At 32.8% G+C, this 57,381-nt stretch carries 61 protein-coding genes and 1 riboswitch (1 of these 62 cut by a window edge); of the genes, 33 read left to right on the top strand and 28 right to left on the bottom strand.

Annotated elements, in window-relative coordinates; all coding sequences use genetic code 11:
- Positions 1-342 precede the first annotated feature (342 nt).
- From hemL to QI155_RS04095, 6 genes are all read left to right on the top strand, one after another.
- A complete protein-coding gene (hemL, locus tag QI155_RS04070) occupies positions 343-1,626 on the top strand; it encodes a glutamate-1-semialdehyde 2,1-aminomutase (protein WP_068860955.1) in 1,284 nt (427 codons plus the stop codon).
- Positions 1,623-2,138, top strand: a complete 516-nt coding sequence (locus QI155_RS04075) for a molecular chaperone TorD family protein (RefSeq protein ID WP_068860957.1) — start codon at positions 1,623-1,625, stop codon at positions 2,136-2,138. Before hemL ends, QI155_RS04075 begins: the two co-directional genes overlap by 4 nt.
- A gap of 1 nt (position 2,139) precedes the next feature.
- Entirely contained in the window at positions 2,140-2,394 is a 255-nt protein-coding gene (locus QI155_RS04080; RefSeq protein WP_068860959.1) for an AtpZ/AtpI family protein, read from the top strand.
- Positions 2,363-2,737, top strand: coding sequence for a hypothetical protein (locus QI155_RS04085; protein ID WP_068860961.1), 375 nt, complete (start codon positions 2,363-2,365; stop codon positions 2,735-2,737). The genes QI155_RS04080 and QI155_RS04085 overlap by 32 nt, the downstream gene beginning before the upstream one ends.
- A gap of 248 nt (positions 2,738-2,985) precedes the next feature.
- Complete coding sequence (locus QI155_RS04090; protein WP_143600763.1) at positions 2,986-3,153, top strand: hypothetical protein; 168 nt, start codon at positions 2,986-2,988, stop codon at positions 3,151-3,153.
- Positions 3,131-4,453: a glucose-6-phosphate isomerase gene (locus QI155_RS04095; protein WP_068860963.1), complete on the top strand. Its 1,323-nt coding sequence runs from the start codon at positions 3,131-3,133 to the stop codon at positions 4,451-4,453. Before QI155_RS04090 ends, QI155_RS04095 begins: the two co-directional genes overlap by 23 nt.
- Here the strand turns inward: QI155_RS04095 and QI155_RS04100 are convergent.
- The gene (locus QI155_RS04100) at positions 4,450-4,950 is read right to left on the bottom strand and encodes a thermonuclease family protein (protein WP_173894053.1); all 501 of its coding nucleotides are present in this window, start codon (positions 4,948-4,950) and stop codon (positions 4,450-4,452) included. The two genes, QI155_RS04095 and QI155_RS04100, sit on opposite strands and share 4 nt — an antisense overlap.
- Before the next feature lie 65 nt (positions 4,951-5,015).
- Between QI155_RS04100 and QI155_RS04105 the strand changes: the two genes are divergently transcribed.
- From QI155_RS04105 to QI155_RS04120, 4 genes are read left to right on the top strand one after another with little or no spacing between them, the layout of a single operon-like run.
- Entirely contained in the window at positions 5,016-5,537 is a 522-nt protein-coding gene (locus QI155_RS04105) for a shikimate kinase (RefSeq protein WP_068860967.1), read from the top strand.
- Positions 5,524-6,603 carry a 3-dehydroquinate synthase gene (aroB, locus tag QI155_RS04110; protein ID WP_068860969.1) on the top strand — a complete coding sequence of 360 codons (1,080 nt, stop codon included), beginning with the start codon at positions 5,524-5,526 and terminating at the stop codon, positions 6,601-6,603. The genes QI155_RS04105 and aroB overlap by 14 nt, the downstream gene beginning before the upstream one ends.
- Positions 6,596-7,282: a response regulator transcription factor gene (locus QI155_RS04115; RefSeq protein ID WP_068860971.1), complete on the top strand. Its 687-nt coding sequence runs from the start codon at positions 6,596-6,598 to the stop codon at positions 7,280-7,282. The genes aroB and QI155_RS04115 overlap by 8 nt, the downstream gene beginning before the upstream one ends.
- Before the next feature lie 6 nt (positions 7,283-7,288).
- On the top strand, positions 7,289-8,455 hold the full coding sequence (locus QI155_RS04120) for an ATP-binding protein (protein ID WP_281321171.1): 1,167 nt from the start codon (positions 7,289-7,291) through the stop codon (positions 8,453-8,455).
- Here QI155_RS04120 and QI155_RS04125 read toward each other — a convergent pair.
- The 9 genes from QI155_RS04125 to QI155_RS04165 all read right to left on the bottom strand — a co-directional run bounded on the left by QI155_RS04125 (position 8,445) and on the right by QI155_RS04165 (position 17,822).
- Positions 8,445-9,257: a metal ABC transporter permease gene (locus QI155_RS04125; RefSeq protein ID WP_068860975.1), complete on the bottom strand. Its 813-nt coding sequence runs from the start codon at positions 9,255-9,257 to the stop codon at positions 8,445-8,447. The two genes, QI155_RS04120 and QI155_RS04125, sit on opposite strands and share 11 nt — an antisense overlap.
- Entirely contained in the window at positions 9,250-10,011 is a 762-nt protein-coding gene (locus QI155_RS04130) for an ABC transporter ATP-binding protein (RefSeq protein ID WP_173894054.1), read from the bottom strand. The genes QI155_RS04125 and QI155_RS04130 overlap by 8 nt, the downstream gene beginning before the upstream one ends.
- 1 nt (position 10,012) lies before the next feature.
- Positions 10,013-10,918 carry a zinc ABC transporter substrate-binding protein gene (locus tag QI155_RS04135; RefSeq protein ID WP_281321172.1) on the bottom strand — a complete coding sequence of 302 codons (906 nt, stop codon included), beginning with the start codon at positions 10,916-10,918 and terminating at the stop codon, positions 10,013-10,015.
- Positions 10,919-10,927: 9 nt separating this feature from the next.
- Positions 10,928-12,028, bottom strand: coding sequence for a molecular chaperone DnaJ (dnaJ, locus tag QI155_RS04140; RefSeq protein WP_281321173.1), 1,101 nt, complete (start codon positions 12,026-12,028; stop codon positions 10,928-10,930).
- Positions 12,025-13,923 (bottom strand): molecular chaperone DnaK, encoded by a 1,899-nt coding sequence (gene dnaK / locus QI155_RS04145; RefSeq protein WP_068860979.1) that lies wholly within the window; start codon positions 13,921-13,923, stop codon positions 12,025-12,027. The genes dnaJ and dnaK overlap by 4 nt, the downstream gene beginning before the upstream one ends.
- Positions 13,924-13,926: 3 nt before the next feature.
- Positions 13,927-14,511 (bottom strand): nucleotide exchange factor GrpE, encoded by a 585-nt coding sequence (gene grpE, locus QI155_RS04150; RefSeq protein WP_068860981.1) that lies wholly within the window; start codon positions 14,509-14,511, stop codon positions 13,927-13,929.
- A gap of 14 nt (positions 14,512-14,525) precedes the next feature.
- The gene (gene hrcA / locus QI155_RS04155; RefSeq protein ID WP_143600766.1) at positions 14,526-15,572 is read right to left on the bottom strand and encodes a heat-inducible transcriptional repressor HrcA; all 1,047 of its coding nucleotides are present in this window, start codon (positions 15,570-15,572) and stop codon (positions 14,526-14,528) included.
- Between the two features lie 284 nt (positions 15,573-15,856).
- Positions 15,857-16,699, bottom strand: coding sequence for a polyamine aminopropyltransferase (gene speE / locus QI155_RS04160; RefSeq protein ID WP_173894055.1), 843 nt, complete (start codon positions 16,697-16,699; stop codon positions 15,857-15,859).
- A gap of 4 nt (positions 16,700-16,703) precedes the next feature.
- Positions 16,704-17,822 (bottom strand): type III PLP-dependent enzyme, encoded by a 1,119-nt coding sequence (locus QI155_RS04165; RefSeq protein WP_068860988.1) that lies wholly within the window; start codon positions 17,820-17,822, stop codon positions 16,704-16,706.
- Between the two features lie 50 nt (positions 17,823-17,872).
- Between QI155_RS04165 and pheA the strand changes: the two genes are divergently transcribed.
- The 15 genes from pheA to QI155_RS04240 all read left to right on the top strand — a co-directional run bounded on the left by pheA (position 17,873) and on the right by QI155_RS04240 (position 31,420).
- The gene (pheA, locus tag QI155_RS04170; RefSeq protein ID WP_068860990.1) at positions 17,873-18,955 is read left to right on the top strand and encodes a prephenate dehydratase; all 1,083 of its coding nucleotides are present in this window, start codon (positions 17,873-17,875) and stop codon (positions 18,953-18,955) included.
- A 223-nt stretch (positions 18,956-19,178) separates the two neighbouring features.
- Positions 19,179-20,693 carry a DNA methyltransferase gene (locus QI155_RS04175; protein WP_281321174.1) on the top strand — a complete coding sequence of 505 codons (1,515 nt, stop codon included), beginning with the start codon at positions 19,179-19,181 and terminating at the stop codon, positions 20,691-20,693.
- Position 20,694: 1 nt separating this feature from the next.
- On the top strand, positions 20,695-21,264 hold the full coding sequence (locus QI155_RS04180) for a hypothetical protein (protein ID WP_281321175.1): 570 nt from the start codon (positions 20,695-20,697) through the stop codon (positions 21,262-21,264).
- A 64-nt stretch (positions 21,265-21,328) separates the two neighbouring features.
- Positions 21,329-22,438, top strand: a complete 1,110-nt coding sequence (gene hisC, locus QI155_RS04185) for a histidinol-phosphate transaminase (RefSeq protein WP_281321176.1) — start codon at positions 21,329-21,331, stop codon at positions 22,436-22,438.
- A 3-nt stretch (positions 22,439-22,441) separates the two neighbouring features.
- A complete protein-coding gene (gene aroF, locus QI155_RS04190; protein WP_281321177.1) occupies positions 22,442-23,467 on the top strand; it encodes a 3-deoxy-7-phosphoheptulonate synthase in 1,026 nt (341 codons plus the stop codon).
- The gene (locus tag QI155_RS04195) at positions 23,467-24,318 is read left to right on the top strand and encodes a prephenate dehydrogenase (RefSeq protein ID WP_281321178.1); all 852 of its coding nucleotides are present in this window, start codon (positions 23,467-23,469) and stop codon (positions 24,316-24,318) included. The genes aroF and QI155_RS04195 overlap by 1 nt, the downstream gene beginning before the upstream one ends.
- Before the next feature lie 2 nt (positions 24,319-24,320).
- Entirely contained in the window at positions 24,321-24,554 is a 234-nt protein-coding gene (locus tag QI155_RS04200; protein WP_254045461.1) for a DUF4258 domain-containing protein, read from the top strand.
- A 64-nt stretch (positions 24,555-24,618) separates the two neighbouring features.
- Positions 24,619-24,876, top strand: a complete 258-nt coding sequence (locus QI155_RS04205) for a DUF2283 domain-containing protein (protein WP_068860713.1) — start codon at positions 24,619-24,621, stop codon at positions 24,874-24,876.
- 42 nt (positions 24,877-24,918) lie between these two features.
- Positions 24,919-26,211 (top strand): 3-phosphoshikimate 1-carboxyvinyltransferase, encoded by a 1,293-nt coding sequence (aroA, locus tag QI155_RS04210; RefSeq protein ID WP_068860712.1) that lies wholly within the window; start codon positions 24,919-24,921, stop codon positions 26,209-26,211.
- Positions 26,208-26,876: a (d)CMP kinase gene (cmk, locus tag QI155_RS04215; RefSeq protein ID WP_068860710.1), complete on the top strand. Its 669-nt coding sequence runs from the start codon at positions 26,208-26,210 to the stop codon at positions 26,874-26,876. Before aroA ends, cmk begins: the two co-directional genes overlap by 4 nt.
- Positions 26,877-26,899: 23 nt before the next feature.
- Positions 26,900-27,742, top strand: coding sequence for a 4-hydroxy-3-methylbut-2-enyl diphosphate reductase (gene ispH, locus QI155_RS04220; RefSeq protein ID WP_068860708.1), 843 nt, complete (start codon positions 26,900-26,902; stop codon positions 27,740-27,742).
- 12 nt (positions 27,743-27,754) lie between these two features.
- Positions 27,755-29,353, top strand: coding sequence for a 30S ribosomal protein S1 (locus QI155_RS04225; RefSeq protein WP_068860706.1), 1,599 nt, complete (start codon positions 27,755-27,757; stop codon positions 29,351-29,353).
- Entirely contained in the window at positions 29,350-30,207 is an 858-nt protein-coding gene (sppA, locus tag QI155_RS04230; protein WP_068860704.1) for a signal peptide peptidase SppA, read from the top strand. The genes QI155_RS04225 and sppA overlap by 4 nt, the downstream gene beginning before the upstream one ends.
- A 12-nt stretch (positions 30,208-30,219) precedes the next feature.
- A complete protein-coding gene (locus QI155_RS04235; RefSeq protein WP_068860702.1) occupies positions 30,220-30,498 on the top strand; it encodes an HU family DNA-binding protein in 279 nt (92 codons plus the stop codon).
- A 1-nt stretch (position 30,499) separates the two neighbouring features.
- Positions 30,500-31,420 carry an ABC transporter ATP-binding protein gene (locus QI155_RS04240; RefSeq protein ID WP_068860696.1) on the top strand — a complete coding sequence of 307 codons (921 nt, stop codon included), beginning with the start codon at positions 30,500-30,502 and terminating at the stop codon, positions 31,418-31,420.
- On the opposite strand, the gene QI155_RS04245 is transcribed toward QI155_RS04240, so the two are convergent.
- Positions 31,413-32,573, bottom strand: coding sequence for an MFS transporter (locus tag QI155_RS04245; RefSeq protein ID WP_281321179.1), 1,161 nt, complete (start codon positions 32,571-32,573; stop codon positions 31,413-31,415). The two genes, QI155_RS04240 and QI155_RS04245, sit on opposite strands and share 8 nt — an antisense overlap.
- A 215-nt stretch (positions 32,574-32,788) precedes the next feature.
- Here QI155_RS04245 and speD point away from each other — a divergent pair, with 215 nt between their 5' ends.
- The gene (speD, locus tag QI155_RS04250; protein WP_068860688.1) at positions 32,789-33,196 is read left to right on the top strand and encodes an adenosylmethionine decarboxylase; all 408 of its coding nucleotides are present in this window, start codon (positions 32,789-32,791) and stop codon (positions 33,194-33,196) included.
- A complete protein-coding gene (gene speE / locus QI155_RS04255) occupies positions 33,144-34,064 on the top strand; it encodes a polyamine aminopropyltransferase (protein ID WP_281321180.1) in 921 nt (306 codons plus the stop codon). The genes speD and speE (QI155_RS04255) overlap by 53 nt, the downstream gene beginning before the upstream one ends.
- Here the strand turns inward: speE (QI155_RS04255) and QI155_RS04260 are convergent, their stop codons facing one another.
- Genes QI155_RS04260 through QI155_RS04270 form a run of 3 tightly spaced genes read right to left on the bottom strand, consistent with a single transcriptional unit; the run spans position 34,065 to position 37,540 of the window.
- Positions 34,065-35,279 carry a phosphoglycerate kinase gene (locus tag QI155_RS04260; RefSeq protein WP_068860686.1) on the bottom strand — a complete coding sequence of 405 codons (1,215 nt, stop codon included), beginning with the start codon at positions 35,277-35,279 and terminating at the stop codon, positions 34,065-34,067.
- Between the two features lie 14 nt (positions 35,280-35,293).
- A complete protein-coding gene (gap, locus tag QI155_RS04265; protein ID WP_281321181.1) occupies positions 35,294-36,298 on the bottom strand; it encodes a type I glyceraldehyde-3-phosphate dehydrogenase in 1,005 nt (334 codons plus the stop codon).
- Positions 36,299-36,313: 15 nt separating this feature from the next.
- A complete protein-coding gene (locus QI155_RS04270) occupies positions 36,314-37,540 on the bottom strand; it encodes a DUF1015 domain-containing protein (RefSeq protein ID WP_083200104.1) in 1,227 nt (408 codons plus the stop codon).
- Positions 37,541-37,627: 87 nt separating this feature from the next.
- Positions 37,628-37,696, top strand: a riboswitch (Fluoride riboswitch).
- A 35-nt stretch (positions 37,697-37,731) separates the two neighbouring features.
- Here QI155_RS04270 and QI155_RS04275 point away from each other — a divergent pair.
- On the top strand, positions 37,732-38,892 hold the full coding sequence (locus QI155_RS04275) for a cation:proton antiporter (protein WP_281321182.1): 1,161 nt from the start codon (positions 37,732-37,734) through the stop codon (positions 38,890-38,892).
- A 3-nt stretch (positions 38,893-38,895) separates the two neighbouring features.
- Positions 38,896-39,321, top strand: coding sequence for a universal stress protein (locus QI155_RS04280; RefSeq protein ID WP_068860678.1), 426 nt, complete (start codon positions 38,896-38,898; stop codon positions 39,319-39,321).
- Here the strand turns inward: QI155_RS04280 and QI155_RS04285 are convergent, their stop codons facing one another.
- Positions 39,322-41,109, bottom strand: coding sequence for a KUP/HAK/KT family potassium transporter (locus QI155_RS04285; protein WP_068860676.1), 1,788 nt, complete (start codon positions 41,107-41,109; stop codon positions 39,322-39,324).
- Between the two features lie 58 nt (positions 41,110-41,167).
- On the opposite strand from QI155_RS04285, the gene hisD reads away from it, so the two are divergent.
- Complete coding sequence (gene hisD, locus QI155_RS04290; protein ID WP_281321183.1) at positions 41,168-42,439, top strand: histidinol dehydrogenase; 1,272 nt, start codon at positions 41,168-41,170, stop codon at positions 42,437-42,439.
- Here the strand turns inward: hisD and QI155_RS04295 are convergent.
- Genes QI155_RS04295 through cutA form a run of 3 tightly spaced genes read right to left on the bottom strand, consistent with a single transcriptional unit; the run spans position 42,432 to position 43,244 of the window.
- A complete protein-coding gene (locus tag QI155_RS04295) occupies positions 42,432-42,614 on the bottom strand; it encodes a DUF6800 family protein (protein WP_281321184.1) in 183 nt (60 codons plus the stop codon). The genes hisD and QI155_RS04295 overlap by 8 nt on opposite strands.
- A 13-nt stretch (positions 42,615-42,627) precedes the next feature.
- Positions 42,628-42,933, bottom strand: a complete 306-nt coding sequence (locus tag QI155_RS04300) for a hypothetical protein (RefSeq protein ID WP_281321185.1) — start codon at positions 42,931-42,933, stop codon at positions 42,628-42,630.
- Entirely contained in the window at positions 42,930-43,244 is a 315-nt protein-coding gene (cutA, locus tag QI155_RS04305; protein ID WP_068860670.1) for a divalent-cation tolerance protein CutA, read from the bottom strand. Before cutA ends, QI155_RS04300 begins: the two co-directional genes overlap by 4 nt.
- A gap of 81 nt (positions 43,245-43,325) precedes the next feature.
- Here cutA and QI155_RS04310 point away from each other — a divergent pair, with 81 nt between their 5' ends.
- The gene (locus QI155_RS04310) at positions 43,326-43,613 is read left to right on the top strand and encodes a GYD domain-containing protein (protein WP_281321186.1); all 288 of its coding nucleotides are present in this window, start codon (positions 43,326-43,328) and stop codon (positions 43,611-43,613) included.
- A gap of 159 nt (positions 43,614-43,772) precedes the next feature.
- On the opposite strand, the gene QI155_RS04315 is transcribed toward QI155_RS04310, so the two are convergent.
- From QI155_RS04315 to dsrA, 4 genes are all read right to left on the bottom strand, one after another.
- Positions 43,773-44,246: a CinA family protein gene (locus QI155_RS04315; protein WP_068860660.1), complete on the bottom strand. Its 474-nt coding sequence runs from the start codon at positions 44,244-44,246 to the stop codon at positions 43,773-43,775.
- 70 nt (positions 44,247-44,316) lie between these two features.
- Positions 44,317-44,559: a hypothetical protein gene (locus QI155_RS04320; RefSeq protein ID WP_068860658.1), complete on the bottom strand. Its 243-nt coding sequence runs from the start codon at positions 44,557-44,559 to the stop codon at positions 44,317-44,319.
- Between the two features lie 51 nt (positions 44,560-44,610).
- Entirely contained in the window at positions 44,611-45,714 is a 1,104-nt protein-coding gene (gene dsrB / locus QI155_RS04325; RefSeq protein ID WP_068860656.1) for a dissimilatory-type sulfite reductase subunit beta, read from the bottom strand.
- Positions 45,715-45,744: 30 nt separating this feature from the next.
- Positions 45,745-46,953 (bottom strand): dissimilatory-type sulfite reductase subunit alpha, encoded by a 1,209-nt coding sequence (gene dsrA, locus QI155_RS04330; RefSeq protein ID WP_068860654.1) that lies wholly within the window; start codon positions 46,951-46,953, stop codon positions 45,745-45,747.
- Between the two features lie 147 nt (positions 46,954-47,100).
- Between dsrA and smc the strand changes: the two genes are divergently transcribed.
- Together smc and QI155_RS04340 are read left to right on the top strand one after the other, a co-directional pair.
- Entirely contained in the window at positions 47,101-50,562 is a 3,462-nt protein-coding gene (gene smc / locus QI155_RS04335; RefSeq protein ID WP_281321187.1) for a chromosome segregation protein SMC, read from the top strand.
- The gene (locus QI155_RS04340) at positions 50,559-51,917 is read left to right on the top strand and encodes an FAD-linked oxidase C-terminal domain-containing protein (RefSeq protein ID WP_281321188.1); all 1,359 of its coding nucleotides are present in this window, start codon (positions 50,559-50,561) and stop codon (positions 51,915-51,917) included. Before smc ends, QI155_RS04340 begins: the two co-directional genes overlap by 4 nt.
- On the opposite strand, the gene QI155_RS04345 is transcribed toward QI155_RS04340, so the two are convergent.
- The 6 genes in view from QI155_RS04345 to QI155_RS04370 are tightly spaced (at most 16 nt apart) and all read right to left on the bottom strand, a layout consistent with a single transcriptional unit that may run on beyond the window.
- A complete protein-coding gene (locus tag QI155_RS04345; protein ID WP_281321189.1) occupies positions 51,892-52,725 on the bottom strand; it encodes a ParB/RepB/Spo0J family partition protein in 834 nt (277 codons plus the stop codon). The genes QI155_RS04340 and QI155_RS04345 overlap by 26 nt on opposite strands.
- Positions 52,706-53,476 (bottom strand): AAA family ATPase, encoded by a 771-nt coding sequence (locus QI155_RS04350; RefSeq protein ID WP_281321190.1) that lies wholly within the window; start codon positions 53,474-53,476, stop codon positions 52,706-52,708. Before QI155_RS04350 ends, QI155_RS04345 begins: the two co-directional genes overlap by 20 nt.
- 16 nt (positions 53,477-53,492) lie before the next feature.
- Complete coding sequence (locus tag QI155_RS04355; RefSeq protein WP_068861771.1) at positions 53,493-55,262, bottom strand: PBP1A family penicillin-binding protein; 1,770 nt, start codon at positions 55,260-55,262, stop codon at positions 53,493-53,495.
- A complete protein-coding gene (locus QI155_RS04360; RefSeq protein WP_068861772.1) occupies positions 55,252-55,647 on the bottom strand; it encodes a M67 family metallopeptidase in 396 nt (131 codons plus the stop codon). The genes QI155_RS04355 and QI155_RS04360 overlap by 11 nt, the downstream gene beginning before the upstream one ends.
- Positions 55,644-56,354: a HesA/MoeB/ThiF family protein gene (locus QI155_RS04365; protein ID WP_281321191.1), complete on the bottom strand. Its 711-nt coding sequence runs from the start codon at positions 56,352-56,354 to the stop codon at positions 55,644-55,646. Before QI155_RS04365 ends, QI155_RS04360 begins: the two co-directional genes overlap by 4 nt.
- 2 nt (positions 56,355-56,356) lie before the next feature.
- Positions 56,357-57,381, bottom strand: partial view of a homoserine dehydrogenase gene (locus tag QI155_RS04370; protein ID WP_068861757.1) — the 3' portion only. It continues 256 nt past the right edge of the window; 1,025 of the gene's 1,281 nt are visible here — the last part of the coding sequence; the start codon falls outside the window, past its right edge — the gene reads right to left on this strand; its stop codon occupies positions 56,357-56,359.

Below are 57,381 nucleotides of genomic sequence, written 5' to 3' on the forward strand. Positions count from 1 at the left end.
TAACATAAACTAATTTAATTCATATCCCATAATTTGCCTATAAGAAAAATTTAAATTTTTGTGGATAAACTCATTCTGAGGGACACAACGCAGGATCTCCAAAAAGTCTTGAAACTTTTTGACAAAATTAAATATCATCCTTTAGCCCCTTTGAAACCCAAAAAGGTATTTTCCTCTTTAGGAGTTTGAGGGGCAAGCCCCTCAAAGTTTAGAACTGTCAAAAAGTCTCTTATGAGCGAAAGACAGCCTTTTCTCTATCGGCAATTTCAGGTTTAAGTAAAATATTGAGATTTTCTTTCTTTTTCTGTTATTTTTATTGAAATAAAAGTATTGGAGGTAGGGATGAAAACAAAAAAATCCCAGAAACTTTATAAAAAAGCATTGACACTTATGCCTGGAGGAGTAAACAGCCCTGTCAGAGCCTTTAAAGCTGTTGGGGGCGAACCTTTATTCATATCAAAAGCAAAGGGTTCAAAAATTTACGATGTCGATGGAAATGAATATATTGATTATGTTCTTTCATGGGGTCCGATTATTTTGGGACATGCTTATCCAAAAATTGTAAAAGCTCTGAGGAAAGCTATTGAAAAAGGAACAAGCTATGGAGCTCCAACACCTCTTGAAATAGAGCTTGCAGAATTAATAAAAAAGGCATTCCCATCAATTGAAAAAGTAAGAATGGTTAACTCAGGTACAGAAGCAACTATGTCTGCTATAAGAGTTGCAAGAGGTTTTACAAAAAGAAACAAAGTAATAAAATTTGAAGGATGTTATCATGGTCATGTTGACGGACTCTTAGTTTCAGCAGGTTCAGGAGGTGTAACCTTTGGAATTCCAGATAGTCTTGGTGTTCCAGTTTCTTATACACAGGAAACCATTGTACTTCCCTTTAATGATACAGAAGCATTAAAGACAACTTTAAAAGAGCACTGGAAAGAAATTGCCTGTGTAATTATTGAACCTGTTGTTGGAAATATGGGATGTATTTTACCAAAGGAAGAATTTTTAAGGGTATTAAGAGAAGAAACTGAAAAATATGGAATTATTCTAATTTTTGATGAAGTTATGACAGGATTTAGGGTTTCCTTTGGTGGCGCACAAGCTTATTATGGGATAAAACCAGATTTAACATGCCTTGGTAAGGTTATAGGAGGAGGACTTCCTGTTGGTGCCTACGGAGGCAGGAAGGAAATAATGAGTTTTGTTGCACCTGAAGGAGGAGTTTATCAGGCAGGAACTCTTTCAGGAAATCCTCTTGCAATGACAGCAGGAATCGAGACATTAAAAGTTCTTTCAAAGCCTTCTACATATAAAAAACTTGAAAAAACTATGCAAAACCTTGAGGAGGGATTAAAAGAAGTAACTAAAAAGACAGATATAAAGGTGAAATTTTATAGAGCTGGCACAATGTTTTGCACTTACTTTACAGAAACTGAAGTTGTTGATGCTAAAACAGCAAAAACCTCTGATACTGAAAAGTTTAAAAAATTTTTCAGGGGAATGCTTGAAAGAGGAATCTATATTGCACCATCTCAGTTTGAAGCAGGATTTATTTCCCTTTCTCATACAGACAAAGACATCGAAAAAACAATCAAATCTGCCTATGAGGTTTTTAAAGGGCTATGATTTTTCCCAACTCTGAAGATTTAGAAAGAGCTGAAACTTATAGACTTTTTGCCTATCTTTTTATGGAGATTCCGCAAATTGAGTATATTGAGGAATTTGAAAATTTCGCAGGAATTAGCATTAATGATAATTACGAAGAAATTTGTGATGATTTCATAACTCTGTTTATTGATGGAGAAGTTCCAAATTATGAAGGATATTATCTGGCAGAAGTTTATAAAAATATTCCTATAAATTTTGAACTAAGAGATGTTCAACATTTTTACTGGACAGCTGGTGTAGCAATAGATGAAGAATTAGACCTTCCACCTGATCATATTTCAATGGAATTGCTCTTCATGAGCTATTTAATTGAACAAAAATTAAGGGATTTGCAAATCGATTTTTTAAGAAGACTTTGTGAATGGATTCCCTTATTCTGTGATACTTTGTATGAAAAAGCAAAAACTGATTTTTATAAAGAAGTTGCAACTTCTTTAAAAGAGTTTGTATTATCAGAGTGTGAGGGTTAATGTGAGTGAAGAGGCTCCTAAAAAATCTATTTTCAAAGTAATTCTTGAGGCATCAGCCTTAGGAATAAATTTTGTACTTTGCGTAATAATCGGTGCTATACTTGGTTATTTAATTGATAATTTTATCAATACTTTTCCAATATTTTCTCTTATTTTTTTGACAGCAGGATTTGTTGCAGGCGTAAGAGAGATTCATAAATTTGTAAGGAAGGTGAACAGGGAAGATGGACAAAGAAATAATCAAGAAAATAAATAGGCAAACATTAATTTTAGTGCCAGCATTGGCATTAGCAAGTTATCTTTTATGGCAAAATGAAATTGTTGCTTTTAATGTAATCCTCGGAGGTTTCATAAGTTGGTTAAGTTTAAGGGAGCTTGCATGGGCTGTAAAGAAGTTTTTTGGGAAACCCATGTTTCAGCTTACAGTAATAGGACTTAGTTATTTAAAGTTAGGTGCAATTTTTCTTTTTCTATGGTTTATTGCAATCAAAGGATTGTTCAACATTAAGGGAATATTGATTGGATTTATTGCAATATTAATTGTGTCAGCAAAGGAAGCTTACATTTACATAAAAAAACAAAAAGAAGAAAATGCTTAAATATTTAAAATGCTATGGAATTAACCTTTAATCCAAAACTACTGATTGAGAAAAGACTGTATTTGACTTATGCTGTCATTCCAAGCCGAAGGCTAAGAATACCACTTTGCCATTCTGAGCGAAGCGAAGAATCCCCTCCTTTACCTTACACAGCGAATAAAGAAAGATTCTTTGGGATATTGAGTCCCTCAGAATGAAAGCAAAGTGGAAAATAATTTTAAAAAAATAATAAAAGGAGAAAACAGAAATTGAGCTGGCAGTTTTATCTTCTTTTAGCCCTTGCTCTTCTTTTTATAATGGCTTTTAAACTTACTAAGGTTTTAGCAATGATTGTTATTTTATCAGTTGTAATAGTTTTTGTAGTTGCCTATTTTTCAAAAAAGGGAGGTAAAAGTGGTAAAATTAGATTTTTCTAATGTTTTAGCGGAAGAGATAGGACAAAAAGGTCTTTCTCTTTCAGAAATTGAAATCCATGCTAAAAAGGCAATATCTCTGATTTCAGAAAAGCCTTACAAGGAGCTTGATTTTATAAATTTACCCTATCAGGAACTTTCTCAAATTAAAGAACTCGGTAAAAGGGCTAAAGATTATGAATATTTTGTTCTTCTTGGTATTGGTGGAAGTGCTTTAGGACCAAGGGTTATTCTTGAATCTTTAAGTCCAATGCATAATCTCAAGAAAAAACCTAAGGTTTTCATTTATGACAATGTTGACCCTTTAACTTTTAAAAACATTATTGAAGTTGTTGATTTAAAAAGAACTCTTATAAATGTAATTTCAAAATCTGGCTCAACTTCAGAAACTTTGGCTTCCTTTCTGATTTTCTGGAGGATGATAAGAGACAGAAAACTTAATCTAAAATATCATTTTGTATTTACCACAGACCCAGAAAAAGGTAATTTAAGAAGGCTTGCTCAGGAGTATGAAATTCCATCTTTATCAATTCCCAAAAATGTTGTTGGTAGATACTCAGTTTTATCTCCTGTAGGACTTTTTCTTGCCGAAACTTTAGGAATAAAAAGTGAAGAATTACTTGAGGGTGCAAGGGAGGTTTCAGAGAAAACCTTTAATGAAAATCTAAATGAAAATCCAATGGCATGTCTTGCTTCATGCCTTTATTTGATGGATACAACTAAAGGGAGAAAAATCGTAGTTTTTCTTCCCTATTCTGATAGATTAAAAATTCTTTCTGAATGGTTTTGTCAGCTTTGGGCAGAAAGTATTGGGAAAGAAGGAAAGGGTACAACCCCTTATCCATCCTTAGGAACCACTGATCAGCATTCACAACTTCAGATGTGGATGGAAGGACCAGAAGATAAAGTGATACTATTTGTTTCTGTTGAAAGACATAATTGTCAGGAAGAAATTCCAGAGGAGTTTCACGATATAGAAGGATTAAGATTTCTTGGTGGACATACTCTTGAGGAACTTATAAATACAGAACAGCTTGCTACAGAAATGGCTTTATGGATGAATAAAAAGCCTAATGCGAAAATAATCCTTCCTAAGATTAATCCTTACAGTATTGGTCAAATTTTTCAATTCCTTCAGGTTGTAACTGCTATGACAGGGTTGCTTTACGGAATTAATCCCTTTAATCAACCAGGAGTTGAGCTTGGCAAAAGGCTTACCTATGGAGCAATGGGCAAAAGAGGCTTTGAAACAGAAGGAGAAGATGTTAAAAATTATTTGAAAAAACAGAGATTTATTATTTAATGTCTTGGATTCTGTTTTCTCCATTCAGAGGGGGTCTCAATAAGTCCGTTTTCTCTCCATATCCCTTTCCTTTCCTGTCTTGCTAATCTTTGAGCTTCAACAAACAATTCAGCATATTTTACATTTGGTGGCACAGTGTAAACCATTGCATATCCATCTCTAATCATTGTGTAATTAAGCATCCTTCCCTGCCTATCCCATAAATAAGCAAGAATCCTTCCATATCTATCTTTCTTCTGAGCATCAAATTCAATCTTAACCTGCCAGTCACTTTCTTTAATTAGTTTTCTTAAATGATTTTTAGCTCTCCTTCCCCACGGTTCCTGAGCAAGTTCTGGAGCATCTATACCAATAAGGCGAACTCTTTCAGTTTTAATAAAAATTCCTAAAAAGCTATCTGTTACTATACTTACTGTATCACCATCATGAATTTCTGTAACTTTATAATAATCAGCTTCTTTTTTTGCACAGGCAGAAGCAAAAAGAAAAAATATCAAAAATAGGAAAATGCCTAAGCTTATGGATTTTTTAGTATAATAATACTGCATAGATTAATTTTAACATGAAAAACATCGTTCTCATAGGATTTATGGGCACAGGAAAAAGCTCTGTAGGGAAAATTTTAGCAAAAAAGCTTGGATTAAAATTTGTTGATGTCGATGAAATTATTGAAAAAACAACAGGGATGAAAATTTCTGAAATTTTTGCAAAATTTGGAGAACCCCGTTTTAGAGATATTGAAACAGAAGTCATAAAGTTAATAACTCAAAATAACGGACAAGTAATTTCTACAGGAGGAGGGGTTATATTAAGGGAAGAAAACTTTAATAGACTTAAAAACAAAGGAGTTATTTTTTGGCTTAAAGCATCAGAAGATGTTATATTTGAAAGAGTGAAAAATTGTAAAAACAGACCACTGCTACAGACAGAAAATCCTAAAGAAAGAATAAAAGAACTTCTTACAAAGAGAACTCCCTTTTATGAAAAAGCTGATTTTTATATTAACACAGAAGAGTTAACTCCTGAGGAAGTAGCTGAAAAAATAATTGAAAAATACAAGAGGTTAAAAAATGGAAAAACTTAGAGTTGAATTAGATGAGCGAAGCTACGAAATTCTTATTGACAGAGGCAATCTCCCTCTTATTGGTGAAAGGTTGCTTAGATTTTCAATAGGGAAGAAAATAGCAGTAATAAGTAATCCAAAGGTTTACGAGCTTTATGGTGAAAAAATAATCTCATCATTAAAAAAAGAAGGGTTTGATCCTTCACTTATTTTAATTCCTGATGGAGAAATTTACAAAGACTACTTTTGGGCTTATCACATTTTAACTCAACTTCTTGAGTTAGGACTTGACAGAAAATCCTGCCTCATTGCTTTAGGTGGAGGAGTAATTGGAGATATCACTGGTTTTGTTGCCTCTATTTATATGAGAGGAATACCTTACATTCAGATACCTACAACTTTGCTTTCTCAAGTTGACAGTTCTGTAGGTGGTAAAACCGCTGTTAATCATCCGCTTGGTAAAAATATGATTGGCAGTTTCTGGCAACCCTCATTAGTATGGATTGATGTTAATACCCTTGATACTTTACCAGAAAGAGAATTTATTTCAGGGATGGCAGAAATTATAAAATACGGAATTATATGGGATAAAGAATTTTTTGAATATCTTGAGTCAAATAGAGAAAAAATCTTAAAAAAAGACAAAGATTTGTTAATTCCTGCCATAAAAAGAGCCTGTGAAATAAAAGCAGAAGTGGTCTCTAAAGATGAAAGAGAAAGCTCTCTTAGAGCAATTCTTAATTATGGACATACAATTGGACATGCCATTGAAACTCTAACAGGTTATACTACTTATCTTCATGGAGAAGCAATATCTATAGGAATGGTTTATGAAGCAAAGTTAAGTAATATGCTTGGTTTTCTTGACAAAGAAAGCCTTGAAAGGATAAAAAATATTTTGAAAAACTTAGGATTACCTACAATTTTACCTATTAATATGGATTCAACAGCAATGGTGAAAACAATTTTGCTTGATAAAAAGAACATAGAGGGAAAGATTAGAATGGTCATTCCAGAATCAATAGGAAAAATGAAAATAAATTTTGAAATTTCAGAGGAGAATTTAAAAAGGATTCTCAATGAATGAAAAAATACTAATTGTTGAAGACGAAAAAGAAATTGCAGATTTAATGGCCTATACCCTAAAAAAAGAAAATTTTGATGTCACCGTAGCCTTAGATGGAGAGACTGCCTTGCAGAAATTAAGAGAAAAATCCTTTGATCTTGTACTTCTTGACCTTATGTTGCCTAAAATTCAGGGACTTGAAATATGCAAGATTATCCGAAATAATCCAAAAATGCAAAAAACAGGAATAATTATTGTAACTGCAAAAGGTGAAGAATATGATAGAATAACAGGTCTTGAAATGGGAGCAGATGACTACATTACAAAACCCTTTAGTCCAAGGGAGCTTCTTGCAAGAATAAAGGCAATATTAAGGAGAATTAAAAGTTCTACTACTGGACAGATTATTCATATCGGAGACATTGTTATTGATAAAGAAACCTATACCGTAACAGTAAGAGATCAACCTATAAAACTTTCTGCTACAGAATTTAAACTACTGCTATATCTATCCGAAAGACCTAATAAAATTTTTAATAGAGATCATTTGCTTGATGCTGTATGGGGACAGGAAATTTACATTGATCCCAGAACAGTTGATGTTCATATAAGAAGGCTAAGACTTAAAATTGAAAAGGACCCTGATAATCCTCAATATATAAAAACTTTAAGAGGCATTGGCTACTATATTGAGGCTTGAGATATTATGAATCTATGTATCTTATTAATTATCTTTCTTATTTTTATTATTCTTGTACTTATTTGGAGAATTAAGGAATCCTATAAAAAAGAGTCCCCTGTTGAGAAAAAGAGTCTTTTAGAAAATATTCCTAAAATTAGTTCTCCTGAAAGTTTTGAAACAATATTAAAATCAATAACAGATTGTCTTCTTATTATTGACCCCAAAGGATACATACTTCTTGCTAATCAGAGTTTTAAAGATATTTTTAAAATAGAAGAACCACCAGAAAGTAAACATTTCATAGAAATAATAAGAAATATAGATCTTATTGAACTATTACGTTCTTCTATGGAAACAAAAAAAGAAGCACAGAGGGAAATTATTATAAAAAGAGCAGGTCAAGATTTCTCTCTTATTGCCAAAGCAATGCCAATTATAGATTCCAATGGAAATATCTCTTTTTTAATCATTTTGCTACATGATATTACGCAACTTAAAAAACTTGAAAATATGAGAAGAGATTTTATTGCTAATGTGTCCCATGAACTTAAAACTCCAATTACTGCTATAAAGGGGTATACTGAAGCACTTCTTAACGGAGCACTTGATGATAGAGAAAATTTGAAAAAATTCATAGATATTATTAAAAATCAAGCAGATAGGTTAAGCGCGCTTGTAGAAGATCTTTTAACTCTCTCAAGGATTGAGTTTGGTGATATAAAAATTGAAAAAGAAAGTGTTGCTCTTGACAGTTTAGTGGATTCAGTTTTTCAGATTTTAAGAGATAAAGCAGACAAAAAAGGACTTTTTTTAGAAAAGGAAATTCCTCCTGAAACTTTCGTTCATGCTGACAAAAACAGATTTATGCAAATCATGATTAATCTTATAGACAATGCAATAAAGTTTACTGAAAAAGGTTTTGTAAAAGTAAAATTTATAAAGGAAAATGGTCAATCTATCATTTCTGTTGAAGACACAGGAATAGGCATTCCCAAAGAACATCTTCATAGAATAGGAGAAAGATTTTATAGGGTTGATAAAGCTCGTTCAAGACAACTTGGAGGAACAGGGCTTGGATTAGCAATAGTTAAGCATCTTGTTTTAGCTCACGGATGGCAGTTAAAGATTGAAAGTGAAGTTGGCGCAGGAACAAAGGTCAATATTCTTATTCCAGAGGAAATCAAAAAATAAATTTTGCTCGAAATATTCTAATTAAATAGGCCATAATGAAAAATCCAATTAAAATTGTAGAAATAGAAGCACCAAGTGGAATCCCCGAATAGAAGGAAAGAAAAATTCCTCCATAGGCTGAAATCATTGAAAATGCAATTGATATAATTAATGTACTTTTAAGGCTTCTGCAAATCTGCATAGCACTTAAGGGAGGAATTATCATAAGAGAGCCAATTAGAAGTGCTCCCATTGTTTTTATTGATATGGATATGGAAAGCGCAACTGTTATTGCAAAGAGAATTTTAAGTTGTTCAGTATTTATTCCAGAAGCATGAGCAATCTCTTCATCAATACATAGATTAATCAAATTTTTATAAAATTTTGCTAAAAAAGAAATACAAAATAATGCTCCTGCTAAAATAAGATAAACATCTCCCTTTGTTACAGTTGAAAGACTTCCAAAAAGTATGTTCATTATTGATCCTGTATTCTCTGAAAAGGTTATAAAAACAACCGAAAGAGCAACTCCTGCGTAAAGGAAAAAAGAAAGAGAACCTTCAGCAGGAAGTCTTCCCTGAGACCTAAGTTTTTCAACAGAAACAGAAACGACAATGCTTAATAGAATAAGCACAGCAAGGGAATTCATCTTGAAAAAAAGGCTCAAAGCAAGGGCTAAAAACCCCACATGGGCAAGGGTATCTGCAAAAAAGGCATATCTTCGCAAAAGTAAAAATACTCCAAATACAGGCGCTAATGGTGCAATCAAAGTTAAAACTATAAAAGCTCTTTTTATTATGTTTAATTCAAAAATATCAAACATGTCTGTGGGGAAAAACTGTATGCTCAGGATATAACATTTTCATATATTCATCCTTCAGAATTTTTTGCGGCTCTCCAAGACAGACAACTCTTTTATTTAAACATAAAATACATCTTGCTTCATGGGCAAAGGTTGCTATATCATGGGTTACTATTAAAATGGAAATATTAAAATCTCTATTTAGTATTTCAAGTATCTCTAACAAATCATCCCTTGAATTAGGGTCTATTCCAGTTGTTGGCTCATCAAGGATTAAAATTTTTGGTCTTGATACAATTGCTTTTGCAAGAAAGGCTTTCTGACGCTGTCCGCCAGAAAGTTCCCGTAATGATTTTTTTCTTAAATTAGAAATATGAAAAACATCTAATGCCCATTCAATATAATCCTTATAATCTTTTTTTATTCTCGGGATTCCGCTTTTTACAAGTTCTTCAACAGTAATAGGAAATTCATAAATTGTCTGGGATATTCTTTGTGGAAGATATCCAATAGGCTCATTTTTTAGATATTCCTCTGGCTTTTGTCCGTAAATGAATATTTCACCTTTTGTTGGTTTTATAATTCCAAGAATTAATCTTAAAAGAGTTGTTTTTCCAGCACCATTTGGGCCGATAATTCCAAGGTAACAGCCCTCTTTAGCGATAAAATTAATATTTTCAAGAATTATATTATCATTAACAGAATAAGAAAGATTTTTAATCTCAATAAGCGTTTTTTTTGTAATATTCAAAATTTTTAATTTTTCAAATTCCACTTTATTTATCACAAATTAAAGCTTTTTTTAATATTTTGAGATTTTCATACATTATTTCAAAATAATCTTTGTCAAAACCACTATGCAAAGTATTAAAGGGAAGAATTTCTACTTTTGTCTCTTCTGAAAGAACTCGAGCTATCTTTTCTCCCTCTGGCTCTGTGATTATATACTTAATAGAATTTTTCTTGATCAATTCTTTTAGTTTTTTAATCTTCTTTAATGAAGGTTCTTCATCGGGTTCATGAACAATGAAATAGGCGTTAAAATCGTATCTTGCACTTAGATAATTTAAAAATTCATGGGTAGTTATGACATCTTTTAAATTACAATTTGAAATATTTTTTCTATATGCTTCATCAAGTTCTTTAAGCTTTAATAAATATTGGGAAAAGTTTTTTTCGTAAATCTCTCTTTTATCTGGAAAGCTTTCTTTTGCTACATCTCTTATGATCTTTAAAATTTCAATGCTTAATTGAGGGTCCAGCCATACATGAGGGTCTATTTCGTTACCTGAAGAATACGTTTTAAAATTTATATGATCCTGAAGCCTTATTACTTTTACTCCCCTTTGAATAAGGTCATTTTTTATTTTGTCAATCCATCGATCAATGTCTGTATTACCCAGATATATTATCATCTTTGCAGTGTAAAGTTTTTGAATGTCTTTTAAAGAAGGTTCAAAGTAATGGGGGTCTACTCCTTGAGGAATTAATCTATTAATATTTGCCTCTGGAATAATCCATTTTGTAAATTGCTCAAGAGGATAAAGACTTGTGTAAATTGTAATGTCAGCTTTTTCTGTTTTTTTTGAACAAGATGTAGAAATTAATAAAGAGAATATAAAAATTAGAAAAAGGATAAAATTCTTCGGCACTTTGTGCCTAAGAATGTCAAAAAAGTTCATTTTTGACCTCTACATTGAAAAAATGTCCTTTAATTTATCTTTAAATCCTTTGGAAGTTTTTTTAATCTCTTCTCCAGATGCCTTTGCAAATTCTTCAAGAAGTTCCCTCTGTCGCTGATTAAGTTTCTTAGGAACGTCTATATAGACAGTTACAATCTGATCCCCCCTTTGAGTGCTTCCTACCCGGGGAAGCCCCTTACCTTTGAGTTTAAAAACTCTTCCTGATGGTGTATGAGCAGGTATATGAATTTTTTCATTCCCATCTAATGTAGGCACTTCTATTTCACCACCAAAAACAGCTTTTACAAAGGATATAGGAACAGAACAATGAATATTGACCCCCTGTCTGGTGAAAAAATCGTGTTCTTTGACATTTATAAAAATATAAAGATCTCCTCTTGGTCCGCCAAATTCTCCAAGTTCTCCTTCTCCAGAAACTTTAAGTTTACTTCCTGTGTCAACTCCCGCAGGTATTTTTATTGTAAGTGAATGCTCTACTCGGATTTTTCCCATTCCGGAACAATCAGGACAGGGATCTTTTATTATTTTTCCTTTTCCAGAACATTTAGAACATGTTTTAGATACAGTGAAAAATCCCTGATTATATCTTATATAACCACTTCCACCACAGGAAGGACATATAATGGGGCTACTACCCTGTTTTATTCCGCTACCGGAGCATTTTTCACACTCTTGCCATCTTGGAAATTTTATATTCTTTTCTACTCCAAAAGCCGCTTCTTCAAGGGTAATTGTTAGATCATATCTTAAATCAGCACCTTTTGTTGCTCTGTTTTTTTTGAATCCGAAGCTATCAAAAAATCCTTCAAAGAGGTCTTCAAAAATATCAGTAAATGTAGTGTATGTTTCAAAGCCAAATCCATTACCTGTTGGTCCTTCTGCTGTTCCGTATCTGTCATAATTTGCTCTTTTTACTGGATCGCTCAAACAGGAGTAGGCTTCATTTATTTCTTTAAATTTTTCTTCTGCTTCTTTGTTACCAGGATTTAAATCCGGATGATACTGCCTTGCAAGTCGCCGGAATGCCCTTTTAATCTCTTCTTGAGAGGCATCCCGGCTTACTCCAAGGATACTATAGTAGTCTTTCATTTAGTATCTTTATCCTCTACTTCAGCTTCTATTACCTCTTCATCCTTTTTGCTTTGCGACTCTGCTCTGGTTCCTGATTGAGAAGCACCTGCCTTTTTATACAACTCTTCTGCTATTCTGTGAGAGGCTCTTGCAAGCTCTTCTGTGGCAGATTTTATCTCATTAATATCATTGCTTGTATCCTTTATTCTACGACATTTTTCAATTGCCTCCTGAATTCTTTTCTTCTCATCCTCGGAGATTCTATCTCCCATGTCTCTTAATGTTTTTTCAACTGTATATATCATATTGTCAGCATCATTTCTTGCCTCAGCAAGTTGTTTTTTCCGTCTGTCTTCCTCTGCATGAGCTTCAGCCTCTCTTATCATCTTTTTAATTTCTTCCTCTGTAAGACCACTTGATGCTGTTATTCTAATTGATTGTTCCTTTCCTGTTGCAAGATCCTTTGCAGAAACATGAAGAATTCCATTAGCATCTATGTCAAAGGTAACTTCTATCTGAGGTACTCCACGGGGAGCTGGAGGAATTCCGACAAGTTCAAATACTCCAAGAAGTTTGTTGTCTGCTGCCATTTCTCTTTCACCTTGATATACTTTAATTGTAACAGCGGTCTGATTATCAGCAGCAGTTGTAAATATCTGAGATTTCTTTGTTGGGATTGTTGTATTACGCTCAATAATTTTTGTAAATACACCACCAAGTGTTTCTATTCCAAGTGAAAGAGGGGTTACATCAAGAAGAAGTACTTCTTTTACTTCACCTTTAAGAATTGCTGCCTGAATAGCTGCTCCTACCGCCACTACTTCATCAGGGTTTACACCTTTGTGAGGTTCTTTCCCGAAAAATTCATGTACAACTTTTTGAACCTTAGGAGTTCTTGTTTGTCCACCAACCAGAATAACTTCATCTATCTGATTAGTTGATAAACCTGCATCTGAAAGAGCCTTTCTACAAGGCTCAAGGCTTTTCTGGATTAAATCATCAACAAGCTGTTCAAGCTTAGCCCTTGACAGTTTCATAAGAAGATGTTTTGGACCAGAGGCATCTGCTGTTATGAATGGCAGATTTATCTCTGTCTCCATTGCTGAACTGAGTTCAATTTTAGCTCTTTCAGCAGCTTCTTTAAGTCTCTGAAGAGCCATCCTGTCTTTTCTAAGGTCTATTCCTTCCTGTTTCTTAAACTCATCTATCAACCAATCCATAATTCTTATATCAAAATCATCACCGCCAAGATAGGTATCACCATTAGTTGCCTTTACCTCAATAACACCTTCTCCAATCTCAAGAATGGATATATCAAAGGTTCCTCCACCAAGGTCATAGACAGCAATTTTTTCTTCTTTCTTTTTATCAAGCCCATAAGCTAAAGCTGCAGCGGTAGGTTCATTTATTATCCTTAAAACATTTAAACCTGCGATTCTTCCAGCATCTTTTGTTGCCTGTCGCTGACTGTCATCAAAATAGGCTGGTACTGTAATTACTGCCTCTGTAACAGGTTCACCAAGATAATCCTCAGCTGCCTGTTTAAGTTTCTGAAGTATCATTGCAGAAATCTCAGGAGGAGAGTATCTCTTTCCCATTATCTCCACATGGGCATCTCCATTAGGTGCTTCTACAATTTTATAAGGAAGTCTTTTTTTAGCCTCCTGAACCTCTGGAGAATTATACTTTCTTCCCATCAATCTTTTTATAGAAAATATTGTATTTTCGGGATTTGTTATTGCCTGTCTTTTTGCAACCTGTCCTACCAATCTTTCACCTTTATCGGTAAAAGCTACAACTGATGGGGTTGTTCTCTGCCCTTCCTGATTAGGAATTACAACAGGTTCTCCACCAACAACTACTGCTACAACAGAGTTTGTTGTACCCAGGTCTATTCCTATAGCTTTGCCCATTTTTTATTCCTCCTTTTTTAGCATAGTTTCGCCCTCTGAAGAGGGTTTTGGTTTTTTTGATACTGCTACAAGAGGTTCTCTTAGAAGCTTATTTTTATAAAAATAACCTTTACGAAGTTCCTCTAATATTATATTTTCTTCTTGTTCGTCTGTTTCAACGGTGCTCACTGCATGATGAATTTCAGGATTAAAAATTTGTCCAACTGTTTCAATAGGCTTTACACCATATTTTTCAAGTATTCGCAAAAATTCCTTAAGAGTGTTTGTAACTCCTGTCTTCATGCTTTCAATCCATTTAGAACTTTCGTCACTACCAGCATGCTTAATAGCAAGCTCAAAATTATCTATAATAGGTAAAAGATCTTTAATGAGTTTTTCATTGGCATAATTGATCAATTCTTCCTTTTCTTTTTGCACCATTTTTTTATAGTTTTCAAACTCTGCATAAAGCCTTAGATATTTTTCTTTCTGTTCGGAAAGTTCCTGTTGAAGAGTTTCAGCAACATCTCTTGGTTTATCTTCTAAGGCAAAGCCTTCATAAGATAATTCTTCAGACTCCTTTGTCTCCTCTTTTTTTATCTCTTCCATTTATGTAACACCTCCTACTCTGAAAGCGTATTTGTTAATGATTTTGCAAAGGCATTAATAAGTGTTATTGCTCTTTGGTAGTTCATTCTCTTTGGTCCCACAATAGCAATAACACCAAGTGATTTATCCTTTTCTTTATAGGGTGAGGCAATTATACTAAAACTTCTAAATTCCTCTACAGGGTTTTCCTGTCCTATTATTACCTTTACCTCATCATCTTCAGATATATTTTCAAAAAGTTTAAGCAGAAGATGTCTGTCCTGAATTGTTTTTGCAATTTCTTTTAGTTTTTCTATATCCGAAAAATCAGGTAAATGCATTATATGATAAAGTCCTGATACATAAACATCCTCTATTGAAAAATACAGTGCTTCCTGACACATTCTTAAAATCTTATTAATCAGTCTGTCCCAAAAAATTTTTTCTTTTTTTATCCTTACAATCAGGTCTTCTCTAATTTCATCAATAGTTTTGCCTTGATAATTTCTATTAACAAACTCAGCAAGGCTGTTAAGTTCCTGCTGAGTTATTTCAGGATAGGTTTTTATGATTTTATGCTTAACAATACCTTTATCATTTACCACCACTGCTATTACTAAGTCATCTTTAAATTTTATGAAATCTACTCTATGAAGTGCAGTTTTTTCTGTTGCAGGCAAAACAGCTAAACCTAAATAATGTGTAGCCTGAGATAGGCTCTGGGTTGCTTCTAAAAAAAGTGAATTCATATTGTTCCTAAGTTTTCTAAGTCTTTTTGTAAGATTTTCTATGAACTTTTTAATTTCAGCTGAATGAGTGAATAATGCCTCCTGAAGTATATAATCTACATAAAATCTATATGCTCTATCTGTTGGCACTCTTCCTGCTGATGTATGCGGTTGAAAGAGAAAACCAGCATCTTCTAAATCAGACATTATATTCCTTATTGTTGCAGAACAAATATCGAATCCGTATTTCTTCATTATATAACGAGAACCAACCGGTTCAGGTTTTTCAATGTAACTTTCTACAACTGCGCAAAGTATTCTTTTTGTTCTCTCATCAATCATGGTATTTTTCACTTTAGCACTCTCCATATTAAAGTGCTAACATTTAAAGTTAGCATGAAAGCTTTAAAAAAGTCAATTTCTACCCATTACCCTAATTTTTATATTATTCTGATAATTTTTTGTCATTCTGATCAATGGTGAAAAATCTTCCTCCTTTTTTATGAGACCCTCCACTTCATTCAGGGTGAAAAAAGAGGATGAATTCCTTTGCTTCACTCAGGACAGTACCTCAGGGCATTGAACCATTCGAAATGACAGCATAAGCAAAAAAACAGCCCTTCTTAAATCGGTAATTTCTACCAATCAAGTTCTTTATTTAAAAGTTTTTTGTAAATATCTCTGGGAAGAAAACAGGCTTTGTGTAAATCCTCAGTATAAAGTTTTGTTGAAACCTTAACAGACTTTCTTATCTCACGGGGATCTAAGGATTTTGAGCCTACTGAAAAGCTCCACCAGTTTCCAGCATAGGTTGCAATAGATGCAGTGTAAAGATCAACAATAGGAAATATAAGTTTCATTGAATTTTGAACCTCATAAACAAGGTTTTTGTGAAAAATAAGTGATTCAGAAAGAGTTACAAACATTCCACTTTCCTTTAAGGCATCTCTGACGGATTTGAAAAATTCAACTGTAAAAAGACTCTTTGCAAAACCTATTATATCAGTGGAATCTACTATTATAACATCAAGAGTATTTTCCATTTCCTTTATAAATTCTGCTCCGTCCATACATCTAATCTCAACTCTTGGATCATCAATTGCTGAAGATACGGTAGGGAAAAATCTTTTTGAGATATTTATAACTTCCTCATCAATTTCTACAAAATAAAGTTTTTGCACACTATCGTGTTTAAGCACTTCTCTTACTGCTCCACCATCTCCGCCTCCAATTACTGCAACAGTTTTTGCCTCTGGATGGGCATGCATAAGAACATGGGTTAGCATCTCATGATATATAAATTCATCTCTTTCAGTCAGCTGAACTACATTATCAAGGACAAGAATTCTTCCAAAATAGGGATTTTCAAAAACCATTATTTCTTGGAATTTACTTTTTCCCTTATAAAGAACCTTTTCAACATCATAAACATATTGTATGGGTGCATAGGGATCCTTTTCAAAAAACTTAATCATGGTAATCCTCCTAAATTAAAAATGTTTTTGGTATTGAAAATCCGTTAAATTCTGATGCATAGGATACTGTATATGCTCCAGCAGAAAGAATAAGAATGAGGCTTCCTACATCTGGCTCAGGAAGCAGAACCTCTTTATCAATAACATCAAAGCTATCACAGCTTGGACCTGCAATTGTCCAATGTTTTTCTTCTCCTCTACTACCAACAATATATTGATACTTAATACCTCCTATACTTTCCATTAATCCATTAAAAACTCCAACATCTATGTAAAGCCAGTTTTCATCTCCTCTTTTAGCTTTCCCTATAATTCTTGAAACAAAAACTCCTGCATCTCCTACAACTGCTCTTCCAGGTTCTATAAAAATGTCAGTGTCAGGAAAATAATTTTGAAGTATTGAGTTAATTTTCATTTCAATTGTCTCTATATCGGGAACTTTTTTAATATATTCAATTGGATATCCGCCACCTATGTTTAACATTCTTATTTCTATACCCTCTTTTAAAGCTAATTCTTTTACTTGCCTTGCTTTATCTATTGCAGTATGCCAATTGTAAATATTACTACATTGAGAACCTACATGAAAGGTTATTCCAATTGGCTCCAGTCCCTTTTCTTTAGCATAAAGGAGTAACTTTACCGCATCTTCGATCTCAACGCCAAATTTTTTACTTAAAGGCCATTCACTACCCTCATTGGGGACAGAAAGTCTTACATAAACTTTTTTCTTTGGTGCGTATTTTGCAAGCTTTTCAACCTCTGCAAAAGAATCAAAGGCATAATAATTTATTCCGTATTCAACTGCCTCCTTTAAAAATTTAAAAGTTTTTATGGGATTGCTTGTTATCATTCTTTCAGGTTCAACATTAAGTTGCTTAAGTATTGCTAATTCTCCCTCTGAAGCTATTTCAAAGCCTACTTTTAACTCATTTAAAAACCTTAAAACTTCAATATCAGGATTAGCCTTGACTGCATAAAAAACCTTAGAATTATTAATACCTTTACCAATTTGTGAGACTTTTTCTTTTAATACCTCCTTATCTATTAAAAGAAAAGGTGTGTCATCGTCATGGGTAGCAATCCAGTTTAAAACTCTATCCATCATTTTTTCCCTTTGTTTTTTCATGACTTAAATTTTATCATAATTTAATATTATTATGATAGAATAAATAAAAAATGACTGATAAAGAACTACAAAAATTAAGAGATGAAATTGATCAAATTGATAGAGAGATACTTACTCTGCTTAATAAAAGAGCCTCTGTTGCTCTAAAAATTGCTGAAATTAAAAAAGCTAAAGAACTTTCCTATTATGATCCAGTAAGAGAGAAAAAATTAATAAATAAACTTCTTGAATTAAACAAAGGACCCTTTTCTAATGAGATAATTAAAACTCTCTTTAGAGAAATTCTTTCAGCAACCCTTGCACTTCAGGAATCACAAAAAATAGCCTATCTTGGACCTGAAGGCACTTTTACCCATCTTGCTGCAATAAAGTATTTTGGAAGTTTTGCAAAGTTTGAACCTCAGGATAGTATTAAATCTATATTTGAATCTGTTGAAAAGGGATTGTCAAAATTTGGTATTGTGCCAATAGAAAACTCAAATGAGGGAACTGTAACCTATACTCTTGATATGTTTACCCAGTATGAAGTAAAAATTTCTGGTGAAATAATAATTCCCATAACTCATCATCTTCTTTCTCTTACAGGAGAAAAAGAGAAAATAAAAAAAATTTACTCCCATCCCCATGCAAAAGCTCAATGCAGAGAATGGTTAAACAAAAACATGCCAAATATACCTCTTTATGATGTTGCATCTACTGCAGAGGCAGCAAGGCAGGCTTCTTTAGATGAGGAAATTGGAGCCATTGCCAGCGAATTTGCAGCCAACATTTACGGGCTTAAGTTTGTTGCAAAACACATTGAAGACTATAAAAACAACTACACAAGATTTTTTATACTAAGCAAAAATTTTCCAAATAAAACAGGCACAGATAAAACATCCATAATGTTTTCCCTTCAGGACAAACCTGGTGCCCTTTACAATGCTTTGAAACCTTTTAAAGATGCAAATATAAACTTAACAAAAATAGAATCTCGTCCGGCAAAGATGCGTAAATGGGAATACATATTTTTTGTTGACTTTATTGGGCACATTGAAGAAGAAGAAGTGCAGAAAACCCTTGAAAAGGTAAAATCTTACTGTATAGAGCTTGTTCATCTAGGCTCATATCCAATTTTTGAAAGTAATGTCTAAATTTTCATGAAAAGCTGACTCTTGCAGCTATATTTGTAATTAAGGAACATATAATTAATCAAGTTAATATTTGCCTCTTTTTTAGTATTAGCAATATACTAACTTTAACCTTGAAAAAAAGATGGAGGCGAGCATAAAATACATAATACATTGAAATTTAATGCTTTTAAACCAATTTTCTTAAATGAGTAGACAATACTTAACATCTATTAAGGAAGAAGATATGATTAATTTAAAAGAATTTGAGCAGGCTATAGTATCAGATAAATTAAATGGTATGTCTGATCTTGAAATTGGAAAGAAGTATAAGATTACATATCGCCAGCTTGAAAATATTTTAAGAAAAGCTACAGGAGTAAGTATAAGTTCATTAAAGAAAGAAAAGAAGCTCAAAAGACTTGCCCCTAAGGATTTTAAAGAGGAGACAACCACTGTGTGGAGTTTTAGGAGTCGTGGAGATTGGGCAACCCATAGCGGTGAATACAGAGGAAACTGGTCACCTTATATCCCGAGAAATGTAATTTTAAAGTACTCAAAGCCTGGGGAGCTTGTTTTAGATTATTTCTGCGGAGCTGGTACTACTGCTGTTGAGGCAAAACTTCTTGGCAGGAGATGTATAGCTTTTGATATTAATGAGAAGGCGATAGAACTGGCAAGACAAAATGTTGATTTTAAAATACCAGATACTAAGTCTTTAAAAATTTATGAGCCAGAATTATTCGTTGGTGACGCAAGAGATCTGTCATTTTTAGAAGATAATTCAGTTGACCTGATTTGCGCCCATCCACCATATGCAGATATTATCCATTATACAAATCATAAAGAAGGGGATTTATCTTTTCTTAATCTTGACAGTTTTTTAAAAGAAATGAAAAAAGTTGCTTGTGAAAGTTATAGAGTACTGAAGCCAGGTAGACAATGTGCAATCCTTATCGGTGACATGAGAAGGCATAAACATGTGGTTCCCTTAGGATTCAAACTTATAAATGTCTATCTTGACGCTGGTTTTAAATTAAAGGAACTTGTAATAAAGAGACAGCATAATTGTAAAACCACAGGTTTTTGGTATAAAAATAGTATTAAGTATAATTTCCTTCTTCTTGCTCATGAATATCTGCCGATATTTGAGAAACCTTTATATCTAAATGAATCAGTATATATTGGAGAAACATTAACACAGTATAAGGAAATTTTTACTCTTACTACAAATACTACAAAACCCCAAAAGGGGAAGTTAAAAGAGTTTGAGACAACTACTGTTTGGATCTTTCCTGAAGATAAATTGGAGTTGTCATTAGAAAAGAATGTAATTAAAAGATATGCACCATGTGGAAAGTATAGGCTTATTGAACTTACATTCAAGGATGAGGATAAAGAATATACTGGAAGATTACCTTTAGACACTATGGAACTTTTATTCGTTAAATCTCCATGTCTTGAGTTTAAGGAATTAAATTATGAATTTGTCGATATGTATCTTAAACATCTAAAGACATTTATCACAAATACTATTCATAGTATAAATAAAGATGGATATTGTGTAATTCAAACAAGAGATATTCAAGTAAAAGGTTATATTGAACCTATGGCTAAATATATAGTTGACATATTTGAAGATATACCAGAATTATTTTTGAAAGAGATTGTCGTGGTTTCAAAGGAAGCTCATAAAGAAAAGGAATTGTCTGAAAACTTAGAAATTACACATAATTATTTAATAGTTTACCGGAGGCTATAGAATGAATGAAGATGAGATGCGACAATTCATGCCCTTTAAAAAGAATGGTAAAAAGGTATCGCCGCTTTTTGTTTCTACAGTTAACGACAAGTTCATTGTTGCTGTTTATCAGGGAACTATAAGTGACTACGATATCTTGATAAAATATCGCCAAAGGGAAAGTGAGAAATGGTCAAATATAAGGACACCTAAGCATATTCATTGGGCTGTTGACATTCTTATAAAAATGCATTCTGATAGAGAAAAGACCCAGCAATTTTTAGATTTTTTGATTGAGTGTTGGGAAAAAACTAAACCGATTAGATCGAATGAAGAAAGAGAAAAAATTTTGAGTATAGAAAATTTATTAGAGTCCAGTCGCCAGCAAATCAAAGAATATGAAGCTCTGGGAAAGAAAGGAGAGTATAGTATCAAGTTTTTAATACTTTTGGCAAAGCTTTTAATGCTTCAAGAAAAAACTAATTTAGAAACTGCGTATATGTTCAAAAAGTTATTAGAAGCTCTTAAGTCAGGTGAAGACATCTTTAAAATTGTCTCAATTGCTTCACATACAGGCGGTAGGAAAAGATAAGCAAGGTATGTTTTTTAGAATTTTGTCTTATAATATCAAAAATTTTTCATAGGAGGAGGAATTTATGATTAAACCACTACCTTATGTGGAAAAAATTCAACCGTATATTCCAGGGAAACCAATTAAAGAGGTTGAAAGGGAGCTTGGAATAAAGGAGTGTATAAAACTTGCATCAAATGAGAATCCTTTAGGTCCTTCACCAAAGGTTTTAGAAGCCATTAAGGAATTTTTGTCTAATCCAGCAGAACTTGCAAGGTATCCAGAAGGAAGCGGATATTATCTTAAAAATGCATTATGTGAGTTTTTTTTAAAAAAAAGAATAAATTTAACTCATGATGAGATAATTTTTGGTAATGGCTCTAATGAACTTATAGACATAGCAGTAAAAACCTATGTTGGTCCCGGGGATGAGGCAGTTATGGCAAAACCCTCTTTTATTGTTTATGCAATGAGTGTAACTTCTCAAGGAGGAATTCCAAAGGAAGTGCCTCTCCGAGATTGGAAACATGATCTTGAAGGAATGCTTAAGGAAGTAACAACGAAAACAAAGATTGTTTTTATAGCCAATCCAAATAATCCAACAGGTACCATGAACTATAAAAAAGAATTTGATGAATTTATGAAAGCCCTTCCAGATGGAATATTGGTCATTGTAGATGAAGCCTATTATGAATATGTTACAGATTCAGACTACCCTGATACTTTAAAATATTTTCAGGATGGCAGAGATATACTAATTTTAAGAACCTTTTCAAAAGCCTATGGACTTGCAAGCCTGAGAATAGGTTATGGTATCGCTAAAAAAGAAATAATTACCGAAATGAACAGAATCAGAGAACCCTTTAACACAAACACAATTGCTCAGATAGCAGCAGAGGCTGCTTTAAAGGATGAGAAACACCTAAAAAAAGTATTAGAAATAAATGAAAAGGGTAAGCAATATCTATACAGCGAACTTGATAAAATAAAAGAAATCAAATATCTTCCAACTCAAACAAATTTTATTTACATAATACTGCCAGATTCTATTTCATCTCATGAAGTTTTTGATTTCCTTCTCAGAAATGGAGTTATAATAAGACCAGTTGGACCAAATCAAATAAGAGTGACCATAGGGTTACCTGAAGAGAATAAAGCTTTTATAGATGGTTTAAAAAAATTTTTTGGAGGTTAAAAAATGGATATTATTGTATTAAAACCAGATGTAAGTGACGAACAAATTGAAAAAATTGTAAAAAAACTCGAAGCAAAGGGACTCAAACCCCATGTATCAAAGGGAACAGAAAGAACAATAATTGGTGTAATCGGAGATACATCAAAGGTAACAGAAGATGAAGAAAATGCTATAAGAGCAATTCCAGGAGTTGAAGATGTTTTAAGAATTCTTAAACCTTACAAACTTGCAAGTAGAGACTTCAAAAAGACAGACACAATTATTCAAGTTGATGACTTCCAAATCGGAGGTAAAAAAGTTCATGTTGCAGCAGGCCCCTGTGCCGTAGAAAACAGAGTAACCCTTCTTGATATAGCTGAGAAAATTAAATCAGCTGGTGCAACCTTTTTAAGAGGTGGTGCTTTTAAGCCACGCACATCTCCCTATTCCTTTCAAGGTCTTGGAATAGAAGGACTTAAGTATCTCAAAGAGGCAAAGGAAAGAACAGGACTTCCTGTAATAAGTGAAATTATGGATCCAAGAGATATAGATGTAATGCTTGACTATGTTGATATTCTCCAAATTGGCACAAGAAATATGCAGAACTTCAAGCTGCTTATGGAAGTTGGCTCAGTTGACAAACCTGTTTTGCTCAAAAGGGGAATGTCTGCAACAATAAAAGAACTTCTTATGGCAGCAGAGTATATTCTTTCAAGGGGAAATGAAAAAGTTATACTCTGTGAAAGAGGGATAAGAACCTTTGAGACTGCCACAAGAAATACCCTTGACCTTAGTGCTATTCCATTACTTAAATCTTTAAGTCATCTTCCAGTAGCAGTAGACCCCAGTCATGGTGTTGGCAAAAGAGATCTTGTTGCGCCAATGGCAGTTGCTGCAGTTGCTGCTGGTGCTGATATGCTTTTGATAGAAGTTCATACAAATCCTGAAGAAGCTCTCTCTGACGGAGAGCAGTCCCTTACTCCAGAGCAGTTTAAAAATATGATGGAAAAAGTTAAAGCAGTTGCAATGGCTATTGGTAGGGAAGTCTAATGGAGGATGGATTTAAAACTGTATCAATTATTGGAGTTGGATTAATTGGAGGATCCTTTGCTTTAGCCTTAAAAAATAAAGGATTGGTAGATACAATCATCGGCTATGGCAGGAATGAACAAAGGCTTAAAAGAGCAGAATCACTTGGAATAATTAATCAATTTACAACTTCATTAAAAGATGCAGCATTAGCTGACATTGTTGTACTTGCAACTCCTTTAGGAGTTTTTGAAAAAATTGTTTCAGAATTGGCTGAATTTTTAAAAAAAGGGACTGTTGTAATAGATGTGGGAAGTGTTAAAGAATTGGTTGTAGAAAGGATTGAAAAGATTTTACCCGGAGGAGTTCATTTTGTTGGAACCCATCCCATTGCTGGTTCTGATAAAACAGGATTTGAATATGCGCGGGCAGACCTTTTTGAAGGAGCAAAGGTAATTATAACACCAACTGAAAAAACTGATAAATTGATTCTTGAGAAAGTATCTAAATTATGGAAGGAAGTGGGTGCAGATGTTGAATTTATGTCTGCAAAGAAGCATGACAGAGTTTATGCCTTAATGAGCCATTTACCTCACCTTATTTCCTTTTGCATGGTAAACACAGTAGCTGATATAGATAAAAACTTAATAACCTATGCTGGTTCAGGATTTAAAAGCTTTACAAGGATTGCCAAAAGCTCTCCAGAACTGTGGGGAGACATTTTTATTATGAATAGTGAAAACATTTTAGACTACCTAAGTATTTTTTGTGACAAAATTGAAGAAATGAAGAGATTGATTAAGGAAGAAAAGTTAGATGAATTGAAAAAATGCATTGAAAAAGCAAAAAATCTTAGAGAGAGAATTTCTTAAAAATGTATTTTGAAAAAATTATAATTCATAAACATGCTCAAGAAAGAATGCAAGAGAGAGGAGCAACTGAAGAAGAGGTAATACAAACTCTAAAGGAAGGAGAAAAATTTCCTGCAAAATTTGGTAGAATTGGTTTTAGAAGAAATTTTTCCCTTGAGGGAGTTTGGAGAGGCAAAATCTATAAAACAAAGCAAATTGAAATTTACGGAGTTATAGAAGACGGTACGGAGTTATAGAAGACGGTAATTTTGTTGTAATAACGGTTTTGGTAAAATATTTTTAGTTAGGAGGCGAAATAACATGAAATTAAGCTATGATTCTAAATATAATATTGCTTATATAAAATTTAAAGACAAACCTGAACAGGTTGAAACTATTCATCTAAGTGACGAGGTAAATATAGATCTTACTCCAGATGGTAAAATATATGGAATAGAATTATTAAATGCTAATGAACAACTGCAAATTTTAAAAGATATGAAATTTATTTTTACTGACCAATCTTCAGGTTTAACAATAGAATTACCAATCAATTTTAAATCCAAGGCAAATTTATAAAATTCTTTATGTTATGAAATCGAAATTAGGGAGCTAATCATTATGAATAGAATAATTGAAAAAGCAACTTTTCTTAAAGGAGAAATAACACCACCACCTGATAAATCTATATCGCACAGAGCAGTTATGTTTGCCTCTCTGGCAAAGGGTGAATCAAGGATAAAAAATTTTCTATGGGCAAAGGATCCTATAAGTAGCCTAAATGCAATGAAAGCTCTTGGAGTACAAATTAAAGTAAATGATATAAAAGAAATTATAGTTCATGGACAGGGATTACAATCCCTTAAAGAACCTGAAGATGTTATTGATTGTGGAAACTCTGGAACAACGATAAGGCTTTTAAGTGGAATACTGGCTGGACAGCCCTTTTTGAGTGTTCTTACCGGAGATGAATCATTAAGACAAAGGCCCATGAAAAGAATTATAGAACCTTTGAGGCAAATGGGAGCAGAAATTTACTCAAGAGCAGATAACAAATTCCCTCCAATTGTAATAAAAGGTGGGAACCTAAAAGGAATTAGTTATAAAATGCCTATTGCAAGTGCACAGGTAAAAAGTGCAATTCTTCTTGCAGGACTTTTTGCAAAAAGCGAGACCACTGTAAAAGAACCTCATAAAAGCAGAGACCATACAGAAAAAATGCTAAAAAGCATGGGTGTTGAACTTTATATAACAAACAACACAATAAAAATCATTCCGCCATTACAACAAATAAATCCCTTTGAAATAACTATTCCAAATGATTTTTCTTCAGCTGCCTTTTTTATTGGAGGAGCTTGTTTAGTGCCAGACTCTGAAGTAATAATAAAAAATGTTTGTCTAAATGAAACAAGAACAGGTTTTCTTGAAGTTCTAAGCTCCATGGGAGCAAAAATTGAGATATTTAATTTAAAAGAACAAGCAGGAGAACTTATTGGAGATATTTTAGTTAAGACATCTTCTGAACTTAAAGGCGTTACTGTTCATGGAGAAATAATTCCAAGACTTATTGATGAATTTCCAATTTTATGTGTTATTGCAACTCAGGCAGAAGGACTAACAATTATCAAGGATGCAAAAGATTTAAGAGCTAAAGAGTCAGATAGAATAAAAGCAATGGCAACAGAACTAAGTAAAATGGGAGTTCCTATAAAAGAATTTGAAGATGGAGTAGAGATAAAAGGTCCTTGCAAACTTCAAGGAACAGAAGTTTATTCTTATAAAGATCATAGAATAGCTATGGCATTAAGTATTGCAGGACTAATTGCAGATGGAAAAACTACTATAAAAGATGCAGACTGTGTTGATATATCTTTTCCTGAATTTTATAATTTTCTTGAAATACTTCAGAAATGAAAAAAGTTATAGCAATTGATGGACCTTCTGGGGCTGGTAAAAGCACTATTTCAAAGGAAATAGCAAAAATTTTAGGATTTCAATATCTTGATACAGGTGCTTTATACAGAGCAATTGCATATCATTTTTTCATAAAATTTAACCATATTAAAGATTTTTCAACATTATCAGACAAAGAAATTAAAAAAGAGCTTAAAAAAATAAAAATTAATTATGAAAATGGTAGAATTTTTCTTAATGGAAAGGATGTTTCTTTATTAATCAGAGACCCTCAGATAGGTGCTGTTACTTCTCAAATTTCTGCTAAACAAGTCATAAGAGATTTTTTGCTTCCTCTGCAAAGAGATTTTGCTCAGATAATGGATATTGTAGCTGAAGGCAGAGACATGACAACAGTTGTATTTCCTGATGCATGGAAAAAATTTTATCTTGATGCCTCTCCCGAAATAAGAGCCAAAAGAAGATATGAACAACTATTAAATCTTGGAAAAGAGATAACCTTTGAAGAAGCATTAAAGGATGTCATAGAGAGAGACAAAAGAGATTCTTCACGGCAGAATGCACCATTAAGAATTAGTGAAGATGCTTTTTATATTGATACATCAATGCTTAATCTTCAAGAAGTTATCTCACTAATTTTAAAAAAAGTTGCAGAGTCTGCTTAATATCTTGTATTATCAAAAACAGTATGCAGAAAATCGTTCTGGTAGAAGGTGCAGGATTTTGTTTTGGAGTTAAAAGAGCAATTGACATAGCCTTTGATGTTGCTCAAAAACATAAAGATGGCGTTTTTACATTAGGTCCTATAATTCATAATCCTCAGGTTGTTGAAAAATTAAAGGATTTAGGTGTACATCCCATAGAAGATATCGATAACAAAAATATAAGAACCTTAATAATCAGGGCTCATGGAATTCCAAAGGAAAAATTTGAAGAAATTAAAAATCTTGGAATAGAAATAATCGATGCTACATGCCCTTTTGTGAAAAAAGCTCAAAGTATTGCTGAAAAATTAACATCTGAAGGTTATCAAGTTCTTATTATAGGTGATAAAGAACATCCTGAAGTTAAAGGAATTTTTAGCTATGCCGGTGAAAAAGCTGCCGTAATAAGCTCTGATGAAATTCCAGCTCTAAATAAAAAAATTGGTATAATCGAGCAGACAACCCAGCCAATGTCTAAGGTTAAAGAAATAATGAATAAAATAATCAATTCTCTCAATGAATTTGAAGAAATAAGAATTTTTAACACTCTTTGTAATTTTACATCTAAGCGACTTCAGGCAACAGAAAAAGTTGCAAAAGAAGTAGATTTAATGATTGTTGTAGGTGGGAAAAACAGTGCTAATACTACCCAACTTGCTAATCTTTGCAAAAAAATTGGTGTTACTACCTATCATATTGAAGATGCTAAAGAAATTGACAAAGAGTGGGTAATATCTGTTAAAAAAATTGGTGTTACAGCAGGAGCATCAACACCTCAGTGGATCATTGATGAAGTAATAGAAAAAATTAAAATGTTTATAAATTAAGGAGGAAGGAGCATGCAGAGCGAACTTAGTGAAAAGCAAGAATTAGAGAGTCTTTATGAGGGGACACTTTCTCGTGTTGAAAGGGGAGAAATTGTTAAAGGAAAAGTAATAGGAATAAGAAATGATGGCATTATAGTTGATGTGGGATATAAATTTGAAGGAATAATTCCCCATAATGAGTTTACAAAGGAAGAATTAGAAAGTCTTAAAGAAGGTGATGAATTTGAAGTTTTTATTGAAAAAATTGATGATGCCCAAGGTGCAATATATCTTTCAAGAGATAGAGCTTTAAAAATTAAAGGTTGGGAAATGCTAATAGAAGCCAATGAAAAGGAAACTCCAATTGAAGTTAAAGTTACGGGCAAAACCAAAGGTGGACTAATAGCTTCTTTCTTCGGTATAAAAGGCTTTATTCCAGCATCATTACTTGAATTAAGAAAACCAAAAAATCTTGACAATTATATAGGACAAAATTTAAAGGTAAAAATAGAAAAGATAGAAACACCAAAAAATCTCTATGGGTCTTGGAAAAATGTAAAAACCACTCTGGTGTTTTCCAGAAAAAGTTATCTTGAAGAACAAAGGGAATCCCTAAAGAAAGAAATGGCTCAGAAAATAAAAGAAGGAGCTAAAATAAAAGGCATTGTAAAAAATATAACTAACTACGGAGTTTTTGTTGACCTTGGTGGCATTGACGGATTTATTCATATTTCTGATATATCTTGGGGTAAAGTTAAACATCCATCCCAATTTTTTGAAATAGGGAAAGAATACGAATTTGTTGTATTAAAATCAGATATTGAAAATGAAAGAGTAACTCTTGGTTATAAACAAAAGAAACCAGATCCATGGGAAAACATTGATAAAAAATATCACTCTGGTATGAAAGTTAGAGGAAAGGTTACACGCATTGAAGATTTTGGATTATTTATTGAAATTGAAGAAGGTGTTGAAGGATTAGTCCATATAAGTGAACTTGACTGGACAACGCCAAAGAATCCAACTTATTATGCTGAAGTTGATGAGTGGTTAAATCTTAAAATTCTTGATATTGACAAGGAAAACAGAAAGCTTTCTTTAAGTTTAAAACAACTAAAACCAAAACCTTGGGAAGTTGTGGCTAAAAAATATAAAATAGGTGATAAAGTAACAGGTAAGGTTAAGACAATTACTGATTTTGGAGTTTTTGTAAGACTACCCGAAGGAGTTGATGGACTTATTCATATATCAGATATTTCATGGACAAAACATGTTGATCATCCCTCTCAATTTTTTAAAAAGGGACAAAAAATTGAAGCTGTAATTTTAAATTTAGACCCTGAAAAGGAAAAACTTTCTTTAGGTATAAAACAACTTACTGATGATCCTTGGTTAAAAGAAATTCCTGAGAGATTTAAAGTAGGAGAAGTCTATAAAGCAATTGTTCTTAAAAAAACTGAACATGGATTGTTTGTTGATTTAGAAGGAATTGTAGAAGGACTTGTCTATAACTCAGAGATAAATAAAGAAAAACCTGTAAAAGAAGGAGATGAAATAAGTGTTGTTGTTGTTAAGGTTGACACAGAAAAAAGAAAAATAGGACTTAGCATGAAAAGGGCTGAAGAAGAATGATAGGAAAAAAACTTAAAATTTTCTTAATTATTTTAATTGGACTTATATTAATAAGCTTTCTTGCTACTATTATGGAAAGTAGTCTTTCCTATGGTAAAATTGCTATGGTTAATGTTAAAGGAATTATAGTTGATTCAAAAGCAGTAATAGAGGAAATTAAACAATACAGAAAAAATCCAGCTATTAAAGCAATTGTTTTAAGAGTTGACAGCCCCGGTGGAGCAGTAGTTCCATCTCAGGAAATTTACGAAGAAATTAAAAGAACAATTAAGGTAAAACCAGTTGTTGTATCAATGGGATCTATTGCAGCTTCAGGTGCTTACTATATTTCCTGCCCAGCTACAAAAATAATTGCTAATCCAGGAACCATAACAGGCTCAATTGGAGTATTAATTGAAATACCAAATATTAAAGGTTTACTCGATAAGATAGGAGTTAAAGCAGAAGTAATAAAAAGTGGTAAATACAAAGACATCACATCGCCATTGAAACCACCACTTCAAAGTGATGAAAAAGAAGTGCTACAGAGACTAATTGATGATGTCCACGACCAGTTTGTCGATGCAGTTTCTGAGGGAAGAAAAATACCTATTGAAAAAGTTAAAAAAATTGCTGATGGAAGAGTTTTTACAGGATTAAAAGCAAAAGAAATTGGTTTAGTTGACGAAATTGGCGATCTTGAGTATGCTATCAAAGTAGCTGCTCAGCTTGGAAACATTAAGGGAGAACCTGAAATAATTATGAAAAAAACTACTATTTTATATGAACTTCTGAAGGGTGATACAGAATCATTGATAAAGAGATTATTACCTACAAGTCAAATTTATTACCTATACTTACCACAAACAAATTGAAGGAGGAGAAAAATGAAAAAATCTGAATTAATTGACAAAGTATCTGAAAAGATAGAATACCTCACTAAAAAACAAGTAGAAACAATAATAGACATGATATTTGATGCTATGAAAGATAAACTAATAAAAGGAGAAAAAATTGAATTAAGAGGGTTTGGTAATTTCAAGGTAAAAACAAGAAATTCCCGCCAAGCTAGAAATCCTAAAACTGGTGAAACAGTAACCGTTCCACCACAAAGAGCAATTCAATTTAAAATGAGCAAAGCATTAAAGGATGCATTAAATAAGTGAAGTGTTACTATATGTAAAAGGACTTAATGTTTTCTATAAAAATATAGTCTATCTTGAGGATATTAATTTTCAAGTCAACAAAGGAGAGATTTTTTCTCTTGTAGGTGAAAGTGGAAGTGGTAAAAGCTTAACTGCACTTACCTTAATTAATCTATTACCTGAATATTTTAAGGCAGAAGGAATTGTAGTGTTTAATGGAACAGAAATTTTAAATCTTCCATCTTACCAATTAGAAAAAATAAGAGGCAGAAAAATTTCTATAATATTTCAAGACCCTACAACTTCTCTTAATCCCTTGATTAAAGTAGGCACTCAAATTGCAGAAATGCTAATTCATCATTTAAACATTTCAAAAAAAGAAGCTTTGAAAAAGACAAAATCAATTCTTGAAAAATTAAAAATACCCCATACAATAAATAGTTATCCCCATCAACTTTCAGGTGGAATGAAGCAGAGAATAATGATTGCAATGGCTATAGCCTGTGAACCTGAGTTAATAATTGCCGATGAACCAACCACAGCATTAGATGTAACAGTACAGGAAGAAATTCTTGATTTGCTATATTATTTAGTAAAAAGTGAAAACAAATCTCTAATTTTAATTACTCATGATATGAACATTGTTTCTGAGTATGCCGACAGAGTAATCGTTATGTATGCTGGTAGAATTATGGAGGAAGGAAAGGTGGAAGATGTCTATAATAACCCTTACCATCCTTATACAAAGGCTTTACTTAGTTGTATACCTTCTGCAAAGACCGAAATAATGGGTATTCCTGGTAATATCCCAAACTTAAAATCATTACCTAAAGGATGTGTCTTTAATCCAAGATGTAAATATAAACAAGAAATCTGTTCAAAGGAGATACCAACATACAGAAAAGTTTCAGATGATCGTTATGTAAGATGTTTTTTCACTTAGACAATTTAAAAGAGGAATATATAGAAACAAAAAGCATAATTAAAAGACAGACAATAAAAAATTCCCATCCAAAATTTTTATAAATAATACCAGGTAAGTAAGAGCCAAGGACTCCTCCAGAATAATAAATAGATATATAAGCACCATTTACAAGACTTTTTTGAGTTGTTGTCAATTTATTTAAATATCCCGATGATACAGAATGAACAAGAAACATTCCTGAGCAAAAGCCAAACATAACAATAAAAATTAATAAAAGATTAGGGATAATAAACATAACAAGAAAGAAGGCATAACAAGAAAGACCTAAAAGCAGAGTTTTTCGTTCATCCCCCAATAATTTTATAATTTTAATAGCTATAAAAGAAATAGCTATACCAGTAATATATCCCGAATATATAAATCCTATTGTTAACTCAGTACTTTCTGCATAAAGACTTTTAATACGGAATGGTAAAAAATTAGTAATCGCAGTAAAAATAAAAAAAAGGCAGAATACACTCAAATAAATCTTTTTGTTTGTTTTTTCAAAGACAATTTCAATTAATTCTTTTAATGGGAGTTTATTGCTTAATTGCTTAGGACTCACAATATCATCTAAAAAAAAATATACTATTGGAATTACTAACAAAAGACTTACAGCCATAACTTGAAAACAGGCTTGCCAACCAAAAAAAGTAGCTAATACACTTCCAATAACTCTACCAAGCAAACCACCAATTGTAGTAAAAGCAATATAGTAAGACATATAAAATTGAATTTTTTCTTTTTTAGCTTTTAAAGAAATATATGTAGTATTTGATGTCAGAATCATTGATATCATAAATCCTTCCAAAAATCGTAAAAAAATCGCCAATTGTAGTTGATCCGTTATTGAAATACCAAAAACAATAATTGAGTGAGCTAAAGCAGCAAATAGAATCATTCTTTTTGGCGATAAAAAATTAAGAATTACACCAGAAACAATCGGTATGAAAGTTAAAGGAATAAAAGTAGCACTCATAATAAGTGATATAACATCCATCTCCGATCTAAAAACATTACTAAGTAGCGGTAAAAGAGGTTGGGGCATATGAAGAGCTGAAATTGTAAGCACTGTAGTATAAATTATGGCAAGAAAACTTTTTATTGGCATGAAATAAAGTATTGCCATTGTTTACAAATTATGTCAAGATGAAAATAATTCTCTAAATTTTTGACAAATAAATACAAAGTATACAATCTTTAAAATCGCTTAATACAGTACTTTTCAATTGTCAAAATTAAAGTACAAAGATTAAATTTGACAAAAAAAAATTTTTTTAATTAATATATATAGTTTACAGGGGCTTTGTCCCTGTTTTCATCTCTGTGGGAGGAGGGCGAAAATTGTATGCTTTAGGGACCCATCTTTTAATTGAATTAAAAGAATGCAATCCTGAGATCCTCAAGGATCTCGAAAGTGTCCAAACCATTCTGGTTGATGCAGCAAAAAAAGCTAATGCAACAATAATTAACATTAATTTCCATGAATTTAGTCCTTTTGGTATTAGCGGAGTTGTTGTTATTGCAGAAAGTCATCTTACAATTCATACCTGGCCAGAATACGGCTTCGCAGCAGTTGATGTATTTACCTGTGGTGATACTATTAAACCTGAAATTGCAGCTCAATATATTATAGAAGCCTTTGAATGTAAAAATCCATCAATAGTGGAGATGAAAAGAGGAATTATATCTCATAAAAATGAGAAACTTCCTCACAAAGTTTGCTATGATGAATACCAAGTGGTATATTGAAAAAACATCAGAAGATGAGATTTTACTTCATTCTCTGAGGGAGATAACCTATTCTGGGGAATCTCCCTATCAGAGAATTGAAGTAATTAAGACTGGTAATCTAGGCAAATGCCTTTTACTGGATGGCAAGATGCAGTCATCTGAGATGGATGAATTCATATATCATGAGGCATTGGTTCATCCAGCTATGTTTTTGAGTAATGATCCGAAAAAAGTTCTCATTGCAGGTGGTGGTGAAGGTGCAACAATAAGAGAAGTGCTTAAGCATCCTGTAACTGAAGTAGTAATGGTTGATCTTGATGAAGAGGTAATTAAAATATCTAAAAAATTTCTACCAGAGTGGAGTAATGGTGCTTTTGATGATCCGAGGGTCAGGTTAGTTATAGATGATGCGAGAGCTTATATTGAAAAAATTAATTCCTATTTCGATGTGATTATAATAGACTTACCAGAACCCCAAGAAGGAGGTCCTGCCTATCTACTTTATACAAAAGAGTTTTACGAAAAGGTTTATAATGCTCTTACTCCAGAAGGTATAATGGTTACACAGTCTGCTTCTACTTCACTAAATAATATAAAAATTTTTATTTCCATTGTTAAAACTCTAAAGGAAGTTTTTCCATACGTTAAGCCTTACATAGCTAATATTCCCTCTTTCTTTGCTCCTTGGGGTTTTGTTCTTGCATCAAAAAAAATAAATCCTGGGACAGTTATTCTTGATGAAAAAATATCGTCTATAGAGGATAAATTAAAATTTTATGATTTAGATTCCCATAGAAGTATGTTTAGTCTTCCAAAATATATTAAGAAGGCTATAAATGAAGGAGGGGTAGTCATCAGAGATGACTCCCCTCTTTCTTTCTATTAGTTAATCTCTTTTTTTATTTGGTAAAACAGCTAATCCTACAAGTTCTTTCCCTTCAAGAAGTTGTAGTGCCGCTCCACCACCTGTTGAGATAAAAGATATTGAATCACTTACACCAGCTCTGTGAACAGCATAGTCTGTATCTCCGCCGCCAACTATTGTAAAAGCATAAGAATCTGCTACAGCATGGGCAATAGCAAAGGTTCCACGAGAAAAAGCATCTATTTCAAAAACTCCCATTGGTCCATTCCAAAGAATAGTTTTAGCATCATGAAGAACCTCAGTAAATAATTTAACTGAAGCAGGACCTATATCAAGCCCTCTCCAACCAGGAGGAATTTCCTGAACTGGAACAATCTTTGTTTCAGCGCCTGCTTCAATACTTTGCGCTATGACAACATCAACGGGAAGGTAAAATTTCACTTTATTTCTGCGCAATTTTTCCATAATTTTTTCTGCAAAATCTAACATATCTTGCTCAACAAGAGAGTCTCCAACTTCATATCCAAGTGCTTTGATAAATGTAAAAGCCATTCCACCACCAACAATTACTTTGTCAGCTTTGTCAGCAAGATTTTCAAGAACACCTATTTTACCTCCAACTTTTGCTCCGCCAAGTATCACTATAAAAGGTCTTATAGGTGATTCAATCGCTCCTTTTAGATACTCAATTTCTTTCTTCAATAAAAAACCAGCTGCTGAGGGTAAAAATTTAGGAATACCTACTATGGATGCATGAACCCTGTGGGATGCTCCAAAGGCATCATTAACATAATAATCCGCTAAAGATGCAAGGGCTTTAGCAAACTTTTCATCATTTTTTTCCTCTTCAATATGAAATCTAAGATTTTCAAGTAAAATAACATCACCTTCCTTCATTCTTGAAACCAAGTGTTCTACCTGTGGGCCTATACAATCAGGAGCAAAAATAACTTCTTTGTTAAGAAGTCTCTGCAATCTTCTTGCCACAGGAGCTAAAGAGTATTTGGGATCTAACTTACCTTTTGGTCTTCCAAGATGAGAAGCGAGTATCACCTTTGCTCCTTCATCAATAGCATAATTTATCGTAGGTAAAGTAGAACGAATTCTTCTGTCATCGGTTATCATCAAATTTGCATCAAGGGGTACATTAAAATCCGCTCTTATAAAAACTCTCTTTCCTTTAATGGGAAGATCCTCGATAGTGACTTTATCGAAGGAATTATTAAATGGAGTCATTTTAACCTCCTTTTTTAAATCTTGTTCATTAAGTATAAAATTAAATCTCTTACTCTACAACTGTATCCGTATTCATTGTCGTACCAAGAAATTACCTTTGCAAGTTTATTTTCAATAACCTTAGTAAGAAGTGAGTCAACAATGGAAGAATAAGTGGAACCATTAAAATCAATGGATACAAGAGGTTCTTCTATATAGTAAAGTATTCCTTTCATTTCTTCTTCTGAGGCTCTTTTAAGAACTTCATTAATATCTCTTTCTGTTACTTCCTTATTTAACTGAACAACAAGATCAACTAATGAGACATTGGGAGTAGGAACTCTTATTGCAAGTCCGTCAAGTTTACCCTTAAGCTCCGGTAAAACTTTACCAACTGCCTTAGCTGCACCAGTTGTAGTAGGAATCATTGATACAGCCGCAGCCCTTGCTCTCCTGAGATCTTTGTGAGGAAGATCAAGAATTCTCTGATCATTTGTGTATGAATGCACTGTTGTTGCAAAACCTCTTTCAATGCCGAAAAATTCATGTAAAATTTTTGCCACTGGAGCAAGACAGTTAGTTGTACAAGATGCGTTGGAGATAATTCTATGAACAGATGGATCAAGAAGATGATTATTAACTCCCATCACTACAGTGATATCCTCTTCTTTTGCTGGTGCGGTTATGATTACCCATTTTGCTCCTGCATCAAGATGTTTAGAAGCTCCTGCTCTATCAGTAAATCTACCTGTAGATTCCACTACTATATCCACATTCAAATCTCCCCATGGAAGTCTTTCGGGTAAGGTTTCAGCAAAGACCTGTAGTACTTTACCATTAATTACAATGGTATTGTCCTTAGCCTGAACATCGGCTTTAAATTGTCCATGAACAGAGTCATATTTAAGTAGATGGGATAAAGTATATGCATCAGTAAGATCATTGATAGCTACAATTTCAATTTCAGGAAAATCCTGACAAGAACGAAAAAATAGTCTTCCTATTCGACCAAAACCGTTAATGGCCACTTTTATTGCCATAGCTACCTCCTTTTTTTATTCTTTGAGACTATTGATAACCATACCTGTAAGAAGTTTAGGATAGAAATAGGTGGATTTTGGAGGCATTCTAAGTCCAGAAATCGCCACTCTTTCAATATCCTCTACTTTTGTTGCCCTTAAAACAAATATAGAATCACATTTTCCTTCATGAACCAATTTCATACCTTTATCTATATTTATATCATAACAAATTTCTCGCTGAGGGAAAAGTTGTTTTATGACAGCTTCTTCTAAAATATTAACATCAAGATTTCTTAATTCTGGAGGTAGATTATCAAGAGATGGCCCAATGTATTTTAATAAATACCATTTTTTATCTTTTAGATACACTCCAAAATTTCCATATCCTTTTTCTTCAACAAATTCCTCGATGTCAGAAAATTTTTCATTTATTTCTCTAAATATAAAGTTAGGATTACTTGAAAGTAAATCTTTAACAGGTTGAGAAGTACTTAAAAGTCTATGAGTAGGAAGTATAAGATATCCGTTATCTTCTATATTTGACAGAAACATTAAAACATAATTCCAAGGAGCATCTGTTGAATTAGGATATATTTTCTCCATCTCTTTTTGAAACTCCAGAGCTACCTCATATCTATGATGACCATCGGCAATAAAAAGAGGTTTATGTTTAAATTCATTTATTATACTTTGAACTTGAGTATTGTCTCGGATTTTATAAATCCTGTGTTCGTTGCCATCTAAATCCTTTGCTTTAATATAAGGCTTTTCAATTTTTTCAAGTATTTTAGAGGTTATTCTTTCTTTAGAGCGATAAATTGAAAAAATTAAAGAAGTATTTGCCATACAAGCCTTCATTAAATTTAACCTATCAGCCTTAGGCTTAGAATAAGTCTGTTCATGAGGAAATATACCTCTGCCTACTTCTTCAAGTTTTACAACTGCTACAATACCTCTTAAAATTTTATTTTTTCTTTTATACTTGTAAGATACTTCATACCCATAGAAACAGGGGTCATCATCCTGAATAAGAATTCCCTCTTTAAGCCATTGCTGAAAAAATTCATTAGCTAAAGCATATTTATCCAAGTTAGGTTGATTTTTTCCATAGTCAATTCTGATTATGTTATAAGGACTCTTTAAATAAAGTTCTTCTCTTAACTCCTCCGAAATAATATCATAGGGAGGACTCATGACATCACTTCCGTTAACCTTTTGCGGATTATAGAGAATGCCTCTAAAAGGTTTAACTATCGCCATAAGCAATATAATAACATTTAAATTTAACTCAACTCAAATAAAGAATTTTGAGGAAATTGCTTGATTAAAAAACACGGTATGCCTTATATTAAAAAAGGCGATGGAGTTCGCCTTTAAGTGCCTCTGATTTTCAGGGCTGATAACTCCTACTTGAAAAATGTAGGTATTTTACCCTGAATAAGGAGGCAAAAATGTTTGAAATTCTTCTAAAGGCTTCTTTCTGGTTTTTCCTTGCTATTGTTTCTACAGTAATTGCTACAAAGCTTCGTTTAGCAACCGCATTAACAGAAATTGCGGTTGGAGCAATTGCAAGCCTTGCTATTGCAAATTCAGGCATATCAATTGGTGAAAATGATATTTGGATTAAATTCATTGCAGGTGTTGGAGCTATAATGCTCACTTTTCTTGCAGGTACTGAACTTGAACCAGAGATATTAAAAACAAGATGGAAAGAAACAGCAGGGATAGGATTAATAGCCTTTTTAGCCCCTTTTCTTGGATGTACAGCCTTTGCTTACTATCTGCTTGGCTGGAGTGTTAAAGCAAGCTGGCTTGCAGGCGTTGCTCTTTCAACAACTTCTGTTGCAGTTGTCTATGCAGTAATGCTTGAATTGGGATTGAATAAAACAGAATTTGGTAAAGTCATTCTCGCAGCATGCTTTGTAAATGACCTTGGTACAGTCATAGCTCTCGGACTTATTTTCTCTCCCTTTACTATAAAATCTTTGATTTTTATAGGTTTTACAATTTTTATTGTTATTTTTGCTCCATTGGTAACCCCGAAAATTTTTAAAAAATTTGGCAATAAACCCTCAGAATTTGAAACGAAATATCTTTTATGCATACTTTTTGGTCTCGGTGCTTTAGCCATATGGTCAGGAAGCGAGGCTGTTCTTCCAGCTTATATTTTTGGTATGGTTTTAGCAGGAAGTGTCGGCAAAGATAATCAACTTATTAGAAGATTGAGAACCCTTACAATTGGATTTCTAACACCAATTTATTTTTTAAGGGCTGGCTATTTTGTTTCCATTCCATCCTTAATTGCAGCACCCTTGGCTCTTTTGGTATTATTGGGTGGGAAGATGATAACAAAAATTGTAGGTATTTATCCTGTTACTAAACTTTTTAAATTTAAACATAAAGAAGGAATGTATACAACACTTCTTATGTCAACAGGACTTACCTTTGGTTCCATCTCTGCTTTATTTGGATTAACCCATGGAATAATTGACCAGAGTCAATACTCTCTTTTAATTGCTGCTGTAATTGGTAGTGCAGTAATCCCAACAATTATAGCCAATGCTTTTTATTTACCAAAGTATCTCTTACCTAAAACCAAAAAGGAGGATTAAAAGATGTTAAAAAGAATTCTCGTTGCCTTTGATGGTTCTCAGGAATCTTACAAAGCTTTTGATTTTGCCTTAAATCTCTCAAAGGAATGTTCCTCTAAAGAGAGAAAAATAACTGTTCTTTCAGTAGCTCAGCCTCCTGAGCCTGCTGATATAGTAGAAATAAAAGCAGTAATTGATAGTGCCACAGAATACTACAAAAAGGAGTTTGAAAAAGTATTTTTAGTTGCAAAAGAGCATGGAATTGAAGTAAGAACAGATATTGTTGTAGGGCATCCAGCTGACCAGATAGTAAGATATGCTACAGAAAATGGTTTTGATATGATAGTCATAGGGCAAAGGGGTATGTCAAAAATTGAAAGATGGCTTCTTGGTTCAGTATCCCGAAGAGTAGCAACCTATACAACATGCCCTGTTGTGATAGTTAAATAGTTACATCTCTATTCTTGTTAAAACTCCGTGAAGTTTTCTTGAAGGCAATCGGAAAAAGCTTATAAAAGTTGGCGTTATTCTTTTTATAAAGACAAATATTTTCCAGTATCCTTTTGCAGATATGTCTTCAAGACCGTAAAATATTGCTCTTTCATCAATTCCGTTTTCCATTAATATTTCTTCAATGTTTACAACTTCCATATAACCAATTTCAATCTCAAAAACTCTTATACCCATGTAAAGCTCTTCTTTAAAATATCCAACTACTCCAAATGGATCTGGTCTGATTATAATTGACAGAAATATATTGTCTTCATAAATTATTCCATGATAAAACATTGTTTCAACTATGTATGGTGAAATCTTACTTGTATCTTTTATAAAGAAAATAGCTGTTCCGGGTATTTTAGGATTTGTTTTATAGACTCTCTCAAATTTTAAAATAAAGTCTTCTCTATCCATAAACTTCATAGCACTGTAAAGTTTTTTCTGCCCATTAGTAAAAAGCAGAATGGTTAAAAGTGGAAATAATGCAAGCAGAATTGAGTAATATCCACCATGAGGAATCTTATGCAGACATGAACTGAAGTATATAAAATCAACAGCAGTAACAGCCAAAGCAGCTATCAGTGCAATATAGTTTCTTTTAAGAAAAAATATTGAAATCAGCATAACTCCTGTTATACACATATTTCCAGTTACAGCAAGTCCATAAGCTGCTGCTAAATTAGAAGAACTTTTAAACTCTAAAATAATAAACAAAACTGCAAAAAGCAAAAACCAGTTAACACTTCCAATGTATATCTGAGATTTTAACTCCTTTGAAGTATAATTAATCTTCAACATTGGCATTATTCTTGTTGTGATTGCTTGATAGATAATTGAAAACATTCCACTAATCATTGCCTGTGAAGCAATAACAGTTGCAGATATACTCAAAATTAAAAAAGGAATATAAAGATAGGATGAAAAATTTAAAGATAGCTCAAAAAGAGTATTTTTAACATGTGGATGAGCTAAAAGAAAAGCACCCTGACCGAAATAATTAATAGAAAGAACAAAAAACAAAATTGCCCATGCATGCCTTATGGGTTTTGAACCAAGATGTCCCATATCTGCATACATTGCCTCAGCACCAGTAGCACACAGAATTACCTCTCCTAAGATTAAGTAACCCTTCCAGCCATTTTTTAAAAGGAAATCTATGGCATAATATGGATTTACAGCTTTCAAAACTTCTGGATTTTTCAAAATTCCATAGATGCCAAGAATAAAAAGACAAAAAAACCATAAGACCATTACAGGACCGAAAGCAGAGGCAACCTTTTCAGTTCCTTTTTTCTGAAAAAGAAATAAAAAGATAGTAATAACCATTGCTCCTAAAATATGCATTCCCTGTGATACTGTTATACCCGGAATAAAAGCTGAACCCTCAACAGCACTTAAAATACTTATTGATGGAGTTATTACACCATCACCTATAAGAAAAGAGATTCCTATAAAGGATAAAAATGTGATAACTCCCTTAGCTTTTTTTGATTTTGAGAGAGATTTAAATATCTCAGCAAGAACAATTGTTCCACCCTCACCCCTTATACTGAGTCTCATTGCAAGCACATTGTATTGAAGAGTTGGAAGTATAACAAGTGTCCAGAATACAAGAGAAAGAACGCCAAGAACATTTTCATAAGTTGGTTCAAGAATTAAAAAGGCAACAGTTAAAGTATATATGGGGCTTGTTCCTATGTCCCCAAAAACAAGCCCAAGAGCTTTTATTATTCCTGTCATAAATTTTTATTATATCACCAAACTGGCAATTGTTATAAAATTTATTTTATAATTTTTTATGTTGATTATCAAAGATAAAACTGAGATTCAGAGATTCATTAAAAGACTCTGTAAACGGTCAACTTCTGAGCCTGAAATTGAAGAGAATGTTAAAAAAATTCTCAATGAAGTTAAAAAAAAAGGATATAAAGCTTTAATTAAATATACAAAGTTATTTGATAGACACGGCCTTCCGCTTAAAATTGAGCCTGAGGAAATTAAAGAAAAGGCAAAAGAAGTTTCAAAGGGAGTCCTTAATGCTCTGAAGTTTGCTGCACAAAGAATAAGAAAATTTCATGAAAGGCAGATTGAAAAATCATGGAAGTATAAAGAAGGAGACATTGTTCTTGGACAGATTATAAGACCCCTTCACCGCATAGGAGCATATGTTCCGGGAGGTAAAGCCTCTTATCCATCAACAGTTCTTATGAACATTATTCCTGCTCAGGTAGCGGGAGTAAGTGAAATTGCTGTATGTGTTCCAACCCCACGAGGGGAAATAAATCCTACAGTGTGTGCTGCTTTAGAATTACTTGATATAAAAGAAGTTTACAGAATTGGTGGAGCACAGGCAATTGGAGCATTAGCTTATGGAACAGAAACAATTAAAAAAGTTGATAAAATTGTAGGACCCGGCAATATCTATGTAGCTACAGCTAAAAAACTCGTATTTGGAGAAGTTGATATAGATATGATAGCAGGACCCAGTGAAATAATGATTGTAGCAGATAGCTCTGCAAATCCCGCTTTCATAGCTTCCGATATGCTAAGTCAAGCAGAACATGATGAAATGGCAAGCAGTATTCTTGTTACAACATCTGAAAAACTTGCCTATGAAGTGAAAAAAGAAATTTCAAAACAGCTTAAAACTTTACCAAAAGCTGAAATAGCAAAACAATCTCTGAAAAACTTTGGAGCAATAGTTTTAGTACAATCATTAGAGGAAGCAACAGAAGTCGTAAATAAAATTGCACCAGAACATCTTGAGATTATGACAGAAAATTCTGAGGAATTATTGCCAATGGTTAAAAATGCAGGCGCTATATTTTTAGGTCCATGGAGTACAGAACCAATAGGAGATTATGTGGCAGGACCTAATCATACTTTGCCCACCGGAGGCACAGCAAGATTTTTTTCTCCATTAGGAGTTTATGATTTTATAAAACGAAGTTCTTTAATCAAAATAGGTAAAAAAGGATTCGAAGAAATTGCACCATATGTAGAAAGACTTGCAACCATTGAAGGATTGCAAGCCCATGCAAATACAGTTAAAATACGAAAACCTACTTAACAGATGCTAAAAAGTCTTCAATTTTTAAAGAAGGAGCAATTTTTGAAACTTTATTAAGAATACGTTTTTTTTCTTCCTCGGTCTTTGCTAATTTAAATTTTTCTCTTAACTTGCTTAATTTTTCTCTACGATGTCTTCTTTTTTTTAAATCTCTCTCCACAAGCCTTCTTGACATAGTAACCTCCTTTTTAGAGATTTAGATAATTAAGCAATCGACTAATTATTATATAGCCACCACAGGGAATTGAACTTTTATTAATAATGAAATCACATCCATCTTCACGAAAATCACATTTACTACAAATAAATATTAGATCATGCTTTATTACAATCTCTGTATCCAAATGTAATAGTTCAACCAAGTTCTTTAATTCAGATGGTGTTATAGATTTTTGAAGATAAAAATAGCTACCACATAATTCAGTTTCTTTTTCCGGTTTATAATAATGACAAAACTTCTCGCAGATTAGAGAGGTAAAAGCATTCTCCTTCATATTGTTACTTCACTTAACCATTTTAAATAATCTTCTGACCCCTTTTTAATTTTTATTCCTATAATTTCTGGTACTGTATAGGAATGAAGTGATTTAACCCTTTCTTTAAGCCTATCAAAAAGCTCTTCCTTTGTCTTTACAATCATTAATACTTCAGAGTCATCTTCAATCTTGCCCTGCCAAAAATAAATTGAACGAACATTTCTAATTATGTTTATACATCCAGCAAGTTTTTCTTCCACAAGAGTTTTTGCTATATTTACAGCCTCTTCTTCCTTTGGTGCTGTTATAAATACTACCATGTAATCCATACTTTAATTATATAAAATTTAACATTTTTTTGTTAAGTATTTTTATTTTTGATATAATTAAAAAAAATGAGGAGGTGGATTATGCCTTATTATGTAGTTTTAAGCACACTTACAGATGATGGAAGAGAAACCTTAAAGGAAAGGCCTGAGAGAATTCTTGAGGTTAATCAAGAAATTGAAAAAATGGGAGTGAAAGTACTTCAACAATATGCAGTTTTAGGTCCCTATGATTTCTTTAATATTGTGGAAGCTCCAGACAATATTACTGTAATGAAAATGTCTGTTGAATTGGGTTCAAGAGGAACTGTTCAGCTTATGACATTACCTGCAATACCAGTTGAAGAATTAATTAGTAATTTGAAAGGATAAAATGAAAAAATAAAGATATTGAAGGACTGAATTAACTTTAAAACTATATTTACTGAGGAAGAAGTCTTACAAAGAATCTAATTTGAAGGGAATCTCAACAAGTAGCATTGAAGTTCATTAAGATTAATAACTTCTTGTTGAGATTCTCTTCTTTAATTTTTAAACTATTTTTTCAATAAGAAAATTGAAAGCTTCATTCGTTGCATTAATTTTATTGAAATATCTATCACCTTGAAATTTCAATTCTTTAACAAAAACATTTTCTGGTGTTGCTACAGCAATATATATAAGACCTGCTGGTTTTTCTTCCATTGTATCAGGACCAAGATTGCCTGTTGTTGCTATTGAATAGTCCGAACCTGTAAGATATTTTACAGCTAATGCCATAGTTATAGCCATTTCAGATGATATTACTCCATGTTTAAACGTTTCTTCAGGTATATTTAATATTTTTCTTTTTATCTCTGTTGCATAAACAACAACTCCTCCAAGAAAAATTTTGCTTGCACCTGGAATATCTGTTATTGATGAAGCAATAAGACCTCCTGTACATGATTCAGCTGTTGAAAGAGTCTTATTTTTTATTTTTAAATTATTAACTATTTGAAAAGCTTGTTCTATTGTAGGATACATAAAAAAATAAAAGTAAGAGAGGGGGAGATTATCTCTTCCCCTCTCTTAATATCTCTAAATACTGATTTAACTATTTGAAAATATCTTTTTCAAATTTTTCCAGTTTAGATGCAAGCTCTATATAGCTACCACCCATGTAGGTATAAATTAATTGTCCACCATCGATAAGTTCTCTTATTGCTTCCTTTGTTTCAGCATCTGATACACCAAGGGCTCTAAAATGTTTTATTACATCCATCTGTTTGTATTTCTTTTTTCCTTGAGCCTCTTCAATGAGTTTGTATATCTGCTTTTTGAGTTCCTCTTTATCCATAAAATTTTCACCCCTTTCTTTATAAGGAGGGGGTTACCCCTCCTTATTAAATTATTTTTTAACCCATTTTATTTGTGCAGTTGTTCTGAGTGTTTCAAAGGTGTATGTCCAATCATCAATGTGCTGCCATGTAAATGGTATTCCTGTCACATCGAAGAATTTTTCCCATCCAATTCTATCAATCCACTCTCCTACTCTTTCGTGTTTCTTTGCTCCAGCTACATAGGCATCAAAAATCTTTCTTACTGCCTTTGTTACTTCAGGCCATCTTGGTGGATTATTTGGCAAATAAGGGACTGCAAGCTTTGAAAACTTTGGAGGTGTTCTTAAGTTACCAACTTTTCCACCTACAACTATTGCAACTCCGTCATTTTCTGCATCTTTAATTGGAAGGGCAGGACAAACGGAAAAGCAGTTTCCACAGTACATACATTTTTCTTCTTTTAACTTAATTGACTTCTTTGCTGGATCAGGAATTATCGCTGCTGTAGGGCATGCAGCCATAGTTGTTGGTAACTCACAGAGATCCTTAAATCTCTCATGTTCAATTCTTGGTATTTTTGTATGAATACCAACAATAGCTATATCTGAGCAGTGAACTGCACCGCACATATTTGTACAACAGGCAACTGCCAATCTTACTTTGTTAGGAGTTTCCTTTGTTGTAAAGTAATCAGCAAGATCATCTAATAAACACTTAACAAGTGCAGAAGCATCAACAGCTGCTGAATGACAGTGAATCCAACCCTGTGTATGGACCACGTTACTTACTCTTGGCCCGATTCCGCCAATCATATACTTCTTTGCCTTTAGTTCTTCAATTAATGGATTAACTTTGCTTTCATCGGAAACAAGAAACTCTAAATTATTTCTTGTTGTAAACCTGAAATAACCATCACAATATTTATCTGCAATATCAGCAATCTCTCTTAATGTATCGGTACTCAGAAGTCTTGGAGATGCAACTCTAACTGTCCAAATTTTATCTCCAGAATTTGCTATATGAACCATTAACCCAGGAGTTAATATTTCATGGGTTTTCCAGTCTCCATAATTTTTCTGTATTACTGGTGGTAAAAAATTTTTGTAATGAGGTGGTCCTATATCTGTTTTTCTTTGTTTTACATCTACTACATCGGGAATTACATATGGCATAATTTTACCTCCTTAATGTTTTTTATTATATTATTTTAACCATTTTTCCCAAGGTTTACCTTCGAGGTCTCCCTCTTTCCAGAAGAAGAACGGATCTCTTCTTGGCTCTTTGACCATTTCTGGTGCAGGTTCAAGTTCGGAAATTTCAAGGAACTCTCTCATTCCACGACGAAGAATAAGCTCACCAATTCTCTCTCTGTTCTTTCCATATTCACTCCACCACTCCCACCATTTTCTATGGAGATCTTTTATTTCTTGATATGGTGGTTTCATTTCCATAAATGGCACTACTACCCAAGAAAGGGTAGCACCAATAACAAATGGAGCTTTAGCACCAATTAAAATTGTTGCACCAAAGGGTGGTGTTGGTTTAAGGGCTCCTGCTAATTTTGCAATACAATGCATACAATGACGACAATCATCGTTATTTATTGTAAGATTATTTCCATCCCAGGTGATACATTTTCCAGGGCAGAGATTAACTATTTCTTCCTGAATATTCATACCCTTCTTTGCATAATCTCTTACTCTGTCCTGGTCAATCTCAATTGGACCTTTCCATGTTCCAATTATGGAACAGTCTGCACGAGCTATTGCAGCATTGCAGTCAATTGGGCATCCTACTACTTTAATCTTATACTTATAAGGAAAAGCTGGTCTATGGAGTTCATCCTGGAATTCCTGTGTTAAATCATAGGTAATATCAAGGGTATCAATCATTGACCACTCACATCTTGCTGGTCCTACACAACAGCTTGGTGTTCTCATTGCAGAACCAGAACCACCAAGGTCAAAACCATTCATACTAAGAATGGTTGCAAGAGGCTCAAGATTATCTGTTACTGTTCCCAATAAAATTATATCGCCAGTTGAACCATGAAAGTTTGTTAATCCACTTCCATATTTGTCCCAAAGATCGCAGAAAAATCTCATTGTTTCAGAAGTATAAAATAAACCTGCAGGCTGGTTTACACGGACAGTATGGAAATGAGCAACATTAGGGAATTCATCTGCTAATTCTGAATATCTTCCAATAACACCTCCACCATAACCTCTAACACCAACTATACCACCATGTTTCCAATAAGTTACTTTGTCTCTAAAACTTTTCTCTAAAAGACCCAGCTCGTCAGCAGCCATAGCATTTTTAGCAGCTGCTTTTTTCATTTCAGTGACAAAACTCGGGAAAGGACCCTTTTCAAGTTCATCCAATAAAGGTGTGTCATACTTCTTCGTCATATTTTCCTCCTGCTTTAAGATTTTTTAAATTATACCAAAAATTTTACTGTCTATCAACAGTAAAATAGTTATACTTTTTTGGTCAAATAAAAAATTTTTATGCTTGCATTAAAGCTTTTAAAATAAAAATAAGCTAAAATATTGTTAATGAAAATAAAATGGATAGAACTTAACGGGTTTAAATCTTTTCCCGAAAAAACCAGAATAGAGATAAATGAGGGAATTACCTGCTTTGTAGGTCCAAATGGAGCAGGTAAAAGCAATATTGTTGATGCTTTCAGATGGATTCTTGGAGAGCATAATCCCAGAATCCTTAGAGGAGAAAAAATGGAGGAAGTAATATTCCAAGGCTCTCAATCAAAAAGGGAAAAGGGTATTGCAGAAGTAACTATTCTCCTAAAATCATTAAAAGAAACCGAAAATGAAGAAGAATCCGAAATAGAATTCACTGAAATAAAAAGAAGATTTTACAAAAGTGGAGAATCCTATTTCATCATAAATGGTAAGCAGGCAAGACTTAAAGACATAAGAGAAATATTTCTCTCAGAAGGAGTTGATATAAGAACTTATTCAATAATTGATCAAATAAAAATTAATGATATACTATCAAAACCCTTTCATAGAAAGGCTCTATTAGAAGAATGTGCAGGGATTTCTCTCTATAAAATTAAAAAAACCGAATCTGAAGGAAAACTTCAATCAGCAAGAGAAAATCTGCAAAGAGTAGAAGATATTATCGGTGAACTCAGAAAACAATATTCTTTACTTGAAAGACAGGCTAAAAGAGCTGAAAAATATAAAAAAATCATAGAAGAATTAAAAAATCTTGAATTAAAGGTCTCTAAAACTGAAAGTTTGAGACTTATTGATGAGATGGAAGGACTTAAAAATGAAATCAAAAAGCTTGAAAATAAACAGTCAGAACTGAAAGAAGAAGTCGCAAAAATTATAAAAAAAATTGAAGAGCAAAAAAATAAAATTACTAATGTTGAAAATGAATTACAGGAAAAAGAAAAAGAGCTAAAACAAAAAGAAATTGAAAAAACAAAAACAGAAAATAAACAAAATCTTTTTTCCCAAGAAGAAAAAAATAGAAAAGAATTGATAAATAAAATGCAAGAAGAAAACTCTACACTGAAAAGAGAAATTGAAAAATCTCAGAATGAACTAAAAGAATTTTCAATTCAATACTCAGAAATTGAAAGAAATATTGGTAATCTCCAGGAGGAAATCATTGAAGAAGAACAGGAATTAATTGAATTTCATAAAAAAATAAATGAATTTGAAAAAGAGCTCGAAAAACAGAGAAAAACCCTCTTTAACCTTACAACAGAACTGGCAAATAAGAAAAATTATTATCATTCAGTCAAAAAATCCCTTGAAAATGGTCAAAACAGATTAAACTCCCTTTATTCAAGAAAAAAAGAAATGACCCAAAAAATAAATCATTTAGAAACAGAAAATCAAGAAATTGAGGGAAAAATAAAAATTTTAAAAGAAACCTTTCAATCAGAAAATGAAAAAATAAACCTTCTTCAGAATCAGCTTTCTCAAATAGATAGGGAACTGGAAGCAAAAAATCAGAGTATAATTGAAAAAAAGAAAAAAGAAGCAGTGATTAATGGAAAAATTGAAGCTCTTTCATCAGAAATATGGCAGGACAGCAAATCTCATAAACTTTTCTTTGAATACATTGATGTTAGCCCCGAAGCTGAAGAATTAATTGAAACTCTTATGGAAGAAAAACTTAAAGCTGCAGTAATAGAGAATATAGAAGAAATTAAACATCTTCAAAACAAAAGCTGGGTTTTTTTAAAAAATTCTGAAATTCCTCAACATCACTTAGTTCAGAATGATAAAAAAAGTATCTTGGAGAACAGAAAAATCAAAAACTTCATAAAAATGAAAGATTCTGGAATTCCTGAAAACATTTTTGAAAATGTCTATGTTGTAAGCAATATCAAAGAGGCACTGACTTATAAAAAAGAATTTCCCAATTGCTGTTTTCTGACAAAACAAGGTGAAGTTTTTTTCCCAGATGGATTTATCAAAACAGGTAAAAAATCAAATATTCTTCAAAAGAAAAGACTACTTGAACAGTTAAAGGAAGAAAAAAATGATATAGCACAGCAAATTGAATCTTTACAACAAGAAATTATAAAAAAACAGATTATGAAAGAAGAGAACAAAAAAGAAATTGAAAGCAGAAGATTAAAAATTTCTCAAATACAGAGGGAAATTTTCCAAAATGAAGAAAGATACAGAAGCCTTAACAGAGATATTGAACAGCTAAGGCAAAGAATAAAATATCTTGAAAATGAAGAAAGAGCAATACAACAGGAAATATCTCAAAACAGAAAATTAATTGAAAAAACCGCTTCTGAAATTGAACAATTATCCTATGAAATTGAAGATTTAGAGAAAAAAATTGAAGAACTTAAAAATACACAAAAAGAGTTACTGCAAAAACAGGAAAACAAAAAAGAAGCTCTTTCTAATAAAAAAATCATGCTTTCTACTTTAAAGGAAAGACAAAACAGTAAAAAACAGGAAATAATCAGATTGAATGAAGAAATTAAAAAACTTTCAATAAAAAAACAGAAAAATGAAGAAGAAATTGAACAAAGTTTAAAAAAAATATCCCAAATTGAACAAGAAAAGGTAAAAACATTAAGGGCAATTGAAACACTTACCTTTGAAATAGCCAATCTGAGAGAATTAAAAGAAACTCTCTATACAAAACTGAAGCAGACAAGAGGATTTCTTGCTGAACTGGAAACAAACTACCAAAGCATAAATGAAGAATTACAAAACATTACAACACTAATTGGCGAGAGAAAGGCTTTTGAAGGAGAGAAAAAAATAAAACTTGAAAATTTATGGAATGAAATTTACAACCTTTACGGAATTAACATAATTAATGAAGAAATAGAGCCTGTTTTGGAGATAGAAACCTTTAAAAGTAGAATAATGCAACTTAAAAATCAACTTAAAGAAATCGGACCTGTTGATATGGAAATTTTAAAAGAATATGAGGAAGTAAAGGAAAGATATAACTTTCTGATTAATCAGAAACAGGACATAATAACTTCCATAGAAGAACTACAAGAAGCAATTAAAAAAATTAACTCCCTTACGAAAAAAAAATTAAGAGAAACTTTCTATCTTTTGAAGGAGAAATTTAATAATATCTTCAATGAACTTTTTGAGGGAGGAAAGGCAGAGCTAATTCTAACTGATGAAAACAATATACTTGAATCAGAAATAGATATACAGGTGCAACCTCCTGGTAAAAAAGCGGGAAACATAAATCTACTTTCAGGAGGAGAAAAAACACTGACCGCTTTGTCCTTTATATTTGCCTGTTTAAGTATCCGTCCATCACCTGTTTGTATTCTTGATGAAGTTGATGCTCCACTTGATGATATTAACACTCTTCGTTTAAGAAAACTGATAAAGGATTTAAGCAATGAAACACAATTTTTAATAATAACTCACAATAAACTCATGATGGAAATAGCTGATTACATCTACGGAGTTACCATGCAAGAAGAAGGGGTTTCAACAGTGATTTCATTACAACTAAAAGAAGCAGAGGTATATGCATGAAAGATTTAACATTGATTAACGGAATAGAAATATCCGATGAAAAAGAAGACTTAATATGCTATAGCTATGATGCTTCCTATTCAAAGGGAAGCCTTCCAGAGCTTATTGCCTGGCCTAAAAATACTGAAGAAATTGTAAGAATAGTAAAATGGGCAACAAATAAAGGATTAAAAATAGTGCCAAGAGGTGCTGGAACAGGTATGGCAGGAGGAGCTATTCCTATTAATTCAAGAAGTATTATTGTTAGCCTTGAAAAAATGAGAGAAATTTTAGAAGTAAATACGAAAAATTTTACTACTACTTTACAACCAGGAGTTATAAATGGAGAACTTCAAAAAGAACTCACTATTTATGAACTTTTTTATCCACCAGATCCAGCATCTCTTGATTACTGCACAATAGGAGGGAATGTAGCAACAAATGCAGGTGGTCCCCGCGCTATAAAATACGGTGTTACAAGGAACTATGTTTTAGAACTTGAAACAGTACTTTCTACTGGTGGGGTTTTTACTTTGGGGGGTAAAACTTTTAAAAGGGTTACAGGATATGAAATAAAGGAACTTTTTATTGGTTCAGAAGGAACACTTGGAATAATTTCAAAGGTTACTCTCAGAGTATTACCCCAACCAGAAGAAGTTATTACACTTCTTGTAAGTTTCGACTCAATAGAGTCTGCTGGAGATGCTGTTCCTAAAATTATTGGCTCGGGCATTATCCCAAGAACCCTTGAATTTCTTGATAGTTCCTGTCTTCAATTAGTAGAAACAAATTATGAATTAGGACTTCCCAGTGCTTCAGAAGCCATGCTTCTTGTTGAACTCGACGGTGAAGTAAACTCTCTTAAAAGGCAAGGGGAAAAAATTGTTGATATTGTTAGAAAATGTAAAGGAGAAACACAGGTTGCAACAGATTATTATTCAAGAGAAAACCTTTGGAAAGCAAGAAGAAGCATTTCTCCATGTATTTTGAAAATGAAAGATAAAGAAAAAATAAACATTGATATCGCTGTTCCCATAGACAATCTTTCAACAATACTTAAAAAATTAAATAAACTATCAATTGAATCTAAAATTCCTATTATCTGCTTTGGACATGCTGGAGATGGCAATATCCATGTAAATATACTTATTAACAAGGGAAACGAAGAAGAAAAAAAACAGGGATTTGAAATTGTAAAGAAAATATTTGAATTTACAGTTAGTATTGGAGGAGTAATTTCAGGAGAACATGGAATTGGAATAACAAAAAAACCCTACATAGATATTCAATTAGACAGAAAACATATAGAGCTTATGCAGGCTATAAAAAGAGTTTTTGACCCAAAAGGAATTATGAATCCAGGAAAGATTTTTTAAAAATCCTTTGCAAAATTCCATCAAGCTCATCAAGGGAGTTATAAAATATTTCAAGCTTTCCTTTTTTTCCTTTATGTAAAATCTTTACTTTAAAACCAAGTTCTGAGGTAAGTCTTTCTTCAAGTTCCTCTATATCTGCTAATTTTTCTTTTAAACGCTTCGGCTTATCAGTCTTTTTTACAAGTTCCTCTGTCTGTCTTACAGATAAAGATTTTCTTGCTACTATATTGGCAATTTCAATCTGTCTTTGAGTGTCTTCAATTGACAGAATTGCTTTGGCATGTCCCATAGTGATTGTTCCTTGTTTAAGATAATGCTTTACCTCATCAGGAAGTTTAAGTATTCTTAAATAATTTGCAATTGTTGCTCTGTCTTTCCCAACCCTTGTTGAAAGTTCTTCCTGGGTCAGATTAAACTCTCTAATTAATTTATCAAAAGCAGAAGCGGTTTCAACAGGGTCAAGGTCTTCTCTCTGAATATTTTCAATTAGGGCAATCTCAATAGCCTCAACGGGAGAGACATCTTTTATAACTGCCGGTATCCTTTCTAATCCTGCAATTTTTGAAGCTCTCCATCTTCGTTCTCCAGCAATTATTCTAAATGTGCCATCACCAACACGTGATACAACAATTGGCTGAATAATTCCCTTTTCTTTAATTGATTGAGCAAGTTCTTTTAATGCCTCTTCATTAAAATCTGTTCTTGGTTGTGATGTTCCAGGAATTATTCTTTCTATTTCTATTTCCTGAAGAATCTCTTCTTTCTTTGGAATTAAAGATTCTAATCCTTTACCTAATGCTTTCTTCATTTAAAAACTCCATTGCAAAACTTAAATAACTTTGAGAACCCTTTGACCTTATATCATAAAAAACAGCTGGCTTTCCATGACTTGGAGCCTCTGCCAGAGTAACATTCCTTGGTATTACTGTATTATAAACTTTTTTACCAAAAAAACGTCTCACTTCTTCTGCAACCTGCCTTGAAAGACTGTTTCTTCCATCAAACATTGTAAGAAGAATTCCTTCAATTTTAAGATCAGGATTAAGTTTAGACTTAACAAGTTCAAAGGTTTTAATGAGTAAGCCAAGACCTTCCAATGCATAGTACTCACATTGAACTGGAATCAGTAGTGAATGGGCACAAACAAGACAGTTTAAAGTTAAAAGACCAAGAGATGGAGGTGCATCAATAATAAGGTAATCAAAATCTGAAACTATAGGCAATAAAATATTTTTTAGAATAAATTCTCTATTTTGTCTATGAACAAGTTCAACTTCTACTCCTACAAGGTCTATAGTTGATGGAATTATCCATATATTGTCAAATTTTGTTTTAATTTTTACACTATGTGGTGACAGGGAATCAATATATAAATCATAAAGACTTAAATCAAGATTACTTCTTTCTATTCCCACTCCAGTTGTAAGATTTCCCTGAGGGTCTGAATCAACAAGTAAAACCTTTTTACCCTCTATGCTTAAGGAAGCTCCAAGATTTAAAGCAGTGGTGGTTTTCCCAACTCCTCCCTTTTGATTTGCAATTGTTATTATTTTACCCATTTTATAATTTTAACATTTACTGTTTTGCTTTCATAAAATCAATCCATATTGGAAGAGCTGTCCTTGCACCAGCTTCTTTTGGTCCAATTGGTTTGTTGTTGTCTCTGCCAACCCAAACACCGACTAATAAATCATCATCAAAACCAACAAACCATGCATCAGAATAATTATTCGTTGTTCCTGTCTTCCCATAAACTTCTCTTTGAAGTTCCTTTGCTCTCTGGGCAGTACCTGAAATCACAACTTCCCTTAAGAATTCTCTCATTTGTTCAACAATTTCTTCTGGTAAAATTGTTTCTACTTCTGGCTTGTTTTCTTCAATTATAACACCATTGTGGTCAGTAATTTTCTCATAAAAAATTGGCTTTATTTTTTTACCTGTTGCAAAAACTGAATAAGCTGTAGTCAGCTCTATGGGTTTTACATCAGAGGCTCCCAAAGCAGTTGAAAGATAAGGGTGAATTTTTGTTTTTAAACCACATTGTTGAGCAAATTCAACAACTTTTTTAATGCCTACCTGTGAGGCAAGCCTAACAGTGGCTGCATTTAAGGATAGGGCAAGTGCCTTTCTTAATGAAACTTCACCATGATATTCGTTATTGTAATTCTTTGGACTCCAGTTTTTACCCTGAACTGCTCCTGGGAAAGAAACAGGAGCATCAAGGATTGTATCATCAATGTTCCAGCCTTCCATCAAGGCAACTGCATAAACAAAGGGTTTAAAAGCACTTCCAGGCTGTCGCAGAGCAAAAACTCTATTGTACTGGGTTTCCCAAAAATCATTTCCTCCTACTAAAGCTTTTACATAGCCTGTTTTAAGATCAATTGCAATCAATGCTGATTGAATCTTTGGTTTAACTCTTTTATGAATCTCAGCAAGTCCCTTTTGAACAGACTCTTCTGCCTTCTTTTGATATTTATAATCAATTGTTGAATAAATTCTCAGCCCATCTTTATAGAGTCTTTCTCCATACTTTGTCTCAAGCTCCTGTCTAAGAGTCTCAACAAAATAAGGTGCTTCAAAGCGTCTCCAGTGGGGATGCTCAGGCAAAGGCTCTTTTATTGCTTCATTATATTGTTCCTTTGTTATAAAGCCTTCTTCAAGCATTTTCTGTAAAACAATGTTTCTTCTTTTGAGAGCTACTTCTGGTCTTTTAAAGGGATTAAAAGCTGATGGTGCCTTTGGCAAAGAAGCAAGTAAAGCAATCTCTGAAATTTTTAATTCTCTGAAGCTTTTTCCAAAATAAGCCTCAGCCGCAGCTGCTATTCCATATGCTCTATTTCCAAAATAAGCCTGATTAAGATAAAGTCCTAAAATTTCATCCTTTGTATATTTTTTTTCAATCTGAATTGAAAGTATTGCCTCTTTTATTTTTCTTGTTATACTTCTTTCAGGCTTTAAAAAGAGCATCTTTGCAAGTTGCTGTGTGATGGTACTTCCACCTTCAACAATACTGCCTGCTTTAATGTCTCTGTAAAGGGCTCGCATAATTCCAATAATATCTACACCTGGATGTCTATAAAATCTTACATCTTCTGCTGATATAAAGGCTTTTTTTATGATATCTGGAATTTCGTAATAGGGAACAAACTTTCTTCTTTCATAAAAAAACTCTGTAAGAACCTGTCCATCGGAGGAATAAACAATTGATGCTTCAAGGGGTCTGTAACCCTCTAAATTCCTAATATCTGGAAGGTCTGAAAAAAGCCAGTATATATAGCCAGCAAAGACGCCAACTAAAAACAAAAAAGAAAAAAATAAAAAATACAAAATTTTAGTTTTCATTTCCAATAATTAATTCTTCCTCATCAATTTCCCCATCTTTTATCTTAAAACATTTCACTTCAAATTCTGGTTCAAAGGCAACTATTAAGTAGTAAACATCATAAAAGGCTAACTCTATGTCCTTCTGGGAAGGATAGGCAGAACCAAAGGGATGGCTGTGAAATATAGCAATCATTTCAAGTCCTTTTTGTCTAATATCCTTCATTGCCTTTAACTGCTCTTTCGTTTCCATAAAATAGCTTACTGAAGAGGTTTCTATATTTTTTATTTTATAAATCTCTGTTACAAAATTATTCTTTCCTGCAAGAATTCCACAGGCTTCATAGGGTAGAGACCATCTACAGTATTCTATCATATCATCATAGATTGCTTTTTTAATTTTCATTTACAAATTTTACAGGATGGATTTTTTAAAAATTTCACTTCCCGAAAAACTTCTTTTAAAGCATCATAAATAATGATTCTGCCCTTTAAAAGTTCTCCAAAACCAAGCAAGAATTTTATTACCTCTATTGCCTGAATTGAACCAATTACACCTGCCACAGGAGCTAAGATACCCCTTTGAATTTCTTCATCTACTGCATCTTCAAAAAGACAACTGTAACAGGGGCCTTCTGGAGGATTTACATCAAAGACATGGCCTTCAAACTCTGAAACTGCACCGATTACAAGAGGTCTATTCAATTTAAAGCATGCTTCATTCAGAATCTTTCTTGTTTGAAAACTATCTGGACAGGCAACAACAACATCAAAAAATTTTATATAATCCTCAGCATTTTTTTTATTAATCTCATCAGGATAGGGGAGAACTTTTACCTCACTGTTAATTTTTTTAAGATTTATCATGCCAGAAATAACCTTTGGCATACCAACATGTTCTTCATTATGAAGAATTTGACGTTGAAGATTACTAAGTTCAACTATATCCGGATCTATTATTCCAATGTAACCAACACCAGAACAAGCAAGATAGTATGATACAACACTTCCAAGACCGCCTGCACCAACTATTAAAACTTTTGATTCTTTTAGTTTTCTTTGTCCCTCTATCCCTATCTGAGAAAGTATAATCTGGCGGTAATATCTTGACACAATTAAGTTTCTTCTCCTTCAACCCTTATAAATACGCTTTTATCTGATACTACAGGTAGTTTATCGATTTTTTCTAATGCCTCTAAGACATTCTTTTCCTTGGCTTTGTGAGTTAATATTACAAGAGGAACAGCACCAGCCTTTGATCTTCCTTTCTGAATCACCGAAGCTATACTTATGTTATGTTCTCCAAATACTCCTGAAATCTTTGAAAGCACACCAGGACGGTCTAAGGCTGTAAACCTGAAATAATACATGCTTTCTATCTCTTCCATTGGTTTTATAGTATATTTTTCAGAAAAATCAAGAGGTATTGTATTGACTCCTTTTGCAATATCAACTATGTCTGCAACTACAGCACTTCCTGTAGGCATACTTCCAGCTCCTCTTCCATAGTAAAGGGTTGCTCCAACACTGTCTCCTTCAACATATATAGCATTAAAAACTCCGTCAACCTTTGAAATTAAATAATCCTCTGGAACCATTGTGGGATGCACCCTCAATTCAATTTCTCCATTAAGAATTTTTGTTATTGCAAGAAGCTTAATTTTGTATCCAAACTCCTTTGCAAAGGCAATATCCTGTGCTGTTATCTTTGTAATACCCTCGCAATACACTTTATTAAAACTTAAGGGAATTCCATAGGCTAAGGATGCTAAAATAGTAATTTTATGGGATGAATCAATTCCTTCTATATCAAGAGTAGGGTCTGCCTCTGCATAACCAAGAGACTGTGCCTGCCTTAAAGCTTCTTGGAAATCAATCCCTTCATTAGTCATCTTTGTAAGAATAAAATTTGTTGTTCCGTTTATTATTCCATATATTGCAAGCATTTTATTCGCAACAAGACCTTCTTTCATTACCTTTATAATTGGAATACCTCCTGCAACAGAAGCTTCAAAACCAATTTTTAAACCTCTTTGTAAGGCTTCTTCAAATATTTCATTGCCCTGTTCTGCTAATAAAGCTTTATTTGCAGTGACAACATGTTTTCCGTTTTTTAGAGCTTCCATGATAAATTCCTTTG

The organism is Thermodesulfovibrio sp. 1176 (assembly GCF_029946585.1).
Taxonomy (GTDB): domain Bacteria; phylum Nitrospirota; class Thermodesulfovibrionia; order Thermodesulfovibrionales; family Thermodesulfovibrionaceae; genus Thermodesulfovibrio.

Bases quoted from the DNA above. Each gene is read 5' to 3' on its own strand.
- QI155_RS04295 (WP_281321184.1), bottom strand. From the start codon at position 42,614: ATGTCAAGAAGGCTTGTGGAGAGAGATTTAAAAAAAAGAAGACATCGT.
- QI155_RS04180 (WP_281321175.1), top strand. From the start codon at position 20,695: ATGAATGAAGATGAGATGCGACAATTCATGCCCTTTAAAAAGAATGGT.
- QI155_RS04350 (WP_281321190.1), bottom strand. From the start codon at position 53,476: ATGGGTAAAATAATAACAATTGCAAATCAAAAGGGAGGAGTTGGGAAA.
- QI155_RS04360 (WP_068861772.1), bottom strand. From the start codon at position 55,647: ATGAAAATTAAAAAAGCAATCTATGATGATATGATAGAATACTGTAGA.
- QI155_RS04125 (WP_068860975.1), bottom strand. From the start codon at position 9,257: ATGTTTGATATTTTTGAATTAAACATAATAAAAAGAGCTTTTATAGTT.
- speE (WP_281321180.1), top strand. From the start codon at position 33,144: ATGAGAAACTTCCTCACAAAGTTTGCTATGATGAATACCAAGTGGTAT.
- hisC (WP_281321176.1), top strand. From the start codon at position 21,329: ATGATTAAACCACTACCTTATGTGGAAAAAATTCAACCGTATATTCCA.
- QI155_RS04225 (WP_068860706.1), top strand. From the start codon at position 27,755: ATGCAGAGCGAACTTAGTGAAAAGCAAGAATTAGAGAGTCTTTATGAG.
- QI155_RS04315 (WP_068860660.1), bottom strand. From the start codon at position 44,246: ATGTATCCTACAATAGAACAAGCTTTTCAAATAGTTAATAATTTAAAA.
- dsrA (WP_068860654.1), bottom strand. From the start codon at position 46,953: ATGACGAAGAAGTATGACACACCTTTATTGGATGAACTTGAAAAGGGT.
- dsrB (WP_068860656.1), bottom strand. From the start codon at position 45,714: ATGCCATATGTAATTCCCGATGTAGTAGATGTAAAACAAAGAAAAACA.
- QI155_RS04115 (WP_068860971.1), top strand. From the start codon at position 6,596: ATGAATGAAAAAATACTAATTGTTGAAGACGAAAAAGAAATTGCAGAT.
- aroF (WP_281321177.1), top strand. From the start codon at position 22,442: ATGGATATTATTGTATTAAAACCAGATGTAAGTGACGAACAAATTGAA.
- QI155_RS04075 (WP_068860957.1), top strand. From the start codon at position 1,623: ATGATTTTTCCCAACTCTGAAGATTTAGAAAGAGCTGAAACTTATAGA.
- gap (WP_281321181.1), bottom strand. From the start codon at position 36,298: ATGGCAATAAAAGTGGCCATTAACGGTTTTGGTCGAATAGGAAGACTA.
- pheA (WP_068860990.1), top strand. From the start codon at position 17,873: ATGACTGATAAAGAACTACAAAAATTAAGAGATGAAATTGATCAAATT.
- cmk (WP_068860710.1), top strand. From the start codon at position 26,208: ATGAAAAAAGTTATAGCAATTGATGGACCTTCTGGGGCTGGTAAAAGC.
- QI155_RS04345 (WP_281321189.1), bottom strand. From the start codon at position 52,725: ATGAAGAAAGCATTAGGTAAAGGATTAGAATCTTTAATTCCAAAGAAA.
- QI155_RS04340 (WP_281321188.1), top strand. From the start codon at position 50,559: ATGAAAGATTTAACATTGATTAACGGAATAGAAATATCCGATGAAAAA.
- QI155_RS04205 (WP_068860713.1), top strand. From the start codon at position 24,619: ATGAAATTAAGCTATGATTCTAAATATAATATTGCTTATATAAAATTT.
- dnaK (WP_068860979.1), bottom strand. From the start codon at position 13,923: ATGGGCAAAGCTATAGGAATAGACCTGGGTACAACAAACTCTGTTGTA.
- grpE (WP_068860981.1), bottom strand. From the start codon at position 14,511: ATGGAAGAGATAAAAAAAGAGGAGACAAAGGAGTCTGAAGAATTATCT.
- QI155_RS04165 (WP_068860988.1), bottom strand. From the start codon at position 17,822: ATGAAAAAACAAAGGGAAAAAATGATGGATAGAGTTTTAAACTGGATT.
- QI155_RS04310 (WP_281321186.1), top strand. From the start codon at position 43,326: ATGCCTTATTATGTAGTTTTAAGCACACTTACAGATGATGGAAGAGAA.
- QI155_RS04260 (WP_068860686.1), bottom strand. From the start codon at position 35,279: ATGACTCCATTTAATAATTCCTTCGATAAAGTCACTATCGAGGATCTT.
- QI155_RS04175 (WP_281321174.1), top strand. From the start codon at position 19,179: ATGATTAATTTAAAAGAATTTGAGCAGGCTATAGTATCAGATAAATTA.
- QI155_RS04275 (WP_281321182.1), top strand. From the start codon at position 37,732: ATGTTTGAAATTCTTCTAAAGGCTTCTTTCTGGTTTTTCCTTGCTATT.
- aroB (WP_068860969.1), top strand. From the start codon at position 5,524: ATGGAAAAACTTAGAGTTGAATTAGATGAGCGAAGCTACGAAATTCTT.
- QI155_RS04105 (WP_068860967.1), top strand. From the start codon at position 5,016: ATGAAAAACATCGTTCTCATAGGATTTATGGGCACAGGAAAAAGCTCT.
- QI155_RS04300 (WP_281321185.1), bottom strand. From the start codon at position 42,933: ATGAAGGAGAATGCTTTTACCTCTCTAATCTGCGAGAAGTTTTGTCAT.
- aroA (WP_068860712.1), top strand. From the start codon at position 24,919: ATGAATAGAATAATTGAAAAAGCAACTTTTCTTAAAGGAGAAATAACA.
- ispH (WP_068860708.1), top strand. From the start codon at position 26,900: ATGCAGAAAATCGTTCTGGTAGAAGGTGCAGGATTTTGTTTTGGAGTT.
- QI155_RS04120 (WP_281321171.1), top strand. From the start codon at position 7,289: ATGAATCTATGTATCTTATTAATTATCTTTCTTATTTTTATTATTCTT.
- hemL (WP_068860955.1), top strand. From the start codon at position 343: ATGAAAACAAAAAAATCCCAGAAACTTTATAAAAAAGCATTGACACTT.
- QI155_RS04200 (WP_254045461.1), top strand. From the start codon at position 24,321: ATGTATTTTGAAAAAATTATAATTCATAAACATGCTCAAGAAAGAATG.
- QI155_RS04245 (WP_281321179.1), bottom strand. From the start codon at position 32,573: ATGGCAATACTTTATTTCATGCCAATAAAAAGTTTTCTTGCCATAATT.
- QI155_RS04355 (WP_068861771.1), bottom strand. From the start codon at position 55,262: ATGAAAACTAAAATTTTGTATTTTTTATTTTTTTCTTTTTTGTTTTTA.
- QI155_RS04085 (WP_068860961.1), top strand. From the start codon at position 2,363: ATGGACAAAGAAATAATCAAGAAAATAAATAGGCAAACATTAATTTTA.
- hisD (WP_281321183.1), top strand. From the start codon at position 41,168: ATGTTGATTATCAAAGATAAAACTGAGATTCAGAGATTCATTAAAAGA.
- QI155_RS04235 (WP_068860702.1), top strand. From the start codon at position 30,220: ATGAAAAAATCTGAATTAATTGACAAAGTATCTGAAAAGATAGAATAC.
- QI155_RS04195 (WP_281321178.1), top strand. From the start codon at position 23,467: ATGGAGGATGGATTTAAAACTGTATCAATTATTGGAGTTGGATTAATT.
- QI155_RS04320 (WP_068860658.1), bottom strand. From the start codon at position 44,559: ATGGATAAAGAGGAACTCAAAAAGCAGATATACAAACTCATTGAAGAG.
- QI155_RS04285 (WP_068860676.1), bottom strand. From the start codon at position 41,109: ATGACAGGAATAATAAAAGCTCTTGGGCTTGTTTTTGGGGACATAGGA.
- smc (WP_281321187.1), top strand. From the start codon at position 47,101: ATGAAAATAAAATGGATAGAACTTAACGGGTTTAAATCTTTTCCCGAA.
- dnaJ (WP_281321173.1), bottom strand. From the start codon at position 12,028: ATGAAAGACTACTATAGTATCCTTGGAGTAAGCCGGGATGCCTCTCAA.
- cutA (WP_068860670.1), bottom strand. From the start codon at position 43,244: ATGGATTACATGGTAGTATTTATAACAGCACCAAAGGAAGAAGAGGCT.
- QI155_RS04280 (WP_068860678.1), top strand. From the start codon at position 38,896: ATGTTAAAAAGAATTCTCGTTGCCTTTGATGGTTCTCAGGAATCTTAC.
- sppA (WP_068860704.1), top strand. From the start codon at position 29,350: ATGATAGGAAAAAAACTTAAAATTTTCTTAATTATTTTAATTGGACTT.
- QI155_RS04270 (WP_083200104.1), bottom strand. From the start codon at position 37,540: ATGGCGATAGTTAAACCTTTTAGAGGCATTCTCTATAATCCGCAAAAG.
- QI155_RS04135 (WP_281321172.1), bottom strand. From the start codon at position 10,918: ATGAACTTTTTTGACATTCTTAGGCACAAAGTGCCGAAGAATTTTATC.